The sequence below is a fragment of the Agrobacterium tumefaciens genome (assembly GCF_013337285.1).
Lineage (GTDB): Bacteria > Pseudomonadota > Alphaproteobacteria > Rhizobiales > Rhizobiaceae > Agrobacterium > Agrobacterium burrii.
On the sequence record NZ_SUPW01000001.1, the window covers coordinates 1,135,045 to 1,176,000 of the forward strand.

The 40,956-nt window shown below is 58.2% G+C and carries 46 protein-coding genes (1 of these 46 only partly in view); 16 read left to right on the forward strand and 30 right to left on the reverse strand.

Annotation, left to right across the window (positions count from 1 at the left end; translation table 11 throughout):
* Positions 1-101 carry the start of an ABC transporter substrate-binding protein gene (locus FCH38_RS05500; RefSeq protein WP_174373082.1) on the reverse strand. Its footprint begins 1,261 nt before the window's first position, so the window shows 101 of its 1,362 coding nt (coding positions 1-101); the start codon lies at positions 99-101; the stop codon falls past the left edge of the window.
* A gap of 276 nt (positions 102-377) precedes the next feature.
* Here FCH38_RS05500 and FCH38_RS05505 point away from each other — a divergent pair, with 276 nt between their 5' ends.
* Positions 378-1,403, forward strand: coding sequence for a LacI family DNA-binding transcriptional regulator (locus FCH38_RS05505; RefSeq protein WP_174373083.1), 1,026 nt, complete (start codon positions 378-380; stop codon positions 1,401-1,403).
* Between the two features lie 22 nt (positions 1,404-1,425).
* Here the strand turns inward: FCH38_RS05505 and folD are convergent, their stop codons facing one another.
* From folD to motA, 29 genes are all read right to left on the reverse strand, one after another.
* Positions 1,426-2,325, reverse strand: a complete 900-nt coding sequence (gene folD / locus FCH38_RS05510) for a bifunctional methylenetetrahydrofolate dehydrogenase/methenyltetrahydrofolate cyclohydrolase FolD (RefSeq protein ID WP_174373084.1) — start codon at positions 2,323-2,325, stop codon at positions 1,426-1,428.
* A 77-nt stretch (positions 2,326-2,402) separates the two neighbouring features.
* Positions 2,403-4,175 (reverse strand): GumC family protein, encoded by a 1,773-nt coding sequence (locus FCH38_RS05515; RefSeq protein ID WP_174373085.1) that lies wholly within the window; start codon positions 4,173-4,175, stop codon positions 2,403-2,405.
* A gap of 88 nt (positions 4,176-4,263) precedes the next feature.
* A complete protein-coding gene (locus FCH38_RS05520; protein ID WP_174373086.1) occupies positions 4,264-4,962 on the reverse strand; it encodes a WecB/TagA/CpsF family glycosyltransferase in 699 nt (232 codons plus the stop codon).
* A gap of 199 nt (positions 4,963-5,161) precedes the next feature.
* Positions 5,162-5,698 carry a flagellar basal body-associated FliL family protein gene (locus tag FCH38_RS05525; RefSeq protein WP_174373087.1) on the reverse strand — a complete coding sequence of 179 codons (537 nt, stop codon included), beginning with the start codon at positions 5,696-5,698 and terminating at the stop codon, positions 5,162-5,164.
* Positions 5,698-6,066 carry a hypothetical protein gene (locus tag FCH38_RS05530; protein WP_046800735.1) on the reverse strand — a complete coding sequence of 123 codons (369 nt, stop codon included), beginning with the start codon at positions 6,064-6,066 and terminating at the stop codon, positions 5,698-5,700. The genes FCH38_RS05525 and FCH38_RS05530 overlap by 1 nt, the downstream gene beginning before the upstream one ends.
* Before the next feature lie 29 nt (positions 6,067-6,095).
* Positions 6,096-6,653 (reverse strand): rod-binding protein, encoded by a 558-nt coding sequence (locus FCH38_RS05535; RefSeq protein ID WP_046800607.1) that lies wholly within the window; start codon positions 6,651-6,653, stop codon positions 6,096-6,098.
* Positions 6,654-6,767: 114 nt separating this feature from the next.
* Positions 6,768-7,187 (reverse strand): hypothetical protein, encoded by a 420-nt coding sequence (locus tag FCH38_RS05540; protein ID WP_046800606.1) that lies wholly within the window; start codon positions 7,185-7,187, stop codon positions 6,768-6,770.
* 13 nt (positions 7,188-7,200) lie between these two features.
* A complete protein-coding gene (gene fliR / locus FCH38_RS05545) occupies positions 7,201-7,956 on the reverse strand; it encodes a flagellar biosynthetic protein FliR (RefSeq protein WP_153513182.1) in 756 nt (251 codons plus the stop codon).
* Positions 7,953-10,040 (reverse strand): flagellar biosynthesis protein FlhA, encoded by a 2,088-nt coding sequence (gene flhA, locus FCH38_RS05550; RefSeq protein ID WP_153513181.1) that lies wholly within the window; start codon positions 10,038-10,040, stop codon positions 7,953-7,955. The genes fliR and flhA overlap by 4 nt, the downstream gene beginning before the upstream one ends.
* A 158-nt stretch (positions 10,041-10,198) precedes the next feature.
* Complete coding sequence (gene fliQ, locus FCH38_RS05555; protein ID WP_046800603.1) at positions 10,199-10,465, reverse strand: flagellar biosynthesis protein FliQ; 267 nt, start codon at positions 10,463-10,465, stop codon at positions 10,199-10,201.
* A gap of 49 nt (positions 10,466-10,514) precedes the next feature.
* Positions 10,515-10,985 (reverse strand): flagellar hook assembly protein FlgD, encoded by a 471-nt coding sequence (flgD, locus tag FCH38_RS05560; protein WP_153513180.1) that lies wholly within the window; start codon positions 10,983-10,985, stop codon positions 10,515-10,517.
* Positions 10,976-11,425: a flagellar biosynthesis repressor FlbT gene (flbT, locus tag FCH38_RS05565; RefSeq protein ID WP_046800601.1), complete on the reverse strand. Its 450-nt coding sequence runs from the start codon at positions 11,423-11,425 to the stop codon at positions 10,976-10,978. Before flbT ends, flgD begins: the two co-directional genes overlap by 10 nt.
* Positions 11,422-11,766, reverse strand: a complete 345-nt coding sequence (gene flaF / locus FCH38_RS05570; protein WP_045021979.1) for a flagellar biosynthesis regulator FlaF — start codon at positions 11,764-11,766, stop codon at positions 11,422-11,424. Before flaF ends, flbT begins: the two co-directional genes overlap by 4 nt.
* 34 nt (positions 11,767-11,800) lie before the next feature.
* Positions 11,801-12,904, reverse strand: coding sequence for a flagellar hook-associated family protein (locus FCH38_RS05575; protein WP_149898578.1), 1,104 nt, complete (start codon positions 12,902-12,904; stop codon positions 11,801-11,803).
* 3 nt (positions 12,905-12,907) lie between these two features.
* Positions 12,908-14,401, reverse strand: coding sequence for a flagellar hook-associated protein FlgK (gene flgK, locus FCH38_RS05580; RefSeq protein ID WP_174373088.1), 1,494 nt, complete (start codon positions 14,399-14,401; stop codon positions 12,908-12,910).
* Positions 14,402-14,423: 22 nt separating this feature from the next.
* On the reverse strand, positions 14,424-15,704 hold the full coding sequence (locus FCH38_RS05585; protein ID WP_153513179.1) for a flagellar hook protein FlgE: 1,281 nt from the start codon (positions 15,702-15,704) through the stop codon (positions 14,424-14,426).
* Between the two features lie 104 nt (positions 15,705-15,808).
* The gene (rem, locus tag FCH38_RS05590) at positions 15,809-16,480 is read right to left on the reverse strand and encodes a transcriptional activator Rem (RefSeq protein ID WP_149898575.1); all 672 of its coding nucleotides are present in this window, start codon (positions 16,478-16,480) and stop codon (positions 15,809-15,811) included.
* Between the two features lie 282 nt (positions 16,481-16,762).
* On the reverse strand, positions 16,763-17,329 hold the full coding sequence (locus FCH38_RS05595) for a lytic transglycosylase domain-containing protein (protein ID WP_174373144.1): 567 nt from the start codon (positions 17,327-17,329) through the stop codon (positions 16,763-16,765).
* Positions 17,277-18,638: a flagellar hook-length control protein FliK gene (locus FCH38_RS05600; RefSeq protein WP_174373089.1), complete on the reverse strand. Its 1,362-nt coding sequence runs from the start codon at positions 18,636-18,638 to the stop codon at positions 17,277-17,279. Before FCH38_RS05600 ends, FCH38_RS05595 begins: the two co-directional genes overlap by 53 nt.
* The gene (motC, locus tag FCH38_RS05605; protein WP_174373090.1) at positions 18,635-19,924 is read right to left on the reverse strand and encodes a chemotaxis protein MotC; all 1,290 of its coding nucleotides are present in this window, start codon (positions 19,922-19,924) and stop codon (positions 18,635-18,637) included. The genes FCH38_RS05600 and motC overlap by 4 nt, the downstream gene beginning before the upstream one ends.
* Entirely contained in the window at positions 19,921-21,201 is a 1,281-nt protein-coding gene (locus FCH38_RS05610) for a MotB family protein (RefSeq protein ID WP_174373091.1), read from the reverse strand. Before FCH38_RS05610 ends, motC begins: the two co-directional genes overlap by 4 nt.
* Entirely contained in the window at positions 21,198-21,848 is a 651-nt protein-coding gene (locus FCH38_RS05615) for a hypothetical protein (RefSeq protein ID WP_174373092.1), read from the reverse strand. Before FCH38_RS05615 ends, FCH38_RS05610 begins: the two co-directional genes overlap by 4 nt.
* A 248-nt stretch (positions 21,849-22,096) precedes the next feature.
* A complete protein-coding gene (locus FCH38_RS05620) occupies positions 22,097-23,413 on the reverse strand; it encodes a flagellin (protein WP_174373093.1) in 1,317 nt (438 codons plus the stop codon).
* Positions 23,414-23,719: 306 nt separating this feature from the next.
* Positions 23,720-24,157, reverse strand: a complete 438-nt coding sequence (locus FCH38_RS05625) for a hypothetical protein (protein ID WP_046800591.1) — start codon at positions 24,155-24,157, stop codon at positions 23,720-23,722.
* A gap of 5 nt (positions 24,158-24,162) precedes the next feature.
* Entirely contained in the window at positions 24,163-25,245 is a 1,083-nt protein-coding gene (flhB, locus tag FCH38_RS05630) for a flagellar biosynthesis protein FlhB (protein WP_149898569.1), read from the reverse strand.
* A 127-nt stretch (positions 25,246-25,372) separates the two neighbouring features.
* The gene (fliG, locus tag FCH38_RS05635; protein ID WP_149898568.1) at positions 25,373-26,416 is read right to left on the reverse strand and encodes a flagellar motor switch protein FliG; all 1,044 of its coding nucleotides are present in this window, start codon (positions 26,414-26,416) and stop codon (positions 25,373-25,375) included.
* Between the two features lie 27 nt (positions 26,417-26,443).
* Entirely contained in the window at positions 26,444-26,983 is a 540-nt protein-coding gene (fliN, locus tag FCH38_RS05640) for a flagellar motor switch protein FliN (RefSeq protein WP_149898567.1), read from the reverse strand.
* Positions 26,984-27,046: 63 nt separating this feature from the next.
* Entirely contained in the window at positions 27,047-28,006 is a 960-nt protein-coding gene (locus FCH38_RS05645; protein WP_174373094.1) for a FliM/FliN family flagellar motor switch protein, read from the reverse strand.
* The gene (gene motA / locus FCH38_RS05650; RefSeq protein WP_149898565.1) at positions 28,003-28,875 is read right to left on the reverse strand and encodes a flagellar motor stator protein MotA; all 873 of its coding nucleotides are present in this window, start codon (positions 28,873-28,875) and stop codon (positions 28,003-28,005) included. The genes FCH38_RS05645 and motA overlap by 4 nt, the downstream gene beginning before the upstream one ends.
* Before the next feature lie 185 nt (positions 28,876-29,060).
* Here motA and FCH38_RS05655 point away from each other — a divergent pair, with 185 nt between their 5' ends.
* The 15 genes from FCH38_RS05655 to FCH38_RS05725 all read left to right on the forward strand — a co-directional run bounded on the left by FCH38_RS05655 (position 29,061) and on the right by FCH38_RS05725 (position 40,394).
* Complete coding sequence (locus tag FCH38_RS05655) at positions 29,061-29,840, forward strand: DUF1217 domain-containing protein (protein WP_149898997.1); 780 nt, start codon at positions 29,061-29,063, stop codon at positions 29,838-29,840.
* A gap of 1 nt (position 29,841) precedes the next feature.
* Entirely contained in the window at positions 29,842-30,576 is a 735-nt protein-coding gene (flgF, locus tag FCH38_RS05660) for a flagellar basal-body rod protein FlgF (RefSeq protein WP_149898564.1), read from the forward strand.
* Between the two features lie 11 nt (positions 30,577-30,587).
* A complete protein-coding gene (gene fliI, locus FCH38_RS05665) occupies positions 30,588-31,994 on the forward strand; it encodes a flagellar protein export ATPase FliI (RefSeq protein ID WP_149898563.1) in 1,407 nt (468 codons plus the stop codon).
* A 4-nt stretch (positions 31,995-31,998) separates the two neighbouring features.
* Positions 31,999-32,562: a hypothetical protein gene (locus tag FCH38_RS05670; RefSeq protein WP_149898562.1), complete on the forward strand. Its 564-nt coding sequence runs from the start codon at positions 31,999-32,001 to the stop codon at positions 32,560-32,562.
* A gap of 161 nt (positions 32,563-32,723) precedes the next feature.
* Positions 32,724-33,116: a flagellar basal body rod protein FlgB gene (gene flgB / locus FCH38_RS05675; RefSeq protein WP_149898561.1), complete on the forward strand. Its 393-nt coding sequence runs from the start codon at positions 32,724-32,726 to the stop codon at positions 33,114-33,116.
* Between the two features lie 3 nt (positions 33,117-33,119).
* The gene (gene flgC, locus FCH38_RS05680) at positions 33,120-33,539 is read left to right on the forward strand and encodes a flagellar basal body rod protein FlgC (protein WP_149898560.1); all 420 of its coding nucleotides are present in this window, start codon (positions 33,120-33,122) and stop codon (positions 33,537-33,539) included.
* Positions 33,536-33,871 carry a flagellar hook-basal body complex protein FliE gene (locus FCH38_RS05685; RefSeq protein WP_149898559.1) on the forward strand — a complete coding sequence of 112 codons (336 nt, stop codon included), beginning with the start codon at positions 33,536-33,538 and terminating at the stop codon, positions 33,869-33,871. Before flgC ends, FCH38_RS05685 begins: the two co-directional genes overlap by 4 nt.
* A gap of 18 nt (positions 33,872-33,889) precedes the next feature.
* Positions 33,890-34,678, forward strand: coding sequence for a flagellar basal-body rod protein FlgG (flgG, locus tag FCH38_RS05690; protein WP_003503427.1), 789 nt, complete (start codon positions 33,890-33,892; stop codon positions 34,676-34,678).
* A gap of 20 nt (positions 34,679-34,698) precedes the next feature.
* Positions 34,699-35,187, forward strand: a complete 489-nt coding sequence (gene flgA, locus FCH38_RS05695; RefSeq protein ID WP_174373095.1) for a flagellar basal body P-ring formation chaperone FlgA — start codon at positions 34,699-34,701, stop codon at positions 35,185-35,187.
* The gene (locus FCH38_RS05700; protein ID WP_174373096.1) at positions 35,184-36,305 is read left to right on the forward strand and encodes a flagellar basal body P-ring protein FlgI; all 1,122 of its coding nucleotides are present in this window, start codon (positions 35,184-35,186) and stop codon (positions 36,303-36,305) included. The genes flgA and FCH38_RS05700 overlap by 4 nt, the downstream gene beginning before the upstream one ends.
* Complete coding sequence (locus FCH38_RS05705) at positions 36,302-36,838, forward strand: MotE family protein (protein WP_174373097.1); 537 nt, start codon at positions 36,302-36,304, stop codon at positions 36,836-36,838. Before FCH38_RS05700 ends, FCH38_RS05705 begins: the two co-directional genes overlap by 4 nt.
* Positions 36,835-37,554: a flagellar basal body L-ring protein FlgH gene (flgH, locus tag FCH38_RS05710; RefSeq protein ID WP_046800576.1), complete on the forward strand. Its 720-nt coding sequence runs from the start codon at positions 36,835-36,837 to the stop codon at positions 37,552-37,554. Before FCH38_RS05705 ends, flgH begins: the two co-directional genes overlap by 4 nt.
* A gap of 27 nt (positions 37,555-37,581) precedes the next feature.
* On the forward strand, positions 37,582-38,085 hold the full coding sequence (locus tag FCH38_RS05715; protein WP_174373098.1) for a flagellar basal body-associated FliL family protein: 504 nt from the start codon (positions 37,582-37,584) through the stop codon (positions 38,083-38,085).
* The gene (gene fliP / locus FCH38_RS05720) at positions 38,082-38,819 is read left to right on the forward strand and encodes a flagellar type III secretion system pore protein FliP (RefSeq protein ID WP_052817083.1); all 738 of its coding nucleotides are present in this window, start codon (positions 38,082-38,084) and stop codon (positions 38,817-38,819) included. The genes FCH38_RS05715 and fliP overlap by 4 nt, the downstream gene beginning before the upstream one ends.
* A 372-nt stretch (positions 38,820-39,191) precedes the next feature.
* Positions 39,192-40,394, forward strand: coding sequence for a flagellin (locus tag FCH38_RS05725; RefSeq protein ID WP_153513167.1), 1,203 nt, complete (start codon positions 39,192-39,194; stop codon positions 40,392-40,394).
* The last annotated feature ends 562 nt before the right edge of the window (positions 40,395-40,956 follow it).

Consider the following 40,956-nt stretch of genomic DNA (forward strand, 5'->3'; position numbering starts at 1 on the left):
AACTTGGCGTCCCCACCGGGCGCGAATTTCAGGTCGGCGGCAAAAGCCGCACCCGACAGCAGCAACATCGAAGCCGCCGTCGCCAAAAGAGTCTTCCGCATGTGATTTACCTCCCATCACATAAAAGCCTCAAAGCGTCCTCTTCCAATCAAAGCGCTTTGGCTGCTTATTCATCTCATTGTCATTGAGAAAGAGTCAAGAGGCTGTTTCTACGGAAAGGTTACCATGCCTTGCGAATAGTCATATTTATTTAGAAAGGCGGCTATCGTTTTCGATTGAGAAAAGCGGCAGAGGCTGGTAAAAATCTAAAGCGCTTTGGGAATCTGAGGAGAGGCTTTTGCCGTTTCCCAAGGCGCGCGCATGGAGGAAATACGGACATGAACCTGAAACAGTTGTCGCAACTGCTCGGCATTTCGCAGACCACCGTCAGCAGGGCGCTCAACGGTTATCCCGAGGTGAGCGCCGAGACACGCCGCCGTGTCATGGAGGCCGCCGAAAAGACGGGATATCGCCCGAATGCCGCAGCACAACGGCTGGCGACCGGTAAGGTCGGCTCCATCGGGCTTGTCATGCCGATTGGCGAACACCACCGTTCCGACGTGCATTTCGGCGAATTCCTGAGCGGCCTTGGCGAAGAAGCGTCGCGCAGCGGATTTCACCTCGTCATCATGCCGACGGAGCCGGAGAAGGAACGCGAAGCGCTGCGCGGGCTGGCGGCAAGCGGCAGTGTCGATGGTATCTATCTCGCTTATATGAAAAAGAACGACGCGCGTATCGCCATGATGCAGTCGCTCTCCCTGCCCTTCCTCGTGCATGGCAGGTCCGTCGGCGTGGAGGAGAATTATCCCTATCTCGATGTGGATAATGAGGGTGCGTTTCGCGATGCGACCCAGCTTCTCCTCCAGCTTGGCCATACGCGCATTGGGCTTCTGAACGGCCCGGAGGGTTATGATTTCACCTATCGGCGCTGTCTCGGGGTGGAGAAGGCCTTGGCTGCGAACGGCCTGACCCTGCACCCGAACAATAAAAGACATGGCAGCATGACGGATGAGGAAGGTTATCTCGGTATGGAGGCGCTGCTGTCCCGGCCGGAAAAGCCGACCGCCATTCTCTGCGCCAGTACCGCGCTTGCGCTCGGCGCGATCCGCTCGCTCAACCAGCGCGGCTTAAAACCCGGCAGGGATATTTCGCTGATCGCCCATGACGACGTGCTGCCGCTGCTGAAGCCGGATAATTTTTCCGTGCCGCTCACCACCACCCGCTCGTCGCTCAGGGCCGCTGGCGTGCGCGTCGGTCAACGCCTGATCAACCGGATCAAGTTCGCGCAAATGGAACCGCATCAGGAACTCTGGAAGGCGGAGCTTGTGGTGCGCTCTTCGACGGGGCCGGCTCCAAAAGCGTAGCAGCCGGCCTGATCGCAAAAACTCAGAACGTCGGCGCTGTCTTGCCCAGCGAACGATAAGCGGCGATGACGGTGTTGGCCATCAGCATGGCGATCGTCATCGGGCCGACACCGCCCGGAACGGGCGAAATGGCAGCGGCAACGGCGCTTGCCTCGTCAAAGGCGACATCACCCACCAGCTTCGACTTACCTTCGCCCTTTTCGGGAGCCGGAATGCGGTTGATGCCAACATCGATGACGGTTGCGCCTGGCTTCACCCAGTCGCCCTTGACCATCGCCGCGCGGCCAACGGCCGCCACGAGAATATCGGCCGTCTTGCAGACGGTGGCGAGATCCTTGGTACGCGAATGCGCCATCGTCACCGTGGCATTGGCGTTCAGGAGAAGCTGGCCCATCGGCTTGCCGAACAGGTTCGAGCGGCCGATGACGACGGCATTCAGGCCCGAAAGATCATCGCCGTGAATGCTGCGCACCAAAAGCATGGCGCCGGCCGGCGTGCAGGAAATGAGGCCGGTGGCGAGATCGCCGGTCGCCAGCTTGCCGGCGTTCAACACGCTCAGGCCGTCTACGTCCTTCTCGGGCAGGATCGACTGGATGATCTCATCGGAATTGAAGTGTTTCGGCAGGGGAAGCTGCACCAGAATGCCGTGAATGGAGGCATCGGCGTTCAGTTCGCCGACCAGCTTCAGAAGCTCACTTTGCGTCGTCTCTTCCGGCAGCGTGTGCTGGATGGAGTTGAAGCCGCATTGCTTGGCCATCTTGCTCTTGGAGTTCACGTAAGCATGGCTGGCCGGATCATTACCGACGATGACAACCGCGAGACCGGGCTTCACGCCCTTCTCCGTCTCAAGCGCTTCTGCCGATATGCGGACCGCCTCCGTTACCGAAGCCGCCTTCGCCTTCCCGTCAATCACAACTGCCATGCGTCTTGCTCCTGCTGGATTACGTTGGCCCCGTATGGTGCCCCCTTTGCAGGAATGCAAGCAAAAATGCAGCCTCGTCAGGCAGTTTTGCGGTAGTCGTCCTGGTGATCGGCGTAATCGGCGAGACGCTCTCTTAGATGCGCCAGCTCGCGTCTCAATTCCGCCAACTCCTCGGCTTCGGCCTGTTCATGATCGAAGTGTCCGGCAAGGGCTTCACTGAGCAATGGCGGGAGCTCCGATGACATTTGAGTGGCGCTTCTGACCGTTCGGTTACCCATCAGCACCTGCCGCACGCGCTCGTCCAGCGGCATATCATCGGCATCATTTGCAGCTTCGGCATAATAGTCTGCGAAGGCGTCTTCAGGCTGGACGTAATCTTCTGCGGCAAGGACTTCCAGATCATCGAAAACCGCCGGCTCAATTTGCTCGAATTCGGAAAATTGCAGCGATTGCTCCGGCCCATCCATGGAAGCGGTAAGTCGCGCTTCATTTTCGACGGCCAGCGCGTCCTCTTGCTCCTCGTCATAGCGACGATAGCTCAGAAGATAAAGGCTGCCCAGCAGACCGATCAGGCCGCCGCCACCTGCCATCATCGCCGCCTGCGTCAGATCACGCGACAGTTCGCCCGGTCCAGCCTTCTTTGCAAGGCGGGTTTCGATGGCGGGCGTGGAGGAAGAGGACAGCTCACGGCGCTCGCTCGCTTCCAGATAGGCATTTCTCGCTGTCTCAAGCTCAGCCTGCAATCGCGAAAGCTCACCGGGGGCGACGCCCAGAGCCTCTAAGCGGTCGAGGTGCTTCTTACGCTCGCCATTCGCGGTCGCAATCTCCTGGGCGATGCGCTTTTCATCCACCCGCAAACCTTCAACCACTTGGCGCAATGCGGGAGCCGCCAGCGCCTGTACGGCATCCACCGCATTCTGGGCGGCGATGCGGCGAGGGTGTTTGGGACCGTAATCAACCGAGACACTGGCAAGTGTCATGCTGGCGGTCGCGTGTTTCTGCCTGATATCCTCAAGCGCTGCGAAAGCCGCGCCGGCCGGCAAAGGCTTCGACAAAACATCATTCGGCTTGAGGGCGGAGGCTACCGTCAAATCTGCCTGAAGCGACTGCTGGTACTGTGTGCTGCCCGCAAGGCTGTCGTTCACCTCACGCAATTGCTGTTCGAGCTGCTGCACATCAGAGAGAACGGCATCGCCATGGCGCATCTGGAAGCCGTTCAATGCCGCTTCCGCCTCGTCCAGTCTTGTCCTTGCTCGCTCGGTCTCACGCATGGCGGGTGTCATGGTGCCGGCCTTGCCATCCGCCATGACCCGCATGGAAAGATAATCGGTCAGCCGCATCGCGCCTTCCGGCGTCGCGGCCTTCGAAGTCACGATCAGCGTATTTTCATCCGGCGTCAGCTCCAGCCGAATCGCCTCACCCACTGCGCCATTCAATGCTTCTCGCGGCGAAAGCGAACGTGCGTCCGCGCCTGTCAAAAGATCGACGAGCAGGCCAAGCTCACCCTGATTGCGAACGCCCACCATATCGGCGGGTTTCAGCTTCAGATCGCCGCTGATCCGGTCAAGCCCGGCGGGAGATAACAGGGTGCGTCGCGCCATCGCCAGAAAGCGCGTCGCATCGGGCGCATCATAGGACGACTGGGTGACCTCGATCCGGGCCTGCGAAACATATCCGCGAAAGCCGGAATCGATCAGCAGCAACGGAAGGGCCGCGCCGGTAACGGTAGCGGCAACGACGCAACCAGCAGTCAAAAGCCGCAGACAATGTCTGCGCCATTGCGACGGGAGTACGGCGACATCGTCCTCGTCGGGGCGGATCGCCATCATATCCGGACTGTTATCAACCATCTGAAGCCGTCTGCCACGCTCGGTGCCGCCCGCAACGGGCGACTGTCAAAACCTTACGAGAGGTTAAAGGATCGTGGCAAACAAATGGTTAACGTGGGCTTCGCGAACCCGTCTCAGCTTTGCCGAGCGCAATGTGCCACGGTTCAGCACAGAGGCTGTAGAGCCAGCTCATATGCAGCTTGCGAAAGATTTCCGGCATGCCCGCCACTTCGGACGACAGCACCTTGAACAATGGGCCGACCGCGATTGCGACGCGCACGTCCTGACGGCTGACGGTCCTGTGCAACCATGTCTCCTGATTTTCACCGCTCATGCCGGCAAGCAGAATATCGACCTTCACCCCGGAGGCGTCCCGGCCCAGCATCACAAAATCATGCCATGGCGCGTGGGCGCGCAGCTTTGCCAGCACTTCACTAAGCTGCGCCGCATCGTCGCCGGCAACGCCGATCCGTTTCGGCACCGCCATATAGGTCAGAAGCGCCATGACGAAAGCGACACCATCGATGACAACAGGCAGAGGCTTGCCATTTTCCACACGGGCGGCGGCATTCATCGCCTTGCCCTGCGGCAGAAGCAGGCAGCTTTCGAGAATCTCGCGGTAAGCAATATCCTTGAGAGACAATCTGGCTTTATCGATGGTGAGAAAGGAGAGCATCGTGTGCCCTTCGCAAGCCGAAGCCCGGCCGCTGACCAGTTCCAGCGCCCCATTCCAGTCGAGATCACAGACACGCAGTCCGTGGATATTCCGTTGCGATCCCGGCCGCGCAAAACCTGACGCGAAACTCATTGCCAACCCCCGAATGCCAAACCCACCGCCACCGATCCGGCGCATGGTTGCGGGACGGCGGCTCATGGATCTGTTTATACAGGTGCTGGTTGAAGTTATGCTGAAAGCAATCGCTCGAATATTCGGGCTCGCGCAAAGGAACGGTTAACCAGACCGGGAAACCGGCTGTTGGCGGACGCGTGAGCCGCAGACTGCGACATCAGTGGCTGGGCGCGGCGGCCGCTTCTTTTCCGCCCTCGGCCTTCTCGCCCTCGACGATCTTGACCGAACGGGGTGTGCCATTGCCGTTCTGCTCGCGAATATCGGCCTTCGACAGATAATCCAGCTGTTCGATAAGCACATCCTCGACCACCTCGTCTTCCAGCCTCTTGTTCAGCCCCTCACGGATGCGCTGCTTGAAGGCCTCGGGATCGAAGGTGGAAATATTGGCGATGTTGACCATGGAGGAACCCGCCAGAAGGGTGAACAATTCGTCGGTCATCAGCTGCGTTGCCGGCAGCTCGATCTTCGCCATCTTGTCCTTGTCGACGCGCAGCGAAATCCGGCTGAGGAAATAGCCGTTCACCCCGCCATCATTGATGACGGGAATGGTGATGCTTTCACCCTTGACCAATTGCAGATTGGTCTTTTTCGCGCCCGCCTCATCTCCCGGCGCCGTCGCCATCTGGACGGAGAAATACACCGCGCCGAGCGTGACGGCGCAAACCCAGACGCCGGTGAGAAGAAGCTTCAACATCAGGAGGCGGCACCGTACATGAACTGTTCCTGCGAATAGGTGCCGTCCGTATCGGCTTCCTGGATCGCGTTCTTCAGCAGGTCCGCAACAGCACGAACAGCGTTCAGATGCGCCTCAACGCGGCTGGCATTGGTTGCGAGCTTGGACTTGATGCCCTTTACCTGCTCCAGATAACCACCGGCGATGTCTTCGCGCGGTGTGTCGCGAAACAGCATGGTGAGTTCATAGAGGCAGCGGCTTTTATGGGCGTTGGAAACCTTAAAGTCGAATTGCGGATCCTTACCGATATTATCGTTCTCATTGTCGATGATCATCTCAAGGCGGCCGAGAACGGATTGGATACGGTGGTCGTTCGACATAAGGTCCATGCTTGTCTCCTCGTTAAGGTTTTTCATTCTCAAGCCTCGTCCGTTTTATCATTGGAAACGCCGAGGACCTGCCGCTCGAACTCCGCCACCATCCGAATTGCAGCATTATGGTCTTTTTCATTCATCGATACGTCGGTGATGCCTTTGCTTTCGGCTTTCCGCAACGCATCCTTGTAGGCCTGCTCCGCAATGCCGACGCCGCCATTTCGGGAGATCGTGTCGGCAAACTGTTCCGCCATCATGCTTTTCCAGATTTCGCCGGCATTACCCTTGCCATAAACTTCCTCACTGTCTTTCGGCAGCATGTTGGCAACGAAGGTCTGGAGAACCGAGGCTTCATATTTGCGGTAGGTTTCAGGAATCTCCGTGCGCGCCGAGCGAATATTGGTATCGCCCAGGCCCGCCTTCGAAGAGGCGCCATCCAGCATATCGACGGCGGCGCCAAAGCCCTTGCCCGCATCTGCAAGGCTGGTTGCGGCAAAAGCCGCCTTGTTCGCTTTGAGTTTTTCCTGGGCGATCTGTACTTCCTGGGGGTCCGCAGCGCGCACCACATCCATCACCAGATCACTTATAACCGATATCGCCACGTCCCGATCTCCCGAGCTGACGAACGTGTGGCATGGAAAGCCGACACGTCCGTTCAATCAAGAAACATCGCCGGAGACGTCTTTCGAACGCCCGCGATGCAACAATGGAACGGACTATGGATCGCCAACCTTGCTGGAGGCTGGTGTCCGGGATGCGTTTGTCATTTCAAGCAGATCATAGATTGCATTGTCGTCGGCCTCGCGATCCTCGAGATCGCGGGCAAGATGCATTCTGTCCTCAAGCCGATCGGCCTTGGTCTTTTCCTTCAGCACCTTGTTTTCCTGCAATTGCTGCACGCCGGCAAGCTGGCGGTCCTTGACGACAAGGCGGCCGTAACGATCCGAATAATGTCTGGAAAACGTCTGATGCACCGGCTCCATGGAACTCATGGCTTCCAGCACGTTGTCCATGGATTGCGCCACTTCGGTACGCACGCGGGTGGTATCGGCAAGCTCCACCTCGGCCATTTTTTCCATGTGGCGCTGGACCGTTACCAGACGCTTGAGTTTTGCTGAGCGCTTGTCCGAAGCCATGGCTTTCTCCAGATCAAAAACCGATGAAGACCGGGCCGAAACCATCCACGAACTGACGGATGAGGGCCGCGACCGACAAATAAAGCATGAAAAGACCGCCTGCCAGAACGAAAGGCGTCGAGATGAAGTAAACCGGAATCTGCGGCGCCAGCTTGTTGATGAGACCAACCGCGACGTTGAACATCAGACCGTAGATCACGAAGGGGCTGGCGAGCCGCAGCATGATGGAGAAGGTCGCCCGCAGCGTATCGGTGAGCGTGATCAGCATTTTCTGGCCGCTGATAAGCGCACCGACCGGCGTAGCGGTATAGGAATCCACCAGCGCCTTCAGGACGATATGGTGGAAATCCAGCATGAACAGCACCAGCAAACCACCGAAGGTGATGAAGTTGGATATCTGGTTTTCCTGCACGTCCTCGATGACATCCGCACCACCCGGAGCGCTGAGACCGATGGAGTTGCCGATGAGCGCGCCGGTGAACTGAAAACCGAGCGTATAAAACCGCGCGATCAAGCCATACATCGCGCCGATGGCGATCTCCGAGGCGATGATGCCGACCACGGTACCCTGGCTTGCACCGGAGATTTTCGGGTAGATCGAATCCCAAAGGATCGGCAGAAGCGCCATGGACACTGCGACGCATAGCAACATGCGGATCTGCGGCGAAATACGCGAGCTGGAAAAGCCCGGCATGGTCATGAAACAGGCGCCGATACGGCAAATGGCAAGGAACAATGCGATAATTGTCCCTTGCGGGTCGGTTATCATGAAATGGCGCCCAGGATCTTGATCTCCAGCCCCTTCGCCAGTTCCACATGTGAAAGAACCGGCAGGGTCGCAAAGAGTCGCTCGATAATCATGCGCACATAGGACCGCGTTTCCGGCGAGGTTACAAGGACAAAGGGCAGTCCGCGATCCATGAATTCACGGATAACTTTCGACGCCTGCTCGGAAAACTCTTCGAGATGGCGGGGATCGATGTCGAATTCGACGATCTCGCCCTTTTGATCGCGCTTCAGCGCCTGATGGAAGACCATGTCCCACTTGTTGCCGAGACGCAGGACGCGCAGCACGCCATTGTCGGCAAGATCGCCGCAGAGCTGCTGCGACATGCGCACCCGCACATGCTCGACGATCTGCTCGGTCTTGCGCACATGCGGCGCAAGTTCGGCAACCGCTTCCAGAATGAGATGCAGGTTGCGGATCGACACGCGTTCGGCAAGCAGCAGTTTCAGAACCGCCTGCAGGCCGGAATAGGACATGTGCGACGAGCAGATTTCGTCGGCCAGCTTCTTGTATTCGGGATCAAGCCGGTCGATGAGGATTTTGACGTCCTTGTAGGACAGGAGCTGTGGCAGGTTGTTTCGGATGACTTCGCTCAGATGCGTCAGCACCACCGAGACGTTATCAATGGGGTGGAAGCCTTCGCGCTTCAGATCCTCGGTAAAGGTCTCAAGGATCGAGACGGCCGGCATGCCGAAAGCAGGTTCGCGGATTTCGTCGCCGGGAATGCTCGGCTTGCGCCCTGCCCCGGTCACGACAAGAACATCGCCGACACGCAGATTGCTCGATGCGATGGTCGTGCCGTGGACGCGGATCTGATAGGCTTTTTCCGGGATCATGATGTCGTCGGAGACCTTGATCTCCGGCACGACGAAACCGTACTGGCTTGCGAATTTCTTGCGCATCTTGCCGACGCGGAAGGCCAGTTCCTGATGTGCGCCGAGAAGCCGTGTCGAAACCTGCTTGCCCAGCGCCAGTTCGATTTCGGACGTCTTCAGCACCTGCTTGACCGAATCCTTCTCCGCTTCGCTGGTCTGGAAAACCTTGTTCGCTTCTTCCTGGCGCAGCAGGGCGCTTTCGGCCTCGGCCTGGCGCGGAATATACCAGCTGCCGAAAGCCATGATGCCGCCCAGGAACATGAAGGGCAGGAAGGGCAGGCCCGGAATGATCGCAAGAAGCCCCATCAGCATGGCCGAAACCATCAAAGCGCGAGGATAACCGCTCAGCTGATTGACGACAGCCTGATCCGTGGAGCCGGCTGTGCCGCCGCGAGACACCAGAAGGCCCGCCGCCAGCGAGACGATAAGGGCCGGGATCTGCGAGACGATACCGTCACCGACCGAAAGCTTGACGAAAACGTCGGCAGCTTCGCCGATGGGCATACCGTGACGGAAATAACCGATGATGATGCCGCCGAAAACATTGATCGCGGTGATGATGAGGCCGGCGATCGCGTCGCCGCGGACGAATTTCGAGGCACCGTCCATCGAACCGAAGAACGAGCTTTCCTCTTCCAGCTCACGGCGGCGGCGCTGCGCTTCCTTTTCATCAATGATACCGGCGGACAGATCCGCATCGATCGACATCTGCTTGCCGGGGATGGCATCGAGCGTGAAGCGCGCGCCGACTTCGGCGATACGCGTCGCACCCTTGGTGATGACGATGAAGTTGACGGTGATCAGAATCAGAAAGACGATCAGACCGATGACGAAGTCGCCAGACATCACGAGGCTGGAGAAACCGGCGATCACGCCACCCGCCGCCGTCGCTCCCTCATTGCCATGTGAAAGGATGACACGCGTCGTCGCAATGTTCAGCGACAGGCGGATCATCGTCGCGATCAGCAACACGGTCGGAAAAGACGAGAAATCCAGCGGGCGCTGAATCCAGAGCGCCACCATGAGGATAAGGACGGAAAGTGCGATCGAAAACGCCAGTCCGATATCCACCAGAAAGACCGGAATGGGCAGGAACAGGACGCAAAGGATCGAAATGATGCCCAATGCGAAACCGACATCACGCATGCTCGGACTTACTTTGGGCAAGGAGATGACTGGTGGTTGCGCCATAAAATCGTCCTGTCTCTTCATGAGAAGGGCGACGGAAAAGCCGCCGCACGGTTCGCGGCATCGGCTTTTCGAAATTACGCGCGCAATTCGGTCCGATGCTTCAGCCTATCACTAGCCGCTGAAGCTTGCGCGAGGGTGGCATCCGCAGCGCACAAATGTCAGAAGCCGGACTGGATGCGCGAAAAGACGAGATTGGAAAAAAGGCCGATCTGCGCACCCACAAAGGGGGCGGCAATGCCAAGGACGAGCATGATCGTCACGATTTTAGGAACAAACGTCAGCGTCATTTCCTGAACCTGGGTCAGGGCCTGTATGAAGGCAATGGCGACACCGACGATCATGGCAGCCAGAACGGCCGGACCGGCCGCGACGAGAACAGTCCAGACTGCTGCCTGCATGATATCAAGCGCATCGGCCTCGTTCATCGTCGCATCCTTTATTCCAGAAGGGCGGTGTCATACCGCCCCTACATTATCACGAACCGGCAGGCTTATCCGAATCGGTATCGCCATCAGATGTAGTCGCGATCGGGCCGTTCGAGAAGCTCACACCGGCCTGCAGCAGCACTTTGTCACCAGCTTCGGTAATGGCGACAACGCCGTCCGAATAGACCTCGACTTCCTTCACCACACCGGTGACCTTGTCATCGGCGCTCTTGACCGTCTTGCCGACCAGATCGGAAGCGCGTGTGAGGGCTTCCGCCTGCAGCATGCTCTTCAGATGGGTGTTCGTCTTGATCGTCTGCTCGACCTGCGAGAAGCTTGCCAGCTGCGACATCTGCTGGCCGGCATCCATCGGGCTGGTCGGATCCTGGTTCTTCATCTGGGCGATGAGAAGCTTCAGGAAGCTGTCGTAATTCAGCGAGGCCGCGCTCTTGTCATTGCTGCTCGCCCCGGCATTAGCCCAGGGATTGGAGGCTGCCGACGTGACTGCATCTACCGCCATGGTGCGATCTCCTTGCGAATCTGTTCGATCGTTGCGGGGGTCATTTCCTGATTGTTGAGGATTTTTTCCTCGGTCGGATAAAGACCGCGAATAGCCTTCAGCGCCTCAAAAGCCTTGCCCGAGGCAACCAGCCCGTCGATCCGCTTGAGTTCCGCCAATATCTCATCATGCTGGAAGCAGTTCAGCAGCATGCTAACGGACTTGCGGAACATGTTCGTCGACTGTTCACGCCCTTCCGGGTTGATGAGGATCATCTGTGCGATGAAATAAAGCTGCCTCAGCGGGGTTGTCGCCTGCTCCGGCTGCAACACGTGGTTTTCAAGCAGGAACGTGACATCGTTCAGGAATTCGAGCGCCACCTTGCGATCCACCCGCAAGACCGCGCCGTTGATGAAAATCTTTTCGCCAGATTTCAGCGAGATTCGAAGTGTACTTTTCATTTCAGTCCATCCCTGATGATGGTTGTCACGTCAATTATGCCCTGGAAATTCGTCGACTGACGTTTCCGGATCAGTTCGCACTCTTTCAAAATCCAGATCGCGATCGAGATCAGATTGGCCCTCAGTTCCATAGCCAGTTGGTTATCCGGCTGCTTGAGGTCCTCAATGAAGCGGATCCAAACCCGCCGAGTGTAAAAAAGTGCTTCGATCGTATGGCGCTGGGAAGAACTATCCTTTGCCTCCACAAGCAGTTCGATCGATTTGGTCAACGCCTGTCGCTCGCGATCTTTCGCGTCTGCGACACCATCCTCCATGATTTCGGCGTAGGAAAACTGGTACATTCATGTATCCTTTATCTGCCGCCACCCCTGTTCATCAGAGGTAGTTCACCAGACTCATTTTTTGCAGACGCGATGTCAGGCTGTAGGCGATTTCGATCTGCTGCTGCAGCAGGTCGAGACGGGTCTTCGCTTCGTAGGTATCGATACCTTCGATATCCAGCAGATGCGTCTCGATGATCTTCTTCTGCGCGGCCAAAGAGTCGTTCGACTTTTTGACGCGTTCCTGCGAGAGGCCGAGGCCGCTGGCCTGCTGGTTCAAACCATCGATCGCGGTACCGATCGTCGTAACCGCGCGGGTGGCGACAGCTTCACGAACGCCGCTCGGAACCTTGTCGTCGAGGAAGGTCATCGCCGTCATTGCCGTCATCGCGAAATAACGCATGCCCTGCGAATTGCTGTTGGTCGATGTCTCGATCACTTCGTTCTGGCTGATCCGGCTCGTCATGTTGGTGTCGCTGGCCTTGGAGCCGAACGTCGTCCAGAAATCAACGTTCTGACCGGCGGTGAGACTGCCATGCGGCGGGTTGGTGACCGTCGTCGTGCCGTTGAATACGCCTTCCATATGGGTCATGAAGGCGTTGACCTGATCCTTGGACAGGTTGGCGATGCTGCCCACCGGCGGCGTCTGCGTCGCCATGAAATGGTTCAGCTCATCATTATAAGCGGTCTTCAGCGTCGAACCATCGGCGAAGTAGTCATCGACCGGCTTCACATCCGTATTCGTACCGGAAAACAGATATTCGCCATCGACAGCGGTGTTCGCGAAGCTGGTGAAATTGTTGAGCGCATTGGTAATTTTCTGGTTGACGGTGGCAAGCGTGGGCTGCGCGCTGCTCGTATTCGGCACCAGAACGCCGAGGATCTCCTGGGCAGCCTTTGCCATGCCATCCAATGCCGTCTGCGACGATTCAAGACGTTGCGTGGCAAAGGAATTGACCGTGACAAGCGAAGAAATCCGCTCCACATCCCGATTGAGATCGAGGCTGCGGGCCGTATTGGCGCCGAGCGTGACGCCGAGATCCGCATGCTTGCCCGTCGTCAGTTCGGTATTGAGCTTGGTCATCTCAAGCTGGGCCTTGAGGATGGTGCTGCGCATGCTGTTTTGCATCGCCAGCGATGAAATGAAGGACGTTTTCATCTTTTACCTCACCATGTCCATCAAGGACTTGAGCATTTCATCGACTGTGGTCACCAGCTTGGTGGCTGCCTTGTAAGACTGCTCGATATCCATGAGCAGCGACAGCTCCTCATCCAGGCTCACCGCCGTGTTGTTCGAATAGGAGGCGGCGGAGCGCTCATAAAGCGCGCTTTTCGCTTCGTTCGCCGAAGTCGCACCGGACCGTTCCTGTTCGAGCCAACCCATCGAGTTGGTGCCGTATTTCAGGATGCTGGTATTCGTATCGATACGTGTCGACGCGGCAAAACTCATGGGCGCGTCGAATGCGGTCACATAGCTGTCGATCAGGTTGGAAAAGCCGGTTCCACCCGTCGCTGTGGTATTGACAATATAAGCGGTACCGTTGATGCCGCCGTCGCGCAACAATTCCGGGTTTCCACCTTTCGAAATAATTAACGCGGAGTTGACGTTAATGCTGGCAGCAAGTCCCGGAACGAAAACGCCAGCGGGAGGAATCTCGCTTGTTGCCGTTGCTCCCGCCCATGTGAACAGGCCAGGCTTCGCCGTCAGGGGCGTCGCGGGCGGCGCCGGCTGCGTGATCGGCTTTTCGGCAAACATGCTGATCAGGCCGCGGGCGATTTCGTCGAGCTGGCTTTGCATGGTCGGCGCCAGATCGTCGCGAACCTGCATCAGACCCTGCAGCGACCCTTCCGCTGTCGTGTTGCTGCCGTTGCCGGCCTTGAGCGCCACGCCGTCTACGTAGATCGCATTGCCCGTGGTCGTCGCATCGTAGCCCGGCTGTGCCTTGAAGGTGACCTTGCGCGGCACGACCTCAAACAGGGTCGCGCCTTCCGTCGTATAAAGCGCCACATCATTGTTTGGACGATTGACGACATTGATGCCCATGATGGACGAAATGTCCTTCAACAAGGTCTCGCGCTGATCAAGGGCATCGCTCGGATCACCGCCGATCGCCGTCTGCGCCTTGACCTCGTTATTGGCTTCCTCGAATTTTGCAAGCAGGCCATTCAGCTTGTCGACCTGAAGGGAGATTTCCTTGTCGGCACGCAGACGCATCGCCTGCAATTCGGAAGACGCCTTGTTCAGGGAACTGGCGACATCCGCAGCCGAGGTCACAGCCGTCGCCGCAAGGGCAGCATTGCTCGGCTTGGCGGCGTAACCGCTAAGGCTCTTCAGCAATTCCTTCATGTAGGTAGACGGCGAACTTTCATAATTGTTGCCGCCGAAAATGCTCTTCATCTCCTCAAGGCCGGTCAGAACGGTGTTCTGACCGGTGGCCAGCGAGGCGCTGGAGATCGTCTGCCTGAGAAGACTTTCATTCTGGGCACGGCCATTGGAGACGATACTCGCTCCGGCCATGGTCGTGCCGAGAATGGCGGTTCGCTTGACGTAATTCGCATTGCCGACATTGGCAATATTTTTCGAAGTAACGTCTGTCTGCTTACCTGTATTATTGAAAATCGACTGCGCAGTATTCATTGCTGACGTGAGCGACATTCATTTGTCCTCGTGAGAATTCTTATCTCTTCAGATTGATCAGGACATCCATCAAATCCGACCCGGTCTGGAAGACTTTCGAATTCGCAGTATAGATACGCTGGGATTCAATCATGTCGGTGAGTTCGCTGGCGATATCGACGTTCGAACCTTCCAGTGCACCCTTCTGGATGTAGCCGAAGCTGCCCGTCTGCGGGAAGCCGATGGTGACGACACCCGACTCGTTGCTGGGCAGATAAACGTTGCCGTTCTGCGGGCTGAGGTTGTCGACGCTTGGCACCGTGGCCACTGCCAGCTGATAGATGTTGCGGCGGCCGCCATCCTGATAGACTGCCGTCACCACGCCGTCCTTGCCGATTTCGACATCCTTGATCTGGCTCGGACCATTACCGTTCAGGATCGCCGTGCCGGGCGTGAACTTCGAGGAGAACTGCGTCATTTCCGACAGGTCGATATTGATCGACTGCGCCACACCGCTGTTACCGTCATTGATGGTGATGGACTTGGGCGAGGCGGTCGTAAGCTTGTTGGTGGCAGGATCAAAGGTCAGATCCACTTTTGCCTGAACAAGGGTAACCGGTGCTGTCGCCGTATAGGGGAAACCGCCGTTAGTCGACTGATCCTGACGATAAACTGCCACTTCCCAGGTGTTAGCACCGGTCTTGGTGTAGTAGAAATCGTAGAGAACCTTAGCACCGCCGCTATCGAATGCCGTCAACGACGTCTTGCTACCAACCGTCGCAGTCGCGGAATTGGTGCTCGGAAGCGATGCCCCCGGCACGATCGGATCATCACGGTTCAGGTTGGCCGGGAAGCTGCCCTGCGTCGAGGGCGATGCCGTCAGACCGAAATTGTTGACGTTGATGGCCTCGAGACCGGTAAAGCCGTTAACGACGGCAGCCGGCGGGTTGGAGCCGTAGGGATAACCCATCAGCTGGAAGCCCGCTGCGTTTTCCAGGTAGCCTTCGGCATTCTTCACGAAGGAACCAGCGCGTGTGAGGTAAGGCGTGCCTGCACCATCCTGAACCACGAAGAAACCGTTGCCCTGAATGGCAAGATCGGTGCTGGACGTGGTGTAGGAGAGGTTGCCCTGCTCCGAAATGCTGTAGCGAACGTTGGACTGCACGCCGCCAGAGGCGTAGCTGCCCGACGAGGAGGGCAGAACGAGCGAGGAGAACGACGTCGATGCGCGCTTGTAGCCGGTGGTGCTTGCGTTGGCGATGTTGTCGCCCACGGTGCCCAGCTTGTTCGCCTGTGCATTCATGCCGGACACACCGGTTCGCATAGTGCCGAAAATACTCATTCAAAAACCCTCGTGGTCATCTTCAGGGATAAGGTAAAGCGTTTGGCTTGCGTGAAGCTGTCTGAAATACCGCGCTTGAAAAAGACCACGCGGGTCAATGAAAATCATTGCCAATCAATGCTGTAGCCGAGGAACCGCTTGGAATCGACCGGATCGTAACCGAGCTTCTTGCGCAGCTTCTTACGCAGCTTGCTGATGTGGCTTTCAACGACATTCTCTTCGACGTCATCATCGAAGATGCCGTAGATGGCATTGAAAATCTGCGTCTTGGAAACGCGGCGTCCGCGATTGGCGATCAAATATTCCAGGATGCGGCGCTCGCGGCGCGGCAAGGGAAATACTTCACCACCGACTTCCGGATCACGGCCATCGGAGAAAACCCTGATAGGCCCGGCATCGGTGAAGTTGGAGATGACCTGCAGCCGGCGACGGATCGCCGCCGCACGCGCCAGGATTTCACGGGGGTGAACCGGCTTGCGCACGACATCGTCGACGCCGCTGTCGAACAGCGCCAGCGTCGATTCCAGCGAGGGCTGGTCGCTGACCGCGATAACCGGCGCCGTCGTGCGATCCCTGATCGCCTTCGGCAAAGAGAAGCTCCGGTCGCCCTGGCCGATCAGGAAGGCCTCCACGGCCGCCAGATCGCTGTCCGCAGCCGTCGAGACCCACTCCCCGAATTCAACCGGATCGAACCCGGTTGAGGGGATGCCCTCACGCCCAAATAGAGATGTATAGCCGTCTTTAACGAGCTCGCGCTCATCAACCACTACGATCATTCGTCCGCCTCCGAATCAGTGTGGTGTTTTCCAATGAGGCATTGATAAGAATCGGGGGATTCAGCGACAACTGTAGGAAATCATCGATAGTTATTAATAATTGATTAACTATTTTGTGCCGATTTGATCTATATATAGTGGTTGTTAACCATATATGGCACAAAATTTTTGTGTAAAAATTTCAAAATCACAAAAAAACCGTTTGCAGCGCCTTTTTTCGATCAATCTCTGGCCACATTTATCATGACGAGTCTCGGGACACCCGAAAACAACCAAAGATTGTTATCCGTCGCAGAAATTTTTCGCGTTGACGGTCCATTTCCCGTAGCCCGTCGCCACCAGATTGGCGATCACCCGACAGACATATTTCTTCTGCGCCGGATCGTTATTGGGGCCGGCATGGTAACGGGCGACCGCCATGGTCCAGGTTTCATGCCTGTTGTGGAGATTGCGCAGGAACATGGCGGCATATTCGACATTGCGGCGCGGATCGAACATTTCGCGCGCCGATGTGAAGTTTTCGCCATGGAAATAGTGGTTTATCTGCATGCATCCGAGATCGATCAGCTTGGCGCCATTGCGCTTCGCCGCCTCGAAAGTGGTCAATGCCTCCTCCGTGGATGCCGCAAATACCGGTTTTCCTTCAATATTCATGGCATTGGGATCGAGCCGCCCCTTGCGGCCCGTCTCAGTCAGGCCAACGGAATAGAGAATTCCCTCCGGCACGCCATATTTGCGGGCGGCGGACTGGATTTCCCTTTCACAGACACCTGATGTTGCCGAAGCCAAGGCTTTTTCAGAGGTAGACGCCATTGTCAGCAGAAGAACGGCCAGAGCCGAGAGCGCCATCCATGCCTTCATTATGCACCCCCAAATTATCACCATTGCCCTGTCGGCCGTCCCGTGCGCCGGACTCGTCACGGTTGCGGCCCGCGGCGGCCTGCTGGCCCTGCTGCTGCGCCTGCTGATTTTGCTGATTGTTGCCTTGTGTGCCCGTTTGGTCACTCTTGTCGGAAGAAGCGATGCTGATGGTGATGTTATCGACCGTCAGACCCTGCGCTTTCAGGCCATCAAGAATGCTCTTGCTGTCTTCCTGAAGCTTTTTATAGGCCGCAACGCTCTCCACCGTCATGTGAACGGCGAGCTCGTCACCGGCCAGGCGCAGCGACATCGTCACCGATCCAAGCTCAATCGGCGTCATATGCAGCTTCAGCGTATGGACCACCTTGCCGGTGCTGCTCTGGGCAGCGGCGTTGGACAGCGACGAGCCGGGCTGCATGGCGCTGACCCATTCCGGATCATTGGCGATGAGACCGGTCAATGCCGATGCGTTGGTCGATGGCGCCAGGCCGATGAACCGCCGTGAATCGAGAACCGTTATGGTATCGGCCGCTTTGCCGGTGCTTTCCCGGGCATCGAATTCAACGCGGCCTTCGCGCTGGACCGTGCTCATATCGAGTGCGCGGGACGTGCCTGAACGCGCGGAGGCGAAGCGGAATGCCGAAGCGCCGTTTTCGCTATCCGAGTCGGATTCAGCCTCATTGCCAGCAAGCTCGGCTCGTGCGGGCATGTCCTTGGGCGAAGGCTCCGTTTTGCCACGGACGGTCTCGGTCCTGTCGGACTTTACCGGGTCGGCCTTGCCGGCGATCGCCTGCGCGATTTCCTCAAGCGGTGTCTTGGCTGTTGCGATATCGCCGACATTGGTCGCGATCGTATTCAGATCCGCCAGTTTTGGATCAATGGCATCCGCCGTCGTTTCCGTATCCTTGTCGGCGTCGTCCTTGAGCTTCTTGCCGGTCTTGCCGTTTTCAGCCGGTGTGCGCGCCGGCTTCCCAGCGTTCTGAAGCTCGCCTGCCGTCTCATGGCTGTGGCCTTCTGCGGAATGGTCGTTGCCCATTACATTCAGGAAGGTCGAAGGCCGCTTGACCGGCGTCTTTGCTTCTTCTTCGCCACCTTCGGGCTGCGCGTTCTGCTCCTCAGCCGAACCTGCTTCCTGCTGATGCCGCGAATGCGGTGCCTGCGTTGGGCGCTCGTCGCGAATGGTGGACAGCGCCTCGCCGAAACTTCCGCCTTTGGCGTCGTCCCTCACCCCGGCGCTGCCGGCGCGTGGATCATTATATGGTGCATTCACTATCGCGTTGATGGTTCCGTCGATCATGGTGCCCCCTCGCCTTCCTTCAACAGGCTGTCGATTTCATCAAGCTTGCTGCGGCCACTCGTTACGAGTTGCCGCACATCCTCGCCCTCATCGTCAGCCTTGTGGGTTTCAACCCGCCATATGCTCTTTTCTTCAGTGCCAGCTGTCCCATTCGAGGATGGGTTCTGTCTGGCGTCCTGCTGGGTAGTCGCAGCGCCGACCTCGGCGCCGGTCTGTCCCGGTTGCAACGAGGGTGGGCGGACCACCTGCTCGGCGATCGCCCTTGCCGCATCCCGCAACGCCCTGTCGCGATCTGAAAGCTGTCCTTCGGGGATCTGCACGATTGTCTCGATTGCGCTCACCACATCGGGCGTGCCGATGTTGGAAAGGCTTTCATAAAGATTTGCCTGCACTTCCGGCTGGTCCGGCAGGGCGGGAGACAGAGCTTTCGCTTTCAGCGCCGCCATACGCGCCAGCCCGTCCTTGCCGCTGATCGCCGCGAGACGGGAGAGACGCAGATAAGCTTCCTTCTGCCTTTCCGTGTCCATCATGGCGAATGTTTCCTGTATCGTCTCTTCCCCGATGGAATCGGCGCGCTTGATCACCAGCGAGACCAGAAGATCCGCAAACTGGCTGGCATAGGGCGAGTGCAGGAAGCGCCGCGCATAGCGCTGCGCATAATCGACACCGCGCGCCGCATCGCCGTCTTCAACCGCAATTGCCAGCGAGCGGCGAAGTGCCGCCTCCTCCACGATGGTGCCTGGTGCTTCCAGCCGGGCTATGTCGTAGAAACCGAGGGCCGCCAGCGGATCACGCGGGATCGTCACATTGCCGCCGATCAGTGCCAGGTAGGCACCGATCCGCGTGCCGCGATATTCAGGCACCATGGCTGCAATGCTCTGCGCCACCAGCGTACCCTTGCCCGAGAGATATTTGCGCAGGATATCGGCGACGCGGCTGTCGAAATTGCCATCCACATCGCGCGCGACCAGCAATTCCAGCGTCGCCGGATTGCCGCCGCTCATGGCATAGACAAGCGCCGCATCGACATTACGCGGATCCTTGAAGATCGCCGACGGCGCGCTTTTAAGCCGCTCATCGATCGTCTGGAGCAGGAACCGCTGCATTTCCGTTGCCGAATGGTCGCCCATGGCGACCGAATCCTGCACGAATTGCAGAGAGCGCAACATGGCATAGGGCATGAGGCTGTCTTGCGATTGCGAGAATGCCTTGATCGGCTCGGCACCGAGACCGCAAAGCGTCGCCGCGAGAAAAAGCCAGCGTTTCGAGGATTTCGTCACACTCACCCCCGATCGGCCTCAAGCAGGATTTCGATACGGCGGTTGGCATCCGCCAGAGGGTCTGCCGGCACCTGCAATCTGCGATCGGCAAAACCAGAAACCTGCTTCACCCGCTCTTCGGAGAGACCACCGCGCACCAGCATGTAATAGGCGCTGTGCGCACGATCCATCGAAAGCCGCCAGTTGTCATTGGCCTCGCCCTTGAACTGCCGCCCATCGGTATGGCCGCGGATCACCACGCTGCCGCCCCGCTCCTGAAGCAATTTACCGATCTTTTCCATGGCCAGAACCATTTCGCCGCGAGGCACGGCCGAGCCGACGTTGAACATCGGCGTCTCCGACTGGTCGGAAATGGTCAGCAGCAATCCGCCTTCGGCCGGCGTCACCACCAGGCCTTCAGAGAGCTTGCCGGTAATGCCTGAAATCTGCTTCTCGATCTCTTCGCGCAGCGTGTCGGCCTTTTGCCATTCGGCGTCAGTGGGTTGCTGCTCATCCGGCTGCGGTTTTACAAGTGCTGCCTGCTCGATGGCATCCGGGCGTTGCTGCGGCACAACGGCCGCAACTTCCATCGGCTTGCCATCTTGCGAAGGATCAACGGGCTTTTGAGATGCTGCGGCTAACACCGCTTCGGCGTCCTTGGCCGCATCCTGCTGCTTCTCCGCCGTCTGCTGCGGCTCCGTCGGGTTCTGTTGCTGGTCGGCGCGGGTGATCTTCACCTGCTGGGTCCAGAAATCGGGATCGAAGGGATCGCGATAGGCCTCGCCGCCGCTTGCGCCCGTCGCCGGGCCGGAATCAGCTGCACCGCCCTCACCCTTGGCGCTGACATTGGCCTGCTGCCCGACCTGCTGGGCGATTTCCGCCAGCACGGAATAGGGGTTCTCGAAGAAGTCGGCTTCCGAGAAATTGGACTGTTCGCCAGTCTGGGACGTCAAGTCCTCGCCCGTCGCCGCGGCAGAGCCCTGGGTTACCTTTTCCGCCTTGATATTCGACTGGTCCTTTTTCTCAACACCCTCTTCCTTGTCCACGGGCTTTTCCAGCCCCTTGGACGAGGGTTTTTCATCGGACAGTTTTATCGGATTGAAATAGCTGGCGACCGAGGCCTTGGTTTCCTCGTTGGCGGCATTGACCAGCCACATGACGAGGAAGAACGCCATCATGGCCGTCATGAAGTCGGCATAGGCGATTTTCCACGCGCCGCCATGGGCGCCATCGTGCCCGCCTTTGTGACGTTTGACGATGATGATCTCGTTTTTGCCGTGGTGGTGATTTTCGCCTTCACTCATTTCATCACCTTGCGAAGACTGGACGCCCAGGCCGACATGCGGGTCACGAACACGCTTTCACCCAGTTCGACGGAAAGGTCGATGTCCGTGGTCTCGGTAAATTTCATCGTTTCTTCTTCGAAGCCCGGTTGAGCCTTCAAATGTTCGAACAAATCTCTGGGACCTTTGACGACAATCGTGACAGCCTCGCCATCCGGCATGGAAGCGCGCACCACATCCGCCAGCGCCGAAACCGCCTTGAGCGACAGCTCTTCCGTCAGAACCGGGGCAAGGATACCGGCGGTCTGTTCGCTGAGATTGGCCGCGATCGCATCGATGCCTTCGCGCAGACCGCGGGACAGGAAAACCGCGATTTCTTCGAGATAGACGGAACGCAGGGCCTCCAGTTCGGCGGCGTGGGAAGCCAATAACGCGTCCCGTTCGGCCTGCATCTTCTCGGTGATTTCCCGGGTCGCATCGTCGCGGCCACGTGCATAGGCAGCCTGCTTTTCGCTTTCGACATCGACGGTCTCGAATTCATCGAAACCGCTGGCGACATCGCCGAAACCGGACATGCCCTCGGCATCCGCCAGCGGATCGCCAAACGCCAGCCCGGCGGGCTGGCTGTCACCGAAATCCTTGAGATATCTTGCAATGGAGGCGCTCATGCACGCCCCCGGCAAAACTGGCCAGAGAGGCGAGACATGTTTCTTTGCCTGCGATTTAAGCCGTTTGGCGGCACCATCGTCATCCTTGCTACCCTGCCCGTCTCTTCGATTATTCCGGCCGGATCACGCCATGCGATCCAGCCGATATTGCCCCGACGTTAGGTGTTCAAACTTGTGCGAGGATGAAGGCGGCCTGTTCCGGAAGCCCGCGCCTTGTCTCCGCACCTGCCTACGCCGGGCCAGACCCGTTACTTGAAGAGCTGGAGGATATTTTCCGCATTGGCATTGGCGATCGAAAGCGACTGGATGCCGAGTTGCTGCTGCGTCTGCAGCGCCTTCAGCCTGGTCGATTCCTCGTTCATATCCGCATCGACGAGACGGCCGATGCCCTTGTCGATCACGTCCATCAGGCTCGAGACGAAGTTTTCCTGCATGTCGATGCGGCTCTGCAGCGAACCAAGGCTGGATGCCGCGCTGGTCATCGCTTCAAGCTGTCCGTCGACAAAGGACATCATCGCATCCAGCACGTTGGCTTCGGTATATTGCTCTCCGGTCATCGTTCCCATTTTCTGGGCGAGGTCGGTCAGCTTGTTGATGTCGAGCGTCGATACCGAGATACCGAGTTTGCGGGTGTCGGGATCGACTGCCGCGGAAACGTCGTAGTACCAGTTGGTGTTCGGCGATGTCGTCGTTGCGACCGGAGTGGTGCTGTCGGTGGTTGGAGCGGCGGCACTTGCGGGATCCGTGGAGGTGAGTTTCACCCAAACGCCGTCACCGATCTTCAAATATCCCTGGGTACTGCCAGCATTGGTGTAGATGCCTGTTGCCTTGAGACTGAAGCCAGCCAAAGCAGCCACTTCGCTGTCATTCAGCGTAGCGACCACATAATTCTTGTCGGTGACCGTGGGGAGTGCGGGTGATGCGGGCGTATCCGTCGTGCGGGTGGTGACGGTCGTCTCGTTCTTGCGGAGGAAGCGGGCCTCGGTGTCGAGAATGCCGAATTTTCCGCCGCTCAGATCGAACAGCACGGTGCTCGAATCAAGCGAATAATCGACCGTCGTTACGCCCACCGCGCCTGCAGCGGTGCGGGTAAACGAAGCAACGATCTTCTTGATGATCGGCTCTTCGGCCGCCGGCGTCTTGCCATCGCCGATTTTCGCCTGAAGCCAGTTTTCGCCGGAGAAGGAGGCCGATTCGGAAATGCTTCTCAGCTGATCCTGAAGTTGCTTGATTTCTTCCTGGATCTTCGTTCGGTTGCTGCCCACACCATAGGCGGCGACCAGCTTCGCCTTAAGAGACTTGACCGTCTCGATGGCGCTTTCAACGGCCTCGAAAGCAGTGTCGACCTTGGCGGCTCCAAGACCCAGCGCATCCTGTACGGCCGAAAGCGCCGTATTGTCGGACCGCATGGTCGTTGAGATAGACCAATAGGCCGCGTTATCCGCCGCCGTCTCGACACGGTAACCGGAGGAGACACGCGCCTGCGTTGTCTCAAGACTCTTGTCGATCATGCGCAAGGTTTGCAGCGCGGCCATTGCCGCCGCATTGGTCATAATGCTGGTCATGGGTTCCACCCAATTCAAAATATAAGAAAAAATCCGGCGCAGCGCCGAAAACGAGCAGGAGCATCATGCGCATCGGCGATGGTTGAAATGAGCCACCGCGACCTGCCGTTCGTTAACAAATCGTTAATTCGATAGGTACCAAACAACAACGCTGATTTGCAAGGCGTTCCTCGCTTCCCCAGAGCGGTTTTGCATAAAGCGGCAGGCTTCAGGCAAGGTCGGGCGAAAAAGCGATAAAACAAAACCGTCGCGGCCGCCATTTTAGCGGTCGCAACGATCAATCGATGACAATATCGGTGGTGTGGTTCAGGCCGCTTCGCCCTGATGGGCCGGAACGAATCGGGCCGCCATCAGGCTTCTGCGCAGGAACTCGGTGTTCTCATCCGGGTTTTCCGAAGGATTCTGAAACGAAACATGATTGATCTCGACCGCCGCATGTTCATTGGCGAGGATCAATTGCGCATAAACCGTGGCGCCCTTCGGTTTGATTTCGAGATCAAGAACGATCTCCGGGGCGCCTTCCCATTCGAGCTTGTATTCGCCACCCGCACCGAAATTGATCGTGCCGGGATGATAATAAAGCTCCGCGGCTGAAGAGACGAGGTCGGCGATGCTGCCATAGCACTCGAATCTGAGCAGCGAAATCAGGTCTGCCGGGTCTAGCAATCGTAGTTCGGTGGCGATCGGGTTGATCGCCTCTGCGACGATCATTTCCCGCTGTTCAGAATAGGCGGATTTTTTCATTGGTTTTATTGAACCCGTATTTTCGATGACTTCATGGCGTAAACCCGATGAACGAGCTCAGCCACAGCCTTGTAAAAGGCTGGTGGAATCACACTATCGATCGAGACTTGCGCAAACATGGAGCGTGCGAGCGGCGGATCTTCAAAAACGGGGATATTGTTTGCTTCCGCAATCTCGCGGATTTTCAATGCGATAAGGTCCTGGCCCTTGGCGACGACGATAGGCGCATCGCCTTCTTCGCGCACGTAACGCAGCGCCACCGCAAAGTGTGTCGGGTTGGCGATGACAAGTGTTGCGCGCGGCACGTTGTTGATCATGCGACGGCGGGCGCGATCTCGGGCGATTGAGCGCTGGCGGGATTTAACCACCGGGTCGCCCTGCGATTGCTTATACTCTTCCTTCACCTCATGCTTCGTCATCTTCAGCTGGCTGAACCAGTGGTGGCGGGTCCACAAAAGGTCGACGGCGGCTAGCAATGCGGTCGAAAACAGGATCACGACCATCATTTTTTTGACGAGTTCGACAACCTTGACGAAAATCACTTGCGGATCGGAAAACATCAGGTCGATCAGGCCGTAGAAATCGCCGCGCAGCGACATGAACATGATGATTGATACGATCAATATCTTGAACAGCGATTTGCCGAATTCCACGAAGCCCTGCTTGGAGTAGATGCGCGTGAACCCCTTCGCGGGCGAGATGCGCGACCATTGCGGGCGCACCCTCTCAAGCACTGGCGACGGCAGGTTCTGGAGAAACGACGAGGCAAGGCCGAAGATGATGAACATGATCATGGCCGGCATGAGCAGATAGGCCATGGAAGTGCCGAGGAAATAAAGCAACGACAGGGCATCCGGCCGGGTACTGAGGTCCCACTGGTCGGGCTGGCCGAACAGGTCTTTCAGCGTGACGCCAAGACGGCCGGCGCCATCGGGCAGAAAGAAGACCAGATAACAGTAAAATGCGAGCGACGAGGCAAAGATCGGCACTTCCCGAGAGAAGGGAAGATTGCCCTTCTCAGCCGCATCGCGGAGCTTTTTCTCCGTCGGGGCTTCTGTTTTACTGTCCTTGTCCTCATCGTCTGCCAAGGCACGTTCCCGGGATCAAAAAAAGGCCCGCCGATCCCGGCAGGCCGTCATCCCGAAACTAGCGCCCGAGACCGGCCATCGCAATGGCCGGCTCTGCCCGAAGGGTAAGTTATCAACCGGCTTCCGCTTAGGCAGCGGCCGATTGTTCGTCCGCTCCGGCTTCCTTCAGCTGGATCTGGCCGGAATTGGCCAGACGGATAGCCTCCTGGGCCACCGCGCGGCGGGCGATTGCCACTTCGCGGGTGTTGATCGAGGCCTGCGGTACGGCGAGATCCGATTCGATCATGCGGCGCTGGCGCGGGCTGATGCTGGACAGCACACATTCCTTGATTTCCATCGTGGCGCCGCGCAGCGCCATCGTCAGAACATCGGCAGAAACATCGTTGAGCAGCATGACGCGGCTGCGCTGCGGCATGAACATGAGGTCGTCGAAGAGGAAGAGCTTCGGCTTGACCTTGTTCGCGGCTTCCTTGCTCAACGTTTCGAGCGAGCTGAGCAGCGTATCGACCTGCGGCTTCTCCAGCTCGTTCATCAGATCGGCAACCTTGGTGGAGCCGCCTGCATTACGTTCCGCTTCGATCTCGTTGATGAGGTTGACCACACGCTTCTCGATGATCTGGGCGGCCGTCTGGCTCACTTCCTTCATGTTCACCGTGCGGTTCATGATATCGGCGCGCTGCTCTTCGGGAATGGTCAGAAGAACCTTGGCGCCAAACGACGAGGGCAGCATGGAGAGGATGTAGGCGATGGTCTGGGGGTGCTCGCGCAGCAGGAACTTGCCGACGAATTCCGGCTCGGCTTCCTGCAGGCGATCCCAGATCGACGCTTCATAGGCCTGGAAGGCCGCACGGCGGCCGAGAAGGCTGTCCACCTCTTCAGGGGTCAGACCTTCTTCGAGAATGCTTTCGATTGCCTTGGCATTGTCCATCAGACCCGTTCCTTCGGTGAACAGGTCTTCGAACTCCGCGACGATCTGGGCAAGCTCGTCGGGAGGAATGACACGCAGGGTCTGAGCCGAGGAAATGATCATCTGCAATTCGTGCTGCGTGAAAAACTTCAGCAGCTTGCCGGCGACGCCCTTGCCCATGGCAAGCAGCACCGCGGCCGCCTTGTCGGTCTGAGACAACGGCTTCCCTGCCAGCGGGTTACCGAAATCCTCGAAGTCCATCATGGTCTTTCCTCTCCGTCCCCACAGGGATCAGGCTTTTCTCGTACTCATTACTTCAATCAATTTTACGCCGAAGCGCGTATCGTCGTCTTCAAGTACCGTTATCTCACCGCGCGCAATACGGCGGCCATTCACCATGATTTCGACCGGCTCGCCGATCTTGCGGTCAAGCGCAATCGTCGCACCCTCTTCGAGGTTCATCAGTCCCGAAACCAGCATACGGCTGGTGCCGAGAACGATCTGGACATCGATCGGGATGTCCATGATCATTTCCATGTTTTCGGACAATCCGCTACCGAGCGGCGCCTTCAGACCCGCGACCTGCGGGGCCGCAGTGAAATCGTCCATCGCAAAACCGGCCGCTCCGCCACCGAAGGCGGAAAGGTCGGTATCAATGGAAGCATCTTCCGTGCTTCCGAAATCGCCGAAGTCGCCAAAATCGGACAGCGAACCTTCCGCATCCGTCTTGAGGACGCCACGCAGATCGCCGATAGCCTGGTCGAGGTCGCCGGCATCTTCCAGCGACGGCAGCTCCGCATCATCGGTCACAGGTGTTTTCTTCGTAGCCATGCGCTGATTATTCCCTTTGAAACTTGCGTCAGCCTGCCCAGAACCCAAAAGGGCGGGCAGGATTTAACCCATCAGATGTCGCAAAATCTCGTCGTCCGTGCTGACATTGTTCTTCACCCGAACCATGTAGCGGTCACCGGACTTGCCGAATTCGCAATTATAAAGCTTGGAGCCGTTGGCACTGACCTCGACGCCGATATCGTCCTGCTTCAGATCCTGAAACGGAATGACGTCGCCGGCCACCAGTTTGGAAATTGTCCGCAGCGTCAGCGTTTCAAGCTTGATGCGCGCCTCGAGCGTTACCTGCGATCTCTTCACCTGCTGCGAGATCATCTCCATCCATTCCTCCTGCTTCTTCAGCGCCTGGGCCGAAGCTTTGGGCGCGACGATGGAGGTCTTGAGCAGGGGCCGCTGCGGCACGATGAGAGAAAACTCGGACGAAACCTTGCCGATATCAATCTTCATGCGGATGGTGACGCCGTAAAGGCCGGCAATCATCTCGTCGAAGGCGCTCTTCCCATTGGCGCTGAACGGCGGGTCGATTGTCGCCTCGAAGCCGCCCGGCGCGTTGACGCCCGAACGCAGGACACCCGCGATGCGGCCGAGAACCATGGCCGCAAGGTCAAGCTCGATATGCGACAGGCTGCGTTCATCCGGGTCGCCGATGGTGTCTGGCGCCGCACCCAGCATGCGCTCCATGAGCGCGATGACGAAGCCGTTGCCGACCGCCATCATGAAATTGGGGCACCAGTTGCGCAGCGAACAATCGGCAATCGAGACGTTCTGTCCGACATTGGCGATGAGATCGGTCATCAGCCCCGATTCGGAACCGATATATTCGACGTCGATCGCGATGCCGGTCTCGCTGTGAAAGATATCAGGCAGGAATTCGCTGTAGAGATGGCCGATATCGGAGCCGATCCTGGCGATGGTCTTGCGATCGGAAAGCCCGCCGGTGAGTTGCGCGAGCAGGGCCGTGTCGATGGCGGGGGCTCTTTGCGCTGCAGCTTTTGCCATGGTCATGCCGCCTTGTTTTCGCCGCCGGGATTCATCATCTCCTGCTCGACGGCGTCGATGGACGGCCGCTCGTAGTTGGAGATGGTCTTGCGGCCATATTCAAGTGCGACCTGCGGCACCGAGCCGTTCATGTAGGCGATCAGTGTCTGCTTGACGATGATATAGAGGCGGTGCTGCTTGGAGCGGACGATCTTGACCTGCGACGCGAGCGGGTTGCAGATCGAGTAGGACAGGATGATGCCGAGCATGGTGCCGACGAGTGCGGCGCCGATGAGGCCGCCCAGCACTTCGGGCGATTCGTTGATCTTGCCCATGGCCTTGATGACGCCGAGAACCGCCGCGACGATACCGATGGCGGGGAAGGAATCCCCCATGGTGGTGATCGCGTGGTAAGGTTTCAGCTTGTCATTGAGGATGGTCTCGATTTCCTCATCCATCAGCGCCTCGATCTCATGACTGCGGGCATTGCCGATGATGATGAGGCGGACGTAATCGCAGATGAACGAGGTCAGCTCCTTGTTCTTCAGAACCGAAGGCGCCGACTGGAAGATCGAGGATTCTTCCGGATTGTCGATATGGGCTTCGATCTCGTTGCGCGATTTCGTGCGCAGGTCGCGCATCAGCGAATAAAGCACGCCGAGCACGTCGAGATAGTTGCGCTCCTTCGGAACCGAGTGTTTGAAGGCCTCGCCGAGCGCCTTGCCCGAATCTTTCACGACCTTCATCGGGTTCGCCATGATGAAGCCGCCAAGCCCCGCTCCGCCGATAATCAACAGTTCGAACGGCTGAATGAGGACGTCCAGATGGCCGCCCATCGCCATGTAGCCGCCGATGATGCAGCCGAAGGTGATTATAAGTCCAATTACAATATTCATTGATCGACCACGCCCGAACAGTGTTCCATGCCGACATCTCTAGAAAATGTGGCTTGCGTGAACCTGTCCGCTACGCCTCTTTCATGCTTCTCCGGCAATCAGTTTCGCACAAGCAAGCTACGGCAATATGCCGGCAAAGGCGGACGTGCGCCTTGAGATCGGGATCAAACGAGAGCGGCGGTTCAGTGACTTCCACCTACACCAGCTACAGACTGATCAGTCAGGACATCGGCAAGTCGCTTGAGCGCGTGTCGAAGCAGCCCGACGTGGCGCGCGAAACCGAATATTACCGCGCAAAAATCGGCGATGTGAAATCCATCGACGACTTCATGGCCGATACACGCCTTTATAATTACGCGCTGAAAGCTCACGGCCTCGAAGATATGGCCTATGCCAAAGCCTTCATTCGCAAGGTGCTGACCGAAGGCACGTCGGACAAGAATGCCTTCGCCAACAAGCTTTCCGACAATCGTTACGCGGATCTGGCGAAATCGCTGAATTTTGCGGAGCTGGGAAAAGCTGCGACCGCGACTGAGGCGGCACAATCGGGCACCATCGAGAAATATACCCGCCAGACGCTGGAACAGACAGCCGGCGATGACAATAACGGTGTCCGGCTTGCCCTTTATTTCGAGCGCAAGGCGCCGACGATCAAATCAGGCATGGATTTCCTGGCCGACGATGCGCTCGCGCAGGTGTTCCGCACAGCCTTCAACCTGCCCGACGAATTTGCCGCTGCGAGTGTCGAGAAACAGGCCGCTCTTATCGAAAAATCCATCAAGATCAAGGATCTGCAGGATCCTGAGAAGGTCGGCAAGCTGCTCGAGCGTTTCACCATCATGTGGGAAATGCAAAACCCCTCGACGACCTACGACCCCCTGGCCGTTTTCGGCTCCTCCAGCGGCTACGGCATTTCCCCGGACCTGCTGATTTCCATCAACTCCCTGAAACTCGGAGGCAAATGATATGCAATCCGGACTATATGTCGCCCTGTCCTCGCAGATCGCGCTGGAGCGCCGTCTCACCACCATTTCCGATAATATGGCGAATGTGAACACGGTCGGCTTCCGTGGCTCCGAAGTGAAATTCGACGAAATGGTCGCCAAGAACCACAATGACATGAATGCCAAGGTGGCCTTCGTTTCACAGGGCAACGACTATCTCTCCACTCGCCAGGGTGCTTTCGAGCAGACCGGCAATTCCTTTGATTTTGCCATCAAGGGCGACGCCTGGTTCTCGATGGACACGCCTGATGGCCCGATTCTCAGCCGTGACGGCCGTTTCACCATGCGCCCGGACGGCGCGCTGATCTCCTCGAACGGTTATCCCGTTCTTGACTCCGGCGGCGGTCCCATCCAGCTCAATCCGAATGGCGGACCGATCACCGTCGGCCTCGACGGTGCCATCAGGCAGAACGAAAACATCGTCGCCACGCTCGGCATCTTCAAGGCGGATTTCTCGCAAGGTTTCCTGCGCCATCCCAATAGCGGCGTGAAGCCCGTTGCCCAGCCGACACCGGTCGTCAACGATCACGAGGTCGGCGTCGTTCAGGGTTATCTCGAACAGTCAAACGTCAACGGCATTTCCCAGATGACGCAGCTCATTCAGGTCAACCGGGCCTTTGAGAGCATTTCCTCGCTGATGCGCGACACCGAATCCACCTTCGGCGAAGGCATCAAGACGCTTGGCGGCGCGCGTTAAGGAACTGATGTATGACAATGCCGGACCCCATGCTCTCGGCTGAGGCCATTTCACCGAAGCTCGCGCAACTGGCGAGCCTCGCCGGACACTATGCCGATCCGGAGTTTTCGGTGGCGCCGGGCGGCCATGTCCGCACCATTGCCGCAGGACACTATACGGTGTCCGGCCTGTCGCGGCATGTTAGGCTCGGCGAGTTCGTCGCCCACCGCAGTGCGACCGGCATCCATCTCGGTGAAGTGGTGCGCGTTGAGCCGGACATCTGCTATGTCTGCCCCATCGAACCCGGTGAACCGATCGGCATCCACGACACCGTCATCCGCAAGGGCGCTTTCCGTGTTGCGCCTGACGACAGCTGGTGTGGGCGCACCATCAATGCGCTTGGCGAACCCATCGACGGCCAGGGGCCGCTTTCCTCCGGTACAGAGCGCCGGTCGATCTCCAACAATGCGCCGCCATCGATGACGCGCAAGCGGGTGGAGACGGCTTTCAAGACCGGCGTGCGGGCAATCGATATTTTCTCGCCCTTGTGCCTCGGCCAGCGTCTCGGCATTTTCGCCGGCTCGGGCGTCGGCAAATCCACGCTGCTGTCGATGCTCGCCAAGGCTGACGCCTTCGACAAGGTGGTGATTGCGCTGGTCGGCGAACGCGGACGTGAAGTGCGCGAATTCATCGAAGACACGATGGGCGAGAATATGAGCAAGTCCATCGCCGTGGTCGCCACCAGCGATGAAAGCCCGATGCTGCGCAAGATGGCCCCGCTTTCCGCCGTCACCATTGCCGAGCACTTCCGCGACAAGGGCGATAACGTCCTTCTCATCATCGACAGCGTCACTCGTTTCGCCCATGCGATCCGCGAAGTGGCGGTCGCCTCCGGCGAGCCGCCGGTGGCGCGCGGTTACCCGGCCTCGGTCTTCACTGAGCTGCCGCGCCTTCTGGAGCGGGCGGGACCGGGCGCTGAAGGCACCGGCACCATCACCGCCATCGTCTCCATTCTGGTGGATGGCGACAATCACAACGATCCGATCGCCGATTCGACCCGTGGCATTCTCGACGGCCATATCGTGCTGGACCGCAGCCTTGCCGAAGAAGGCCGTTATCCGCCAATCAATCCGCTCGCCTCGATCTCGCGTCTCGCCAAGAAGGCATGGACACCAGATCAGGAAAAACTGGTCTCGCGCCTGAAGGCGCTGGTGCATCGCTTCGAGGAAACGCGGGATCTGCGCCTCATCGGCGGTTACCGGCCCGGCACCGATCCTGATCTCGACATGGCGATAAAGCAGGTCCCGATCATCTACGAAACGCTGAAACAGCTTCCAAACGAACCGGCAGCGCAGGACGCCTATGCCGATCTGGCGACGGCGCTACGGGGCGGAGCGCAGAATAATCAGCCGCAGGTAAACCCGAGAATGAGAGGCTGACGCCGTGAAAAAGAAAAAAATCGACAATGGCGACGTCGAGGACGCACGGCCTCAGCCGCCTTTCTTCACGCTCGACCGCATTCTGGCCTGGACCGGAATAGGGCTTGCCGCTGCCGCCGCATTTTTTCCCTGGTACGTGTTCTTCAACGAAGACAAGTTTGGGATAAAGGTGGCGGGCGGTGACCGTACACGCGACCTGCCTCACACAGGCCCCCGGGAGGTCTTCAGCGTTTCGCCGATGGCCATGACCAACCGCAACAAGGAAGACATGCCGCCGCCGGGCGAACTGCCGGACATGCTGACGACGGCGACAGTCAACGCCAGCGGCAAGGAAAAGCAGAACGATCTCGCCGCCGGTGTGGAAGATCAGCCCTTCCCCGGCCAGACCTCATTCCGTCTGCTGCATGTTTCCAACGGTCGCGCGCTGATCGAGGATGGATCAGGCATGTATATGGTGCGGGTCGGCTCCACCCTGCCCGACAATGCGCTTCTGACCAAGATCGAGCAGCGCGGCGGTGAATGGCAGATCGAGACTTCTTCCGGAAAAACCTATCGTCCTGAAAAATAGACGGTGTTTTCTTCTCTCAAAAAAGGCGCGCCGCATCTGCCGGCGCGCCTTTTTTGTTTCACACATACCGGTTCTTCCGCCGTTTGGTGCCTTCGCCCTTCTCCGCAAGTCTGACGCAAGATTAGCCCCGTAGGTTCGGGCCATACGAGATGGAGAAGTCTATGCAACCGATTCAACTGTTCGATCTGGCATCCCGCCAAGCGGAATGGCTGAGCGTGAGGCAGGAAGTCGTGGCGACCAACATCGCCAACGCCAACACCCCCAAGTTCCACGCCAAGGATGTCAACCCTTTCGAAGCGGTCATGCAGGCCACCAGCCAGCAGGTCGGCATGGCAAAGACACATCCCGCCCATTTCGGTGCAAGCGACCTCAGCGAAACTATCGCCGTGCGCGACAACCCGATCAACAACGAGATCGGCATGCAGGAGTCAGGCAATTCGGTCGCGCTTGCTGAAGAAATGACCAAGACCGGCGAGATCAAGCGGCAGTACGACCTGAACGCCAATCTCGTCAAATCCTTCCATCGCATGATGCTGATGACGGTAAAGAGGTAAGCCATGGATCCCTTGAGTGCGGCGAGCAAGATCGCGGGCAGCGGCCTGGAAGTGCAGTCCACCCGACTGCGCGTCGTGTCCGAAAACATCGCCAACGCCAGATCGACCGGCGACACCCCCGGCGCGGACCCCTATCGCCGCAAGACGGTCACCTTCGGTCAGGAGCTGGACCGCGCAAGCGGCGTGGAGCGCGTGACGGTGAAGAAGCTCGGCGTCGACCGTGGTGACTTCGTCAACGAATACGATCCCGGCAACCCGGCCGCCGATACCAACGGCATGGTGAAGATGCCGAACGTCAACATCCTGATTGAAATGGCCGACATGCGCGAAGCCAACCGCAGCTATGACGCCAACCTTCAGGTCATCCGCCAGACACGCGACCTCGTCGCTTCCACCATCGACCTTCTGAAGGCATCACAATGATCGACGGCATCAAGCAACTCGGTTCTCTTTCGCTCACGCGCGGCGCAAGCGACATCTCCTCGCTGACGGAAAGCGTTTTCGGCAGCCAGCAGACGACGCCGGCCCAGCAGACGGGCGCAAGCTTCGCAAGCGTTCTCGGCAACGTATCGCTGGATGCGATGAACAACCTGAAGAAGGCGGAAGTCGCCTCCTTCGAAGGCATTCAGGGCAAGGCGAACACGCGTGAAGTGGTCGATGCCGTGCTTTCGGCCGAGCAATCGCTGCAGACCGCCATCGCGCTGCGCGACAAGATCGTGTCGGCCTATCTCGACATTACCAAGATGCAGATCTAGCCCAGCGGGAATATTGATATGAGAGCTCTTGCAATCGCCGCCACCGGTATGGACGCCCAGCAGACCAATCTGGAAGTCATCGCCAACAACATCGCCAACATCAACACCACAGGCTACAAGCGCGCGCGTGCTGAGTTTACCGATCTGCTCTACCAGACCGAGCGCATGCAGGGCGTGCCGAACCGCGCCAATCAGGCCATCGTGCCGGAAGGCGCCAATATCGGTCTCGGCGTGCAGACTTCGGCCGTGCGTAACATCCACACCCAGGGCAACCTGATCGAAACCGGCAACAAGCTCGACGTGGCGATCATCGGCCAGGGCTGGTTCCAGATCGAGGCGGCCGACGGTTCGACGCTCTACAGCCGCGCCGGCGCCTTCAACAAGAATGCCGACGGCAATCTGGTGACGGTCGATGGCTACAACGTCATTCCCAACATCAACATCCCGACCGACGCGCAGGACATCACCGTTACCCGCACGGGTCAGGTGACGGCCCGTATCGGCAACGCCGCTGACTTCACCGAACTTGGCCAGCTGACCATCGCCAACTTCGCCAACGAAGCGGGCCTGAAGCCGCTCGGCGACAACCTCTTTGCCCAGACGCCGGCTTCCGGTGACGCGGTCATCGGCGTGCCCGATGATCCGAGCTACGGCTACATCAAGCAGTCCTACCTTGAAGGCTCGAACGTCGATGCCGTCAAGGAAATCACCGACCTGATCACGGCGCAGCGCGCCTATGAGATGAATTCCAAGGTCATCACCACCGCTGACGAAATGGCATCGATTGTCAGCAAGAACCTGAAATAAGAACGGAAAGGCAGGCGGACATGAGGTTTGGCCGAAACAATTACAGCTGCAGAACGGCGCTCGTCCGTATGTGCCTGGCGTCTGCCTTTTCAATGGTTGCCATGGCGCCGGCTCTCGCTCAGGCGCCAATGGCACTGGTTCCCACACGCACCATCTATCCGGGCGAGACCATCTCGTCCGACCAGGTGAAGCCGGTGGAAGTGACCAATCCCAATATTTCCTCGGGTTACGCGACCGATATCAGCGAAGTCGAAGGCATGATCTCCAAGCAGACCCTGCTTCCCGGCCGCACGATACCGGTTGCCGCGCTGCGCGAAGCATCACTGGTGGTGCGCGGCACCAACGTCAAACTCGTCTTTACCATCGGTAACATGACGCTGATGGCGTCGGGAACGCCGATGACGGACGGCTCGCTTGGTGAAGTGGTGCGGGTGCGCAACATCGATTCCGGCGTGATGGTCAGCGGCACGGTGATGAAGGACGGAACCATTCAGGTGATGGCGAAATGAGATTGCTTCGTATCCTGGCCGCGGCCATTCTGTTTTCGGCCCAGCCATTCCTTTCCGTACCCGCAGCCCATGCCGATACATCCCGCATCAAGGATATCGCATCGCTGCAGGCCGGACGCGACAACCAGCTGATCGGATATGGTCTCGTGGTCGGCGTGCAGGGCACGGGCGATAGCCTGCGCTCCTCGCCATTCACCGAGCAATCCATGCGCGCGATGCTGCAGAACCTCGGCATCACCACGCAGGGCGGCCAATCGAACGCCAAGAACATCGCCGCGGTGATGGTGACGGCCAATCTGCCGCCCTTCGCCAGCCCCGGCAGCCGTGTGGACGTGACGGTCAGTTCGCTTGGCGACGCCTCTTCGCTGCGCGGTGGCACGCTGATCATGACTTCGCTTTCCGGTGCTGACGGGCAGATCTATGCGGTCGCGCAGGGCGCACTGATCGTCAACGGCTTTTCGGCGCAGGGCGATGCAGCGACGCTGACTCAGGGTGTGACCACCTCTGCCCGCGTGCCGAACGGCGCGATCATCGAGCGCGAATTGCCGTCCAAATTCAAGGATTCAGTCAATCTGGTCCTTCAGCTGCGCAATCCCGATTTTTCGACTGCGGTGCGTGTTGCGGACGTTGTCAACGCCTTTGCCCGCGCCCGTTACGGCGATGGTATCGCCGAACCGCGTGATTCGCAGGAAATCGCGGTGCAGAAACCCCGCACCGCTGACCTCACCCGGCTGATGGCGGAAATCGAGAACCTGACGGTGGAGACGGATACGCCCGCCAAGGTCGTGATCAACGAACGCACCGGCACGATCGTCATCGGCGCGGATGTCCGCATTTCCCGCGTTGCCGTGAGCTACGGAACGCTGACCGTGCAGGTGACCGAGTCGCCGCAAGTCATCCAGCCGGCGCCCTTCTCGCGCGGCCAGACAGCCGTGCAGCCGCAGACGGACATCATGGCGTTGCAGGAAGGCAGCAAGGTCGCCATCGTCGAAGGTCCTGACCTTCGCACGCTGGTTGCCGGTCTCAACAGCATCGGGCTCAAGGCGGATGGCATCATATCCATCCTGCAAGGCATCAAATCCGCCGGCGCCCTTCAGGCGGAGCTTGTGCTGCAATGATGGAAAATCAGAAGACAAACGCTTATAGCACCGGTCTTGTCCGCTTCGCAGCGGTTGCTTCGCTGCTTTTCCTGCTGCCAGCCGCCGGCGCGGAGAGCCAGCAGAACGTGGTATCGGAACTCAGCACGCAGGATGAAATCCAGAAATTCTGCACCAACATCGCCGATGCGGCCCGCGACCAGCGTTACCTGATGCAGAAGCAGGAACTGGAAAAGCTTCAGGCCGACGTCAACGAGCGCATTTCCGCGCTGGAAGACCGCAAGGCGGAATATGAGGACTGGCTGGCACGCCGCGAGCATTTCCTCAATCAGGCCAAAAGCAATCTCGTCGATATCTACAAGACGATGAAGGCGGATGCCGCCGCACCGCAGCTTGAAAAGATGCATGTGGAAATTGCGGCCGCCATCATCATGCAGCTGCCGCCGCGCCAGTCCGGCCTCATCCTTAGCGAGATGGATGCCCAGAAAGCCGCGACCGTCGCCGGCATCATGTCGCAGGCAATCGACAAAAACACTTCGAAGGATCCTTCATGAGCACGCGTCGTCTCCCGGCCCTCCTCCTGCCGCTCGCTCTGCTGGCAGGTTGCCAGAACAACCAGACCCTGAAGGAAATCGGCAACGCCCCCGCCATGAGCCCGATCGGCAGCGGCCTGCAATTCAGCCAGACGCCGCAGATGGGCATGTATCCCAAGCAGCCGAAACATATGGCCAGCGGCTATTCGCTGTGGAGCGACAGCCAGGGCGCGTTGTTCAAGGATCTGCGCGCGCTGAACATCGGCGACATTCTGACCGTCAACATCCAGATCAACGACAAGGCCGATTTCGACAACGAGACCGAGCGTAACCGCACCAATTCCAGCGGTCTGAACTGGAAGGCCAAGGCGGAAATCTTCGGCTGGACGCCGGAAGCGGACTCCAACATCAAATACGGCTCCGACACCGACACGCAGGCCAAGGGCAAGACCAAGCGTTCCGAAAAGCTGACGCTGATGGTGGCCGCCGTCGTCACGGGCATTCTGGAAAACGGCAACCTCATCATCAGCGGTTCGCAGGAAGTGCGCGTCAACCATGAAATCCGCATCCTCAATGTCGGCGGTATCGTCAGGCCGCAGGATGTCGATGCGCAGAACATGATCTCTTACGAGCGCATTGCCGAGGCACGCATCTCCTACGGCGGTCGTGGCCGCCTGACGGAAGTGCAGCAACCCCCGGTCGGTCAGCAGGTCGTCGACCTGTTCTCGCCACTCTGACGCCGGTTTTCGGGAGCGGGACTGACCATGGAAAACGAACAGACTGAGAGCAAGAAAAAGTCCTCCCCGGTTGTCATGACGATCGTCGGCGTGGTGATCCTGACGTTGCTCGGTGCGGGCGGCGGCTGGCTGGTGGGTGGCATGATCGCCCCCAAGCTCGCCGGCGCGGAAGCCGCAGCACACGCGCCGGCCGCTTCGGCTGAAAAGGGCAAGGGCGCCGAGGGCATCGAGAAAATCTCCGCCGAAGCGAACGGTATCGTCCAGCTTGATCCCATCACCACCAATCTCGCCTACCCTTCGACCAACTGGGTGCGGCTGGAAGTGGCGCTGATGTTCAAGGGGCCGGTGGAAGTCGGGCTGGCCGAGGATATCCATCAGGATATCATGGCCTATGTGCGCACTGTTTCCCTTCAGCAGCTGGAAGGGCCGCGCGGCTTTCAATATCTTAAGGATGACCTTCAGGAACGAGTTGACCTGCGCTCGAAAGGGCGCGTATCCAAGGTCATGTTCCGGACCTTTGTCATCGAATGATTCGATTTCTTGTAACCATCGCCGTCCTCCTCGCCTTGCCGGGCCTTGCCAACGCCCAGCAATTCCCGTCTGATCTGTTCAATACGCAGATAGACGGATCCGTCGCGGCATGGATCATCCGCACTTTCGGTCTTCTGACGGTTCTCTCCGTCGCGCCGGGCATCCTGATCATGGTCACGAGCTTTCCGCGCTTCGTGATTGCCTTTTCGATCCTGCGCTCCGGCATGGGACTGGCCTCTACCCCGTCCAACATGATCCTGCTGTCGATGGCGATGTTCATGACCTTCTACGTCATGTCGCCCACCTTCGACAAAGCCTGGACCGACGGCGTGCAGCCGCTTTTGCAGAACCAGATCAACGAGCAGCAGGCGATCGGGCGCATCGCCGAGCCTTTCCGCACCTTCATGAACGCCAATACGCGTGACAAGGACCTGAAGCTGTTCGTGGATATCGCCCGCGAGCGCGGACAGGAAGTGATGACCGACAATGTCGTCGACTACCGCGTGCTCGTTCCGGCCTTCATGCTGTCTGAAATCCGGCGCGGTTTCGAGATCGGTTTCCTGATCATCCTGCCGTTTCTGGTCATCGATCTGATCGTCGCCACCATCACCATGGCCATGGGCATGATGATGCTGCCGCCCACCTCCATTTCCCTGCCGTTCAAAATCCTGTTTTTCGTGCTGATCGACGGCTGGAACCTACTCGTCGGCAGCCTCGTCAGATCGTTCAACTGACGGCATCTGTGCCGAAATAAACTTCGTTAATCCTGTTTGTTAACCCCGCAGCCCCACGGCAGCGGGGTTTTCGCGTTTTAAGCCTTTGGTTACCAGTTTTGCTAGGGGTCGGATAACTATAATTTTAAATTAAAAAATTACCATTTAAATACACTCCGCAGTAACCATAAGTATTTTCCAGTAGTTCTTAGTGCTCAAATTAATAATTACGCAATTTTTCGCTGCGAAATTCTCTCTACACACAGCGGGTTTGGTTTCAAGAGACAAGTAACTCTGAACCGAGTGGCATGAAGCCGAAACGTTGTGACCGGTAATACGAAGTCCGGAATGTCCCCAATTCCAGTATCTCGTAAAAACAAGGGACAATATATTATGGCAAGCATTCTCACCAACGCCTCCTCTATGGCTGCTCTCCAGACGCTGCGTTCTATCGGCAGCAACATGGAAACCACACAGGGCCGTATTTCTTCGGGTATGAAGGTCGCTACCGCTTCCGACAACGCTGCTTACTGGTCGATCGCGACCACGATGCGCTCCGACAATGCAGCTCTCGGCTCCGTTTCCGACGCTCTGGGCCTCGGCGCTGCAAAGATCGACACTGCCTACGCAGGTATGGAATCTGCGATCAAGGTCGTTGACCAGATCAAGCAGAAGCTCGTAACCGCCAAGGAATCCACCGCCGACAAGGCAAAAATCCAGGCTGAAATCACCCAGCTTCAGGATCAGCTGACGTCCATCACCTCTTCCGCATCGTTCTCCGGTGAAAACTGGCTGAAGGGCTCGATCGGCAAGGCCGGTGCTGCTGCTGCCGATCTGGCAGTCGGCGTATCGATCGACAAGCAGATCGTTGGCTCGTTCACCCGTGACGCTTCCGGCAACGTCCAGACGCAGGCTGTGGATATCAAGCTTGACGGCACGAACGTGCTGGTCGACTCCAGCGGCAAAAACCAGGGCCTTCTCGACAAGAACGCTACGAAGGCAACCGTTGCCCAGTGGACGGACGGCAAGTACTACACCGCAACGACGACCCCGCCCGCTGCTGCGACCGCTTCCAAGGTATCGGACAGCGTCTGGACGGACGGTGCCGCTACTCCGAAGTTCTTCAAGGAAGTTGAACCGAACAAGTTCCTGGAAGTAACGGACGCAACCGGTACTGCGCTCGCTGGCACACCGACCGCTCTGACCACAACGGCTGCCGTGTTCGTAACGGACACTTCGGTCGCCAAGGTCGACATCACCAAGCTCGACACCATCAAGACCGGTCTCGGCCTTGCCGCCACGGCGACTAACGAAGACGTACTGGACAGCCTGATCTCGCATGTCGATGGTCAGCTGGAAGGCATGAACTCCGCCGCTGCAAAGCTCGGTGCTCTTTCTTCGCGTATCTCCCTGCAGGAAGACTTCGTCTCCAAGCTGTCCGATACGATGGAAAAGGGTATCGGCCGCCTGGTTGACGCCGACATGAACGAAGAGTCCACCCGCCTCAAGGCTCTGCAGACGCAGCAGCAGCTGGCAATTCAGGCCCTGTCGATCGCCAACAGCGACTCGCAGAACATCCTGTCGCTCTTCCGTTAATCGGACCGAAATTACAAAAACCGAGCCGCGCCCGAAAGGGCGCGGTTTTGCTTTATGGAGTGGTCCGCAAACCGCAATGTTTCGTTTACCATCCCTGCTTTCAAAGCATTTACCACGATTTGAACGAAGGGCCGTATGCCCTGTGAAATTAGGAAATTGGCAAGCATCGGCTGTCAGATTTTGCGTATGGACAAGCGGATAGCCGCTGGCCGGAATGACATGAGACACAGGATCGCAAGCGGGGGCTGACCGTCTTTCAATCAGGTGAAAAGGCAAACGCGACGGAGGCTGACCCGAGCGTATTGTTCCTCTACCAAAGCCGCATCCGGAAACGGGTGCGGCTTTATTGTTTTTTAAGCATTTGCGGTTACACGCGCGCACGCGCAAAGGTTGAAGGTCAATTACTCTGAATGCACTTTTTTAGAGAGTCATTAGATGTTAATTAACTATATGAAGGTTAGCTAGAGCCATCGAAACGGTGAGCTAACCTTTAAAAATCAGCCGGTTAGCAGGCATGATGCTGCGCGCTGTTCCCGGTGAAACCGGAATGTCCCTTTTCTAG

Coding starts and splice junctions, on each gene's coding strand:
- FCH38_RS05505 (WP_174373083.1), top strand. CDS start 378: ATGAACCTGAAACAGTTGTCGCAACTGCTCGGCATTTCGCAGACCACC.
- folD (WP_174373084.1), bottom strand. CDS start 2,325: ATGGCAGTTGTGATTGACGGGAAGGCGAAGGCGGCTTCGGTAACGGAG.
- FCH38_RS05515 (WP_174373085.1), bottom strand. CDS start 4,175: ATGGTTGATAACAGTCCGGATATGATGGCGATCCGCCCCGACGAGGAC.
- FCH38_RS05520 (WP_174373086.1), bottom strand. CDS start 4,962: ATGAGTTTCGCGTCAGGTTTTGCGCGGCCGGGATCGCAACGGAATATC.
- FCH38_RS05525 (WP_174373087.1), bottom strand. CDS start 5,698: ATGTTGAAGCTTCTTCTCACCGGCGTCTGGGTTTGCGCCGTCACGCTC.
- FCH38_RS05530 (WP_046800735.1), bottom strand. CDS start 6,066: ATGGACCTTATGTCGAACGACCACCGTATCCAATCCGTTCTCGGCCGC.
- FCH38_RS05540 (WP_046800606.1), bottom strand. CDS start 7,187: ATGGCTTCGGACAAGCGCTCAGCAAAACTCAAGCGTCTGGTAACGGTC.
- fliR (WP_153513182.1), bottom strand. CDS start 7,956: ATGATAACCGACCCGCAAGGGACAATTATCGCATTGTTCCTTGCCATT.
- flhA (WP_153513181.1), bottom strand. CDS start 10,040: ATGGCGCAACCACCAGTCATCTCCTTGCCCAAAGTAAGTCCGAGCATG.
- fliQ (WP_046800603.1), bottom strand. CDS start 10,465: ATGAACGAGGCCGATGCGCTTGATATCATGCAGGCAGCAGTCTGGACT.
- flgD (WP_153513180.1), bottom strand. CDS start 10,985: ATGGCGGTAGATGCAGTCACGTCGGCAGCCTCCAATCCCTGGGCTAAT.
- flbT (WP_046800601.1), bottom strand. CDS start 11,425: ATGAAAAGTACACTTCGAATCTCGCTGAAATCTGGCGAAAAGATTTTC.
- flaF (WP_045021979.1), bottom strand. CDS start 11,766: ATGTACCAGTTTTCCTACGCCGAAATCATGGAGGATGGTGTCGCAGAC.
- FCH38_RS05575 (WP_149898578.1), bottom strand. CDS start 12,904: ATGAAAACGTCCTTCATTTCATCGCTGGCGATGCAAAACAGCATGCGC.
- flgK (WP_174373088.1), bottom strand. CDS start 14,401: ATGTCGCTCACGTCAGCAATGAATACTGCGCAGTCGATTTTCAATAAT.
- FCH38_RS05585 (WP_153513179.1), bottom strand. CDS start 15,704: ATGAGTATTTTCGGCACTATGCGAACCGGTGTGTCCGGCATGAATGCA.
- rem (WP_149898575.1), bottom strand. CDS start 16,480: ATGATCGTAGTGGTTGATGAGCGCGAGCTCGTTAAAGACGGCTATACA.
- FCH38_RS05595 (WP_174373144.1), bottom strand. CDS start 17,329: ATGGCGCTCTCGGCTCTGGCCGTTCTTCTGCTGACAATGGCGTCTACC.
- FCH38_RS05600 (WP_174373089.1), bottom strand. CDS start 18,638: ATGATCGACGGAACCATCAACGCGATAGTGAATGCACCATATAATGAT.
- FCH38_RS05610 (WP_174373091.1), bottom strand. CDS start 21,201: ATGAGTGAAGGCGAAAATCACCACCACGGCAAAAACGAGATCATCATC.
- FCH38_RS05615 (WP_174373092.1), bottom strand. CDS start 21,848: ATGAGCGCCTCCATTGCAAGATATCTCAAGGATTTCGGTGACAGCCAG.
- FCH38_RS05620 (WP_174373093.1), bottom strand. CDS start 23,413: ATGACCAGCATTATGACCAATGCGGCGGCAATGGCCGCGCTGCAAACC.
- FCH38_RS05625 (WP_046800591.1), bottom strand. CDS start 24,157: ATGAAAAAATCCGCCTATTCTGAACAGCGGGAAATGATCGTCGCAGAG.
- fliG (WP_149898568.1), bottom strand. CDS start 26,416: ATGATGGACTTCGAGGATTTCGGTAACCCGCTGGCAGGGAAGCCGTTG.
- fliN (WP_149898567.1), bottom strand. CDS start 26,983: ATGGCTACGAAGAAAACACCTGTGACCGATGATGCGGAGCTGCCGTCG.
- FCH38_RS05645 (WP_174373094.1), bottom strand. CDS start 28,006: ATGACCATGGCAAAAGCTGCAGCGCAAAGAGCCCCCGCCATCGACACG.
- motA (WP_149898565.1), bottom strand. CDS start 28,875: ATGAATATTGTAATTGGACTTATAATCACCTTCGGCTGCATCATCGGC.
- flgF (WP_149898564.1), top strand. CDS start 29,842: ATGCAATCCGGACTATATGTCGCCCTGTCCTCGCAGATCGCGCTGGAG.
- fliI (WP_149898563.1), top strand. CDS start 30,588: ATGACAATGCCGGACCCCATGCTCTCGGCTGAGGCCATTTCACCGAAG.
- flgB (WP_149898561.1), top strand. CDS start 32,724: ATGCAACCGATTCAACTGTTCGATCTGGCATCCCGCCAAGCGGAATGG.
- flgC (WP_149898560.1), top strand. CDS start 33,120: ATGGATCCCTTGAGTGCGGCGAGCAAGATCGCGGGCAGCGGCCTGGAA.
- FCH38_RS05685 (WP_149898559.1), top strand. CDS start 33,536: ATGATCGACGGCATCAAGCAACTCGGTTCTCTTTCGCTCACGCGCGGC.
- flgG (WP_003503427.1), top strand. CDS start 33,890: ATGAGAGCTCTTGCAATCGCCGCCACCGGTATGGACGCCCAGCAGACC.
- flgA (WP_174373095.1), top strand. CDS start 34,699: ATGAGGTTTGGCCGAAACAATTACAGCTGCAGAACGGCGCTCGTCCGT.
- FCH38_RS05700 (WP_174373096.1), top strand. CDS start 35,184: ATGAGATTGCTTCGTATCCTGGCCGCGGCCATTCTGTTTTCGGCCCAG.
- FCH38_RS05705 (WP_174373097.1), top strand. CDS start 36,302: ATGATGGAAAATCAGAAGACAAACGCTTATAGCACCGGTCTTGTCCGC.
- flgH (WP_046800576.1), top strand. CDS start 36,835: ATGAGCACGCGTCGTCTCCCGGCCCTCCTCCTGCCGCTCGCTCTGCTG.
- FCH38_RS05715 (WP_174373098.1), top strand. CDS start 37,582: ATGGAAAACGAACAGACTGAGAGCAAGAAAAAGTCCTCCCCGGTTGTC.
- fliP (WP_052817083.1), top strand. CDS start 38,082: ATGATTCGATTTCTTGTAACCATCGCCGTCCTCCTCGCCTTGCCGGGC.
- FCH38_RS05725 (WP_153513167.1), top strand. CDS start 39,192: ATGGCAAGCATTCTCACCAACGCCTCCTCTATGGCTGCTCTCCAGACG.